The organism is Bradyrhizobium sp. (genome assembly GCF_035652035.1).
Lineage (GTDB): Bacteria > Pseudomonadota > Alphaproteobacteria > Rhizobiales > Xanthobacteraceae > Bradyrhizobium.
In genome coordinates, this window is record NZ_DASREO010000063.1 from 1 (window position 1) to 55,054 (window position 55,054).

General features: G+C 60.1%; 62 protein-coding genes and 1 tRNA gene (1 of these 63 cut by a window edge). 32 read left to right on the forward strand and 31 right to left on the reverse strand.

Annotated features, from left to right (window positions below; all coding sequences use genetic code 11):
• The 4 genes from VFB05_RS16560 to VFB05_RS16580 all read right to left on the reverse strand — a co-directional run.
• Positions 1-1,191, reverse strand: a 1,191-nt coding sequence (locus VFB05_RS16560; protein WP_325013827.1) for a pyrroloquinoline quinone-dependent dehydrogenase, incomplete at its 3' end; no start/stop codon positions are given.
• 439 nt (positions 1,192-1,630) lie between these two features.
• The gene (locus VFB05_RS16570; protein ID WP_325013831.1) at positions 1,631-3,001 is read right to left on the reverse strand and encodes a hypothetical protein; all 1,371 of its coding nucleotides are present in this window, start codon (positions 2,999-3,001) and stop codon (positions 1,631-1,633) included.
• Complete coding sequence (locus VFB05_RS16575) at positions 2,998-4,047, reverse strand: hypothetical protein (protein WP_325014009.1); 1,050 nt, start codon at positions 4,045-4,047, stop codon at positions 2,998-3,000. Before VFB05_RS16575 ends, VFB05_RS16570 begins: the two co-directional genes overlap by 4 nt.
• 283 nt (positions 4,048-4,330) lie before the next feature.
• Positions 4,331-5,860 (reverse strand): GumC family protein, encoded by a 1,530-nt coding sequence (locus VFB05_RS16580; protein WP_325013834.1) that lies wholly within the window; start codon positions 5,858-5,860, stop codon positions 4,331-4,333.
• Between the two features lie 141 nt (positions 5,861-6,001).
• On the opposite strand from VFB05_RS16580, the gene VFB05_RS16585 reads away from it, so the two are divergent.
• Positions 6,002-6,937 carry a glycoside hydrolase family 26 protein gene (locus VFB05_RS16585; protein WP_325013836.1) on the forward strand — a complete coding sequence of 312 codons (936 nt, stop codon included), beginning with the start codon at positions 6,002-6,004 and terminating at the stop codon, positions 6,935-6,937.
• On the opposite strand, the gene VFB05_RS16590 is transcribed toward VFB05_RS16585, so the two are convergent.
• A complete protein-coding gene (locus VFB05_RS16590; protein ID WP_325013838.1) occupies positions 6,934-8,163 on the reverse strand; it encodes a glycosyltransferase family 2 protein in 1,230 nt (409 codons plus the stop codon). The genes VFB05_RS16585 and VFB05_RS16590 overlap by 4 nt on opposite strands.
• Here VFB05_RS16590 and VFB05_RS16595 point away from each other — a divergent pair.
• The 13 genes from VFB05_RS16595 to VFB05_RS16655 all read left to right on the forward strand — a co-directional run bounded on the left by VFB05_RS16595 (position 8,062) and on the right by VFB05_RS16655 (position 18,709).
• A complete protein-coding gene (locus VFB05_RS16595; protein WP_325013840.1) occupies positions 8,062-8,928 on the forward strand; it encodes an aldo/keto reductase in 867 nt (288 codons plus the stop codon). The two genes, VFB05_RS16590 and VFB05_RS16595, sit on opposite strands and share 102 nt — an antisense overlap.
• Positions 8,919-10,592: a GMC family oxidoreductase gene (locus VFB05_RS16600; RefSeq protein WP_325013842.1), complete on the forward strand. Its 1,674-nt coding sequence runs from the start codon at positions 8,919-8,921 to the stop codon at positions 10,590-10,592. Before VFB05_RS16595 ends, VFB05_RS16600 begins: the two co-directional genes overlap by 10 nt.
• On the forward strand, positions 10,589-11,824 hold the full coding sequence (locus VFB05_RS16605) for a glycosyltransferase (protein ID WP_325013844.1): 1,236 nt from the start codon (positions 10,589-10,591) through the stop codon (positions 11,822-11,824). Before VFB05_RS16600 ends, VFB05_RS16605 begins: the two co-directional genes overlap by 4 nt.
• 247 nt (positions 11,825-12,071) lie before the next feature.
• The gene (locus tag VFB05_RS16610; protein ID WP_325013847.1) at positions 12,072-12,755 is read left to right on the forward strand and encodes a sugar transferase; all 684 of its coding nucleotides are present in this window, start codon (positions 12,072-12,074) and stop codon (positions 12,753-12,755) included.
• A gap of 513 nt (positions 12,756-13,268) precedes the next feature.
• A complete protein-coding gene (locus tag VFB05_RS16615) occupies positions 13,269-13,517 on the forward strand; it encodes a hypothetical protein (protein ID WP_325013849.1) in 249 nt (82 codons plus the stop codon).
• A gap of 96 nt (positions 13,518-13,613) precedes the next feature.
• Positions 13,614-13,829 (forward strand): hypothetical protein, encoded by a 216-nt coding sequence (locus tag VFB05_RS16620; protein WP_325013851.1) that lies wholly within the window; start codon positions 13,614-13,616, stop codon positions 13,827-13,829.
• Between the two features lie 269 nt (positions 13,830-14,098).
• Complete coding sequence (locus tag VFB05_RS16625) at positions 14,099-14,293, forward strand: hypothetical protein (protein WP_325013852.1); 195 nt, start codon at positions 14,099-14,101, stop codon at positions 14,291-14,293.
• Between the two features lie 398 nt (positions 14,294-14,691).
• Entirely contained in the window at positions 14,692-14,988 is a 297-nt protein-coding gene (locus VFB05_RS16630) for a DUF6894 family protein (RefSeq protein WP_325013854.1), read from the forward strand.
• Positions 14,989-15,041: 53 nt separating this feature from the next.
• Positions 15,042-15,779, forward strand: a complete 738-nt coding sequence (locus VFB05_RS16635; RefSeq protein ID WP_325013856.1) for a Crp/Fnr family transcriptional regulator — start codon at positions 15,042-15,044, stop codon at positions 15,777-15,779.
• Between the two features lie 497 nt (positions 15,780-16,276).
• On the forward strand, positions 16,277-16,498 hold the full coding sequence (locus tag VFB05_RS16640) for a hypothetical protein (RefSeq protein WP_325014011.1): 222 nt from the start codon (positions 16,277-16,279) through the stop codon (positions 16,496-16,498).
• Between the two features lie 6 nt (positions 16,499-16,504).
• Positions 16,505-16,903, forward strand: a complete 399-nt coding sequence (locus tag VFB05_RS16645) for a hypothetical protein (protein ID WP_325013858.1) — start codon at positions 16,505-16,507, stop codon at positions 16,901-16,903.
• 184 nt (positions 16,904-17,087) lie between these two features.
• On the forward strand, positions 17,088-17,378 hold the full coding sequence (locus VFB05_RS16650; RefSeq protein WP_325013860.1) for a septal ring lytic transglycosylase RlpA family protein: 291 nt from the start codon (positions 17,088-17,090) through the stop codon (positions 17,376-17,378).
• Positions 17,379-17,812: 434 nt separating this feature from the next.
• Positions 17,813-18,709 (forward strand): hypothetical protein, encoded by an 897-nt coding sequence (locus VFB05_RS16655; protein WP_325013862.1) that lies wholly within the window; start codon positions 17,813-17,815, stop codon positions 18,707-18,709.
• A 109-nt stretch (positions 18,710-18,818) separates the two neighbouring features.
• Here VFB05_RS16655 and VFB05_RS16660 read toward each other — a convergent pair whose 3' ends face one another.
• Positions 18,819-19,865, reverse strand: coding sequence for a hypothetical protein (locus VFB05_RS16660; protein WP_325013864.1), 1,047 nt, complete (start codon positions 19,863-19,865; stop codon positions 18,819-18,821).
• A 658-nt stretch (positions 19,866-20,523) separates the two neighbouring features.
• Between VFB05_RS16660 and VFB05_RS16665 the strand changes: the two genes are divergently transcribed.
• The 3 genes from VFB05_RS16665 to VFB05_RS16675 all read left to right on the forward strand — a co-directional run bounded on the left by VFB05_RS16665 (position 20,524) and on the right by VFB05_RS16675 (position 21,759).
• Positions 20,524-20,988 (forward strand): hypothetical protein, encoded by a 465-nt coding sequence (locus VFB05_RS16665; protein WP_325013866.1) that lies wholly within the window; start codon positions 20,524-20,526, stop codon positions 20,986-20,988.
• Positions 20,989-21,373: 385 nt separating this feature from the next.
• Entirely contained in the window at positions 21,374-21,553 is a 180-nt protein-coding gene (locus VFB05_RS16670; RefSeq protein WP_325013868.1) for a hypothetical protein, read from the forward strand.
• A complete protein-coding gene (locus tag VFB05_RS16675; protein WP_325013870.1) occupies positions 21,550-21,759 on the forward strand; it encodes a hypothetical protein in 210 nt (69 codons plus the stop codon). The genes VFB05_RS16670 and VFB05_RS16675 overlap by 4 nt, the downstream gene beginning before the upstream one ends.
• Here the strand turns inward: VFB05_RS16675 and VFB05_RS16680 are convergent.
• The 3 genes from VFB05_RS16680 to VFB05_RS16690 form a co-directional block, all read right to left on the reverse strand.
• Positions 21,746-23,173, reverse strand: coding sequence for a hypothetical protein (locus VFB05_RS16680; protein ID WP_325013872.1), 1,428 nt, complete (start codon positions 23,171-23,173; stop codon positions 21,746-21,748). The two genes, VFB05_RS16675 and VFB05_RS16680, sit on opposite strands and share 14 nt — an antisense overlap.
• On the reverse strand, positions 23,170-23,400 hold the full coding sequence (locus VFB05_RS16685) for a hypothetical protein (protein ID WP_325013874.1): 231 nt from the start codon (positions 23,398-23,400) through the stop codon (positions 23,170-23,172). Before VFB05_RS16685 ends, VFB05_RS16680 begins: the two co-directional genes overlap by 4 nt.
• A 123-nt stretch (positions 23,401-23,523) precedes the next feature.
• A complete protein-coding gene (locus VFB05_RS16690; RefSeq protein WP_325013876.1) occupies positions 23,524-23,712 on the reverse strand; it encodes a hypothetical protein in 189 nt (62 codons plus the stop codon).
• Between the two features lie 301 nt (positions 23,713-24,013).
• Here VFB05_RS16690 and VFB05_RS16695 point away from each other — a divergent pair, with 301 nt between their 5' ends.
• Positions 24,014-24,610 (forward strand): hypothetical protein, encoded by a 597-nt coding sequence (locus VFB05_RS16695; RefSeq protein WP_325013878.1) that lies wholly within the window; start codon positions 24,014-24,016, stop codon positions 24,608-24,610.
• Positions 24,611-24,623: 13 nt separating this feature from the next.
• Here the strand turns inward: VFB05_RS16695 and VFB05_RS16700 are convergent, their stop codons facing one another.
• From VFB05_RS16700 to VFB05_RS16780, 17 genes are all read right to left on the reverse strand, one after another.
• Positions 24,624-25,103 carry a hypothetical protein gene (locus VFB05_RS16700; RefSeq protein ID WP_325013880.1) on the reverse strand — a complete coding sequence of 160 codons (480 nt, stop codon included), beginning with the start codon at positions 25,101-25,103 and terminating at the stop codon, positions 24,624-24,626.
• 22 nt (positions 25,104-25,125) lie between these two features.
• On the reverse strand, positions 25,126-25,356 hold the full coding sequence (locus tag VFB05_RS16705) for a hypothetical protein (RefSeq protein ID WP_325013882.1): 231 nt from the start codon (positions 25,354-25,356) through the stop codon (positions 25,126-25,128).
• A 24-nt stretch (positions 25,357-25,380) separates the two neighbouring features.
• Positions 25,381-25,764 (reverse strand): hypothetical protein, encoded by a 384-nt coding sequence (locus VFB05_RS16710; RefSeq protein WP_325013884.1) that lies wholly within the window; start codon positions 25,762-25,764, stop codon positions 25,381-25,383.
• 12 nt (positions 25,765-25,776) lie between these two features.
• The gene (locus tag VFB05_RS16715; protein WP_325013885.1) at positions 25,777-25,998 is read right to left on the reverse strand and encodes a hypothetical protein; all 222 of its coding nucleotides are present in this window, start codon (positions 25,996-25,998) and stop codon (positions 25,777-25,779) included.
• A gap of 19 nt (positions 25,999-26,017) precedes the next feature.
• Positions 26,018-26,227 carry a hypothetical protein gene (locus VFB05_RS16720; RefSeq protein ID WP_325013887.1) on the reverse strand — a complete coding sequence of 70 codons (210 nt, stop codon included), beginning with the start codon at positions 26,225-26,227 and terminating at the stop codon, positions 26,018-26,020.
• Entirely contained in the window at positions 26,224-26,403 is a 180-nt protein-coding gene (locus VFB05_RS16725) for a hypothetical protein (protein ID WP_325013889.1), read from the reverse strand. Before VFB05_RS16725 ends, VFB05_RS16720 begins: the two co-directional genes overlap by 4 nt.
• Positions 26,400-26,918: a hypothetical protein gene (locus tag VFB05_RS16730; protein WP_325013891.1), complete on the reverse strand. Its 519-nt coding sequence runs from the start codon at positions 26,916-26,918 to the stop codon at positions 26,400-26,402. Before VFB05_RS16730 ends, VFB05_RS16725 begins: the two co-directional genes overlap by 4 nt.
• On the reverse strand, positions 26,915-27,565 hold the full coding sequence (locus VFB05_RS16735; protein ID WP_325013893.1) for a hypothetical protein: 651 nt from the start codon (positions 27,563-27,565) through the stop codon (positions 26,915-26,917). Before VFB05_RS16735 ends, VFB05_RS16730 begins: the two co-directional genes overlap by 4 nt.
• Positions 27,566-27,581: 16 nt before the next feature.
• Positions 27,582-27,794 (reverse strand): hypothetical protein, encoded by a 213-nt coding sequence (locus VFB05_RS16740; protein ID WP_325013895.1) that lies wholly within the window; start codon positions 27,792-27,794, stop codon positions 27,582-27,584.
• 69 nt (positions 27,795-27,863) lie between these two features.
• Entirely contained in the window at positions 27,864-28,205 is a 342-nt protein-coding gene (locus VFB05_RS16745; protein ID WP_325013897.1) for a hypothetical protein, read from the reverse strand.
• Positions 28,206-29,008: 803 nt separating this feature from the next.
• On the reverse strand, positions 29,009-30,202 hold the full coding sequence (locus VFB05_RS16750) for an AAA family ATPase (protein ID WP_325013899.1): 1,194 nt from the start codon (positions 30,200-30,202) through the stop codon (positions 29,009-29,011).
• Positions 30,199-31,086, reverse strand: a complete 888-nt coding sequence (locus VFB05_RS16755) for a DUF7146 domain-containing protein (RefSeq protein WP_325013901.1) — start codon at positions 31,084-31,086, stop codon at positions 30,199-30,201. The genes VFB05_RS16750 and VFB05_RS16755 overlap by 4 nt, the downstream gene beginning before the upstream one ends.
• Positions 31,079-31,414 carry a single-stranded DNA-binding protein gene (locus VFB05_RS16760; RefSeq protein ID WP_325013903.1) on the reverse strand — a complete coding sequence of 112 codons (336 nt, stop codon included), beginning with the start codon at positions 31,412-31,414 and terminating at the stop codon, positions 31,079-31,081. Before VFB05_RS16760 ends, VFB05_RS16755 begins: the two co-directional genes overlap by 8 nt.
• Positions 31,411-31,758 carry a hypothetical protein gene (locus tag VFB05_RS16765; RefSeq protein ID WP_325013905.1) on the reverse strand — a complete coding sequence of 116 codons (348 nt, stop codon included), beginning with the start codon at positions 31,756-31,758 and terminating at the stop codon, positions 31,411-31,413. Before VFB05_RS16765 ends, VFB05_RS16760 begins: the two co-directional genes overlap by 4 nt.
• A 92-nt stretch (positions 31,759-31,850) precedes the next feature.
• Positions 31,851-32,078 carry a helix-turn-helix domain-containing protein gene (locus VFB05_RS16770; RefSeq protein ID WP_325013907.1) on the reverse strand — a complete coding sequence of 76 codons (228 nt, stop codon included), beginning with the start codon at positions 32,076-32,078 and terminating at the stop codon, positions 31,851-31,853.
• A 423-nt stretch (positions 32,079-32,501) separates the two neighbouring features.
• Positions 32,502-33,731 (reverse strand): tyrosine-type recombinase/integrase, encoded by a 1,230-nt coding sequence (locus tag VFB05_RS16775; RefSeq protein WP_325013909.1) that lies wholly within the window; start codon positions 33,729-33,731, stop codon positions 32,502-32,504.
• 162 nt (positions 33,732-33,893) lie between these two features.
• Positions 33,894-33,983 (reverse strand) — tRNA-Ser (locus VFB05_RS16780).
• Positions 33,984-34,638: 655 nt separating this feature from the next.
• Between VFB05_RS16780 and VFB05_RS16785 the strand changes: the two genes are divergently transcribed.
• The 12 genes from VFB05_RS16785 (at position 34,639) to VFB05_RS16840 (ending at position 45,868) form a co-directional block, all read left to right on the forward strand.
• On the forward strand, positions 34,639-34,977 hold the full coding sequence (locus tag VFB05_RS16785; protein WP_325013911.1) for a putative quinol monooxygenase: 339 nt from the start codon (positions 34,639-34,641) through the stop codon (positions 34,975-34,977).
• A gap of 107 nt (positions 34,978-35,084) precedes the next feature.
• Positions 35,085-35,450, forward strand: coding sequence for a metalloregulator ArsR/SmtB family transcription factor (locus VFB05_RS16790; protein WP_325014014.1), 366 nt, complete (start codon positions 35,085-35,087; stop codon positions 35,448-35,450).
• The gene (locus tag VFB05_RS16795) at positions 35,447-35,923 is read left to right on the forward strand and encodes an SRPBCC family protein (RefSeq protein WP_325013913.1); all 477 of its coding nucleotides are present in this window, start codon (positions 35,447-35,449) and stop codon (positions 35,921-35,923) included. Before VFB05_RS16790 ends, VFB05_RS16795 begins: the two co-directional genes overlap by 4 nt.
• The gene (locus VFB05_RS16800) at positions 35,920-36,579 is read left to right on the forward strand and encodes a glutathione S-transferase family protein (protein WP_325013915.1); all 660 of its coding nucleotides are present in this window, start codon (positions 35,920-35,922) and stop codon (positions 36,577-36,579) included. The genes VFB05_RS16795 and VFB05_RS16800 overlap by 4 nt, the downstream gene beginning before the upstream one ends.
• 127 nt (positions 36,580-36,706) lie before the next feature.
• Complete coding sequence (locus VFB05_RS16805) at positions 36,707-37,921, forward strand: hypothetical protein (protein WP_325013917.1); 1,215 nt, start codon at positions 36,707-36,709, stop codon at positions 37,919-37,921.
• 337 nt (positions 37,922-38,258) lie between these two features.
• Positions 38,259-39,155: a septal ring lytic transglycosylase RlpA family protein gene (locus VFB05_RS16810; protein ID WP_325013919.1), complete on the forward strand. Its 897-nt coding sequence runs from the start codon at positions 38,259-38,261 to the stop codon at positions 39,153-39,155.
• 201 nt (positions 39,156-39,356) lie between these two features.
• Positions 39,357-40,616: a D-alanyl-D-alanine carboxypeptidase family protein gene (locus VFB05_RS16815; RefSeq protein ID WP_325013921.1), complete on the forward strand. Its 1,260-nt coding sequence runs from the start codon at positions 39,357-39,359 to the stop codon at positions 40,614-40,616.
• A gap of 2 nt (positions 40,617-40,618) precedes the next feature.
• Positions 40,619-41,311 carry a dTMP kinase gene (gene tmk / locus VFB05_RS16820; protein ID WP_325013923.1) on the forward strand — a complete coding sequence of 231 codons (693 nt, stop codon included), beginning with the start codon at positions 40,619-40,621 and terminating at the stop codon, positions 41,309-41,311.
• Positions 41,308-42,342, forward strand: coding sequence for a DNA polymerase III subunit delta' (locus VFB05_RS16825; protein ID WP_325013925.1), 1,035 nt, complete (start codon positions 41,308-41,310; stop codon positions 42,340-42,342). The genes tmk and VFB05_RS16825 overlap by 4 nt, the downstream gene beginning before the upstream one ends.
• Positions 42,343-42,375: 33 nt before the next feature.
• Complete coding sequence (metG, locus tag VFB05_RS16830; RefSeq protein ID WP_414643209.1) at positions 42,376-44,280, forward strand: methionine--tRNA ligase; 1,905 nt, start codon at positions 42,376-42,378, stop codon at positions 44,278-44,280.
• 14 nt (positions 44,281-44,294) lie between these two features.
• Positions 44,295-45,077 carry a TatD family hydrolase gene (locus VFB05_RS16835; RefSeq protein WP_325013929.1) on the forward strand — a complete coding sequence of 261 codons (783 nt, stop codon included), beginning with the start codon at positions 44,295-44,297 and terminating at the stop codon, positions 45,075-45,077.
• Positions 45,074-45,868: an MBL fold metallo-hydrolase gene (locus VFB05_RS16840; protein WP_325013931.1), complete on the forward strand. Its 795-nt coding sequence runs from the start codon at positions 45,074-45,076 to the stop codon at positions 45,866-45,868. The genes VFB05_RS16835 and VFB05_RS16840 overlap by 4 nt, the downstream gene beginning before the upstream one ends.
• Before the next feature lie 178 nt (positions 45,869-46,046).
• On the opposite strand, the gene VFB05_RS16845 is transcribed toward VFB05_RS16840, so the two are convergent.
• Positions 46,047-47,036, reverse strand: a complete 990-nt coding sequence (locus tag VFB05_RS16845; RefSeq protein WP_325013933.1) for an ABC transporter substrate-binding protein — start codon at positions 47,034-47,036, stop codon at positions 46,047-46,049.
• Between the two features lie 77 nt (positions 47,037-47,113).
• Here VFB05_RS16845 and VFB05_RS16850 point away from each other — a divergent pair, with 77 nt between their 5' ends.
• Entirely contained in the window at positions 47,114-47,863 is a 750-nt protein-coding gene (locus VFB05_RS16850) for a class II aldolase/adducin family protein (RefSeq protein ID WP_325013935.1), read from the forward strand.
• Between the two features lie 23 nt (positions 47,864-47,886).
• Here VFB05_RS16850 and VFB05_RS16855 read toward each other — a convergent pair whose 3' ends face one another.
• From VFB05_RS16855 to VFB05_RS16865, 3 genes are read right to left on the reverse strand one after another with little or no spacing between them, the layout of a single operon-like run.
• Positions 47,887-49,533, reverse strand: a complete 1,647-nt coding sequence (locus VFB05_RS16855) for an acyl-CoA synthetase (RefSeq protein ID WP_325013937.1) — start codon at positions 49,531-49,533, stop codon at positions 47,887-47,889.
• 20 nt (positions 49,534-49,553) lie between these two features.
• Positions 49,554-51,425 (reverse strand): TRAP transporter large permease subunit, encoded by a 1,872-nt coding sequence (locus VFB05_RS16860; RefSeq protein WP_414643210.1) that lies wholly within the window; start codon positions 51,423-51,425, stop codon positions 49,554-49,556.
• Between the two features lie 21 nt (positions 51,426-51,446).
• On the reverse strand, positions 51,447-52,466 hold the full coding sequence (locus VFB05_RS16865) for a TRAP transporter substrate-binding protein (RefSeq protein WP_325013941.1): 1,020 nt from the start codon (positions 52,464-52,466) through the stop codon (positions 51,447-51,449).
• 537 nt (positions 52,467-53,003) lie between these two features.
• Between VFB05_RS16865 and VFB05_RS16870 the strand changes: the two genes are divergently transcribed.
• Positions 53,004-54,236 (forward strand): ABC transporter substrate-binding protein, encoded by a 1,233-nt coding sequence (locus VFB05_RS16870; RefSeq protein ID WP_325013943.1) that lies wholly within the window; start codon positions 53,004-53,006, stop codon positions 54,234-54,236.
• A gap of 34 nt (positions 54,237-54,270) precedes the next feature.
• Here VFB05_RS16870 and VFB05_RS16875 read toward each other — a convergent pair whose 3' ends face one another.
• Positions 54,271-55,054: the 3' portion of an enoyl-CoA hydratase/isomerase family protein gene (locus VFB05_RS16875; RefSeq protein ID WP_325013946.1), read on the reverse strand. 23 nt of this gene lie beyond the right edge of the window; 784 of the gene's 807 nt are visible here — the last part of the coding sequence; its start codon lies beyond the right edge, outside the window — the gene reads right to left on this strand; the stop codon is at positions 54,271-54,273.

The following is a 55,054-nucleotide window of genomic DNA, read 5'->3' on the forward strand; positions in this document are numbered from 1 at the left end:
CCCCACGTCATCATAGCCGGGAATCTTTTCGGCGCATTGCGGCACGGTCGCATCGCCCTTCGGAATCGGCTGGGTTGCCGCCGTCTTTTGCCGCGAATCCTGCGGCACCGGTTTTTCCTCGATGCCAACAAGCGGTGTCCCGTTGGTCCGATCGAGAATGTAGACCCAGCCGGTGCGCCCGGCTTCGGCGATTCCCTTGCGCGGCTGACCGTCGATCACGGTGTCAAACAGCACAACCGGGCTCGCTGCATCGTAGTCCCAGATGTCGTGGTGGACCTGCTGGAAGTGCCAGGCGTATTCCCCAGTCTTGGCCTTCAGCGCCACCATGGACGTGCAGAACAGGTTGTCGCCTTCGCGCATCGAGCCGTCATAGTCCGGGCCGCAATTGCCGACAGCGAAATAGAGGAGGCCGAGTTCCGGATCGACGGCCGGCGTATTCCAGATCGCAGCACCGCCTCGCATCGCATGGTCGGTACCGGCCGGCCAGGTCTCGCTGCCTTTCTCGCCAGGTGCGGGCAGGGTGAACCAGCGCCACTTGATCTCGCCGGTTCTGGCATCGAGCGCGGTCAACCGGCCGCGGACCCCGAACTCGCCGCCCGTGATGCCGCTGTAGACCATCCCGTCATAATAGAGCGGGGCGCTGGTGATGCCGTAGCCGTTCTGCCACTTTTCGATCGGGGTCTTCCAGGCGACCTTGCCGGTCTTCATATCCAGCGCGACGACGTTGGCGTCGAGCTGTCCGAGGTAGATCAGTCCGTTTCCCATCGCGAGGCCACGGTTGACCCAGCCGCAGCAGACGGTGGATATGCTCTGCTCGATGCCGGACCAGTATTCCCAGATGATCTCGCCGGTTTTGGCATTGAGCGCGAAGACGTCATCATTGCCGGTAACGACATACATAATGCCGTCCTTCACCAGCGGAGACGCTTCTAAAGAGTATTTGCCGCCAACGCCCGAACCCTTCAGGCGTGTCATCCAGGCGCCCTTGAGCTTGCCGACATTTGTCGTGTCGATCTGCTTTAATGTCGAATAGCGATCGTTGGTCAGATTACCGCCATTGGTCACCCAGTCCTTGCCGACCGGGCTGCGAAGCAATCTGTCGATTTCGGAATCGGCGCCCCGTGCCGGCGCGCTGATCAATAGGCCAAAGACGACGAGAGTCGCGGCCGCCCGCCATGCCTGACGATACATTGTTGCCTCCCCATTTTTTTAAGCTGGCGTTCGGCCAGTCGGCGTTAGCCTACAGCCGGCTCCGTCGATTCAGCTATGCGCATCGAAGGAGTCTGAGCTGCGAAGATTCCGTTTCGGCGTCTCAACGGACGGCTGTCTCCCCGGAAGCACAGTTTTCGAGCAACTTTTGGGTCGCTCGGACGTTATCTTGCCATGAGCGAGGATTTTACAGTTCGCCCGCCACGGGTTCTCAATCGCGAGCAACGGCTGGCTCGTGACGCCAAACGCCGCGCGGATGCCGAAGAAGCTATGCGTGAAGTAGCAGCTACGCGGAAGGCATTCGACGAAAACCGCAAGCGCCTGAGGGCGGAACGACTGGCACGTGAGGCGCAAGCTTCCAGGAAGTAGCATCGCGCGCGCAGGCTTTGACCAACCTTCGCGCCGGAAACATCCCGCATCCTTACGTTTCGACTGTTCCGATTTGGGACTTCCCCCGGGACTTTTCCTGACTATTGCGCGGTAAAGCTCGGCTCAGCGCGTAAAGGCACTCCGCATAGAGGAGCGAGCCCGCCCCGTAGACGATGACATAGGCGACGATGAAAGCGTCGCTGCTCCAATGAAACAGCACCGTCAGCGTAGAGATCAGCGCCATACCGGCAAACGTGATGCCGGCGCGGCGGGCCAGTTCTTCGAATCGCCCAACGCCGATCAAGGCGATCTGGCAAGTTGTCTGGATCAGCGTGAAGGCAAGCATCGCGCAGATAGCAATGCGCATGACAGGAGAGACGATTCCAACTTGATTCAAGATGAGGCTGAAGATGCTGTCCCCGAACATGGCGATGGCGACGATGCCCGAAGTCATCGGCAATAGTCCGACCATGAACCCTTTCGCTGTTGCGCGGGCCAGTCCGGCCGCGTCATCGTTATGGACGGCACGGGTCTGATGCGGCAGGACGGTCTCCGCGCCGATCAGGTAGCTCAGCACGGCAAAGCGCGTCACCTTGTAGAACATGTCGAAGGCCACGACCGCGGTCGCATCCCTCGCTGCGGCGAGCAGATAATAGGGGAAAACAACGATGATGAAATCAGCCAGCGACAACAGAACAGTTGCTCGTATTCCACCGACCTCGCGGCGAAGCAGCAGCAAACCTCTGAGAAGCGCACCGCTCCTTGTCACAAAGCCGTATGATCTGGCCAGCCAGATCAATGCGCCGATGGACAAAATCCAAGCCAGCAGATTGAGCGCGCTGTAGGAAACAAATGGCAGACCGACCAGCATTGCGACCGCTGCGGTCAGAGCCGCAATGCGCCTGCCGAGGTCGACGATCTCCGTCCAGACAAAGCCATCCCTGGCATTGACCGCAACGCGAAGCGCCATCCGCGGCAGGGCGCAGACTGCGCCGGCGAAAATCAGCAGATACGCAAGGCCGTGAGGCGCAACCTGCACCAGACCGATGGCCAGCGCGATACCCAATACGACAACCGAAAGGACGCCGATCGCGATGTAGATCGTGACGATGGTGGCAACGAGATCCTGGTCGTCCTGGCTCGTCCCGTGTTGATTGGCTTCGGCGAGATAGTGCGAGCGAAGCTTGAAGAATGCGAGGCCAGTGATGCCGAGATCGCTCTGAAGAACGAGCGCGGCAACCGCCAGCAGGCTCGCTATCACGGCGTAAGAGCCAAGACCGATCGTTCGAACCAGCACATAAGCGAGAGCGAAATTCGTGATCGCATTAAGTGCGGAATTCACTCCTTTTACGATCAACAGGACGAGCGAACTCTGCGAGAACCGGCTCAGCCGGCCCGCAAGGCGGATTTTCTGGCCGGTCATCTCGCTCCCAATGCGGGCATACCGGATAGCATGGCGAAACGATCACGCGCCTCGATCCCACTTTCGTCCGGTTGATCTGCTGTGGCGTATGACTTGCCCAGCCAAACGACAAGCGCTGCGACCTGCATCAGGATGGAGGGATTGAGCAGGTATCCGCCGAGGAAAAGGTAGGTATATCCCACCGCAAACCGCAGACCCTTGGGCCCTCTGCAAACCGTCAGATAAAAGAACCTGAAATAAACCAGTGCGCCCAGCAGGCCATATTCGTAGATCACCTTTCCCCAGGTCGGATCGAAGGCGTTGAACGAAAACAGATGAAATTGCTCCTGCACCGTTCCGGGTCCGCGCCCTAGAACAAATGTCAGGTCGTTGGCAAACACGACCTCCTGAAGAATGCGGAACATCGACAGGAAACGCGCCCATCCGCTCGACTCGACATCGGAAAACTCGCTGATGCGCCGCGTGAATGCATCGATGGAAAGAGCGTCGCCAAAGAAAATCAGCACGAGGGAAACCAGCGCCGCTACAAAAAACAGTCGGGAGTGTCCGTGGTAGAGAAAATAGAACGGAAGAAACAACGCGAGCATCGTCAGTCCGGTGCCGGAATAGCTGCAGACAATGCCGGCCGCGAGGACGAGCAAGCGGAGCGTCCTTGGCCCGGCCAGCAATTCCGCGACCACAGCCACGGCCAGAAATTGACTGAAGAACGAGGGCTCCAGGAAGAAGACCCCGTTGCTCTTGTAGACCGGTGAGGACCAGTACAGCGGAATGAGGGAGTTGTAGCCGCTCACGGTCATGTTTTCCGGCAGATGTTTGTCGAGAAGAAACGCAGCATCGACACCGATGACGAACTGCGCCACGAATTGCAAAACCCCGATCAGCGCGCAGAGACAGCCGACCGCTGAAAGAAAATCGATCAGACGCGGGTATGAAATTTCAGAGGATACGCAGCGGAAGACCAGCGGCAATTGTGCAACCACGAGAAATCCGAGCGACAGCACCGAGACATGGGAGCTCGGGGAAAGCGCGGCGCTCAGCGTGCCCATCACGACAAAAAGCGCGTACCAGATGAACGCCGTCGTGTTGATCTCGAGGACGCCGACAATGAACGCGGCCGCAGTTGCAGCCGGAAAGATGAAAAGGCTCAGCGGAAACAAGCCGCCGGTACCGGGCAGGGCGATCTTCTGAAACAAGACCGCCGATAGCAACGTGAAGCCGCAGAGCGCAAAGCCGGACTGCGCCGCTGGCGCAGCCAGGCCTCTTGCCAAAGGAATCTCAGCCATCACGGTGCCTTCTTGACAGCGTCAACGTCTCTTGCGCGATCACGCCTCAATAGCGCCGCATGCGGTAGTCGGCGACCTGGTGCGCCGGCACCCAGCCATTTGACTCGGCTGCCGAACGCTCTCTGAAGCGTGCCTCCGCAGCAGTTTGCCACTCGCCTTCGTCGGGCGTTTCCGATCCGCGTTGACGCTTCTCGGATTGATCCTCATAGACTTCGCGGCGTCTTGAACCGACAGCTCCAAGCATCACGCACGCAGCCGCTCCGCCAACAACGCCAATGACAGCTCCCAATGAGATGAAAAGCGGCTTGGGAGGAAATGCCGGCTCGGTTGGGGCCGTGGCGGATTGCGCCACCTTGACGTTCGAGAGTTTTGCGCTGGCGTCCCAGTCCGCGTTCGTCTGAGCGTCCGCTGTATGACCAACTTGCGCCTCCAGTACTTTTGAGACCGTGTCGAGCTGGTCGTTCAGGCGACGAAATTCAGCAGAGATGGTAGATAGCTCGCCGAGCCTTCGTTCGGTATCCGACAAGGAGCTATTCTGCGACTTCTCGAGAGACTTCAGCCCGACGATCTGCGAATTGAGGTCGACAAGCTGCTGAGCGGTCTCCTGAAAGACCTTCACCAGCAACAACGGCGATTCATGCACGGGGAGCCTGTTGGACTCCGTCAATGCATCATTTCCCGTCCCGGACGTGTTCGTCTCGGAGCCTATTCCTGCAGGCACATTCTGTTTGGGGCCCGTTATCTCGCCCGGAAGGGAGATGCGGCGCCGGAGCTGGGCCACCGTATTCTGATAGGTCGCCGCTTGCGCCTCCTTCTCCACGATCGAGCCGCGTGTCTTGGCGAGAGCAGCGAGCGTGTCATCGCGCCGCGCGAGCGCGAGCTTGGTTTCCTGGCCGACCGAATAGATTGAATGTTGCCTTGAGAAGTCGGCCAGCTCTGCCGAGACATTCCTGTACTCGTCGCGATAGCGCGCCACCTCCTGGCGGAAAAATGCCGGTGCTGCGGCATTACCGCTCAGATCGGCCTGGCGCTTGAGAAAATCCTGGACGACCAGGCCCAGAAACTGTTCAGCGACTTTCGGATCCGGGTGCCGAAAGGTCAGTGACAGGATCTGGGAGTCCTTCTCGAGATTCACGGCAAGACGCTTCTTGACCTTCAGCAACGCCCGATCGACGTCAGAATGTCCTTCATCCAGGCTCTCCGATCGAAACAAGCTTGTAATTTTCAAAACGTTGTCCCAGAGGCCGGGCGACAGGAAATCCGGCGCCTGCCAGGAAACCGACTTGTTCTGGTCGGGATATAGCCGCTGAGGTCCAAACTCGCTGATAGCCTGGCGAAGCACATCTTCGCTGTTGATGATGTAGATTTGAGAGTTCAGCTGATATCGCAGCGTCTCGGGAAACTGGGCTTGCTGCCGCTGCGCCCGATCGAGGGTCGTCATCAGCAACGCCTCCGACTGGAATAGCGGCGTGACCAGCAGCGTGAATGCGACGGCACTCGCGGCGATCAACGTGAAGACAATCAGGAATGTGAGTTTTCTCGCCCAAACAATCTTACCGATTACGCTGAACGACATGCAGGGCTCGCTGTTGTTGTGAGATGTGCAGTGCGAAGTAACGACGTGGCAAGTGCGAAACGGCGCAATCGTTCCAAAAATCTTTTTAGCCGCTCGAGTCCTGCCGCAACGAGAACCCGCGAACAAGAACAGGGAAGCCTGATGATTCCACGCAGCGTGATCGCCGCTCTATTGTTGCTCTATCTCGGCCTGCCCTGTTCCGCAGGATCTCCGGCGCTTGGCGCATATGTGGGCAACAACCCGTCCGACTTGCGGCAATTTGAAACCTGGCTTGGCAGGCCGGTGGACAGGATCACGGCTCACACCGGCCGTGCGAACTGGAAAGACTGGGTCGGCAGCATCAAGTGGGCGGTGGAACTCTGGTCGCCGCTCAACAAGCCGATTTGCTGGACCATTCCCTTGTTCGCCGATCAAGGAAACCTGCAGGGCGCCGCGGCTGGTGAATATCAAAACTTCTACGAACAAGCGGCCAGAATTCTGGCGCAATCGCGCCGCTCCGACGACGTGATCTACGTTCGGACCGGCGAGGAGTTCAACGGAAACTGGATGCCGTGGTCGGCGACGGGACACGAGCAGGACTTCGTCAAGGCGTATCGACATTTCGTTGACGCATTTCGCTCGGTGTCCGATCGCTTCCGTTTCGAGTGGAACGCGAACGTCCGCGAAACGCGGATGAATCCGGCCGATGCATATCCTGGCGACAACTACGTCGACGTGATCGGGATGGACTTCTATTACAACACGAAATGGAATCCCAAGGATCCCGCCAAGGCTTGGGATGAAATGGTCAACAGTCAATATGGATTGCAATGGCTGGAGGATTTTGCCGCGGCTCACAACAAGCCGACCGCGTATCCGGAATGGGGCATCGAATTCGACGGTGCAGGTCCCTATATCCAAAGAGCTGCGCAATGGTTTTCAGGCCACAACGTGCTCTATCAAAGCGTCTGGAATTCAAACGACGCTTTTCCGGGGAAGCTCACCGACAATCAGTATCCCAAAGCCGCTCTCGCCTACATCGATTCGTTCGGCGGCAAGGTTTCAGATCGCAAGGCCTCCGATCAACCGCCGCATTAGCGGACGGCCTCGGCTGAAGCCGGAAGGCGAGACGCTTTGAAAGTCGAGAAGCGAAGCGTTCGATAAACAAAGCCCGCCGCCCAGCTCTGATGCATGACGATAGCGGCCGGCCCTGCCGCACATCCGGCCGGATCGCGCCCTGACAATGCCAACCACAACCCTCCTGTCAGGCATGCGCCGACATAGGCAAGACCGGGCAGGAGAAACGGCCAGCCCAGACCGAGGCCGGAAGCCAGACTGACCACATTCAAGCCGAGCGCGCCCAGCGGAAGGACTTGCCGGAGTTTCGGCAGCCGACGGTGCTTGAGCATCGTTCTAGCGCGCCCCGAACCAAAATTGAAATATTGCTTTGCCAAACCTGCGAACGAAGCACGCGGAAAATAAACGATGCCCAATTCGGAGCAGAGCCAGATTTTGGCGCCGGAGTTGCGGAGCCGGACGTCCAGTTCGGCATCCTCGTTGTGCGTGAAGTCTTCGTCGTACCCGCCGACGGCCAGAAATGCCTTGCGGTCGAAACAGGCATGATGACCATGTTCCACGAAGCGCGAACGGCTTGCGCTTCGGTGCGGCGATCCTCCGTTTCCCAAACGGCTGTTCTGGGCCATTGCGACGCCTCGCTGCAAGAAGCTGATGCCGCGGGTGAACAATGGAACGACGACCGAGGCCACGTCTCGTTCCCGTAGCTCCCGCGCCAGACCGTCAACGAAGCCGGGCGGATACTCCGCGTGGGCATCGGCACGAACGAGAACGGAAGAGTCCGGTTTGGCAATTCTTGCGCCGCTATTCACGGCCGCAGATTGATAGCGGGCGGGATTGGGCTGCAGCCGTATGCGCGAATTGAGCGCGGCCATCTCGCTCACAATGGCCGATGTGCGATCCATGCTGCCGCCGTCAAGCACGATCAGCTCGTAATCCAGATGCTCGCAGCCTGCGATCAAAGAGCGGATTGCGCGACCGATATATTTCTCCTCGTTCAGCGTAGGAACAATTATCGAAACGGACAGTTCAGATGGCATCGGATGATCCTTCGAGCGGAACTTCAGTCGCCAGCATGCAAATCCCTTGCAGTGTTTTCGTCTGCCGGCGCCACACACAATGCAGACCAGTAAAGTCAGGTTCCTAAGATGAACGGCGTTGTCAGGCCTGATGTCGTTCAGCACCGGCTTGGGCTCGGCTGCGCGCGCCTTGGTTCCGTTCTCGGTCGCGATCGCGCTGAGGCGCTTCATCTCGTTCAAGCGGCATTCGAGCGAGGCATACGCTTTTTCGACACAGCGAATATTTACGGGCAGGGCGAAAGCGAACGCATTCTGGGCGCGGCGCTGCAAAGCCGCCGCAAGCAAGTCACGATCGTGACGAAAGCAGGACAGTATTTTCCTGCCTGGATGGCTCTCGCAAAACCCTTCAAAGGCGCCGTCAAGCGCTTGGTCCGCGAAAGCGGCGCCGGGCGCCACCTCGTTTCAACAGTCCGCAAAGCAGCGTTACCGCAGGACTTCTCGGAGCGTTTTCTGCGCGCCTCCACCGAGGCCAGCCTTCGGCGGTTGAACACCGACTACGCAGACATCCTTCTCCTGCACAGTCCGCCCTCGCACGTCATTGCGAACGGCGCCGCGCTGAGCGCGTTGGAGAAGCTTCGGACGGCAGGAAAAGCCATCAGGATAGGCATTTCCTGTGAAGACGCCGAATCCGGCCTACTGGCGCTGGACGATCCGCGTGTCGAGGTGATCGAGCTGCCGTTGTGGCCGGTCACCCCGGCCACGCAACGCTTCCTCGATCAGGCCCGAGGCCGGGCCGTGTTTGTTATCGCGCGAGGCATGATGAGCGCCGACGCACGGGGCGGTCAAAACGACCGCTGGCTCGCCGCTCGTACGGCTCTCATGTCTACGTTATCGCGGCCCGAGATCAGTCGTCTGCTCATTGGCACGACGCGTATCGCGCATCTGAGCCAGGTGCTCGATGCCGTTCAGAGCAAAGAAGACACGCCTTGTTCATAGACGGACGACAGATTGCTTCGGGGTCGACGCTTGAGACCGAGGTCTGCATCATCGGCGGCGGGCCCGCGGGCATTGCGATCGCGCGTGAACTCCTGGAAACGTCGATTTCCGTCATTCTCGTCGAGACCGGAGGATGGCGGCCGAACAAGCTGACACAACGTCTCAACGAAGCCGAGCTCGTGTCGAAAGCCGGGCATCCGCCGCCCGAAATGTATCGGGAGCGGCGCTTTGGTGGTTCCTCGACCATTTGGGGAGGGCGTTGCGTTCCGCTGACGCGAAGCGATTTCGAACCACGATCCCACGTGGCAAACAGCGGTTGGCCGATTTCTTACGACGAGCTCCTTCCATACTATGCGAGAGCGATGGCCTATTGCGAGGCCGGCCAGTTCGCATTTGATCCTCAATGCCTGAAAGAAGCAGGGCCAATCATCGACGGGCTGGCAAGCAAAGAAATCGCAGTTGGGTTGGAGCGCTTCAGTCCACCCACCGATTTTGGCAGACGTTTCAAATCGGATCTGGTCCGATCGCCGAAGCACAAGATCCTGCTGGAATCGACGTGCGTTCGTTTGCTGAGCAGCGATAGCGGCCGCACCGTCGAAGCAGCCGAATGCTCAACCGTCAGCGGCAACAACTTTCGGATTCTTTCGAAATGCATCGTGGTTGCCGGCGGCGGCCTGGAATCGGTGCGTCTCTTGGCGGCGTCGAACGAAAGGTTTCCCGCGGGCCTTGCCAATTCGAGCGGCGCGCTCGGACGGTATTACATGTCGCACCTCGAAGGCACGCTGGGACGACTGCAAGTCGCCGCCGGGCGACAGGTCATATGGAATTTCGCGAAAACGCCAGACGGCATCTATTCCAAGCACCATGTTCGGTTGTCTGACGAGGTGCAGCAGCGGCACCGGCTTCGGAACATGATCTTCCGTCTGCATCACGCGAACCCGATGGATCCCGGTCATGGAGATCCCGTGTTATCGCTGATGTATATCGCGAAGCGATTCATCCTGCCTGAATATCGACGGAAGATCACCACAGTCGAACTGGAGGCGCTTGATCGGTTGCCGAAGGGCAGGTCACTCGTTGCGCATCACGCTTCGAACATCGCCAGGAATCCCTGGCCGCTGACCCGGTTCCTGAGTTCGTGGATCTATAAGCGTCATGCCCGCTACCGCCGAATTCCCTATGTTGCCCTCTATTCGAAGCATGGCGTTTATCCGCTCGACTATAACGCGGAACAGACGCCGTTGCATGACAGCCGAATCTCGCTGACGCAGGACAAGGATCGCTTTGGCGTCCCGAAGCTGCGCATCGATTGGCGGGTGTGCCCTGAAGACGTGGCGTCGATTGCGGCAAGTTACCGGCAGATGCGACGCATTCTGGCGGACACCAACGTGGCGTCGGTCGTCTACGACGACGATGGATTGAACGAAAGCGCCAAACAGGCCATCGCGGTCGGCGGCCATCACATCGGCACGGCGCGAATGAGCGACGATCCGAAACGCGGCGTCGTCAATCCACAGTGTCGAACACATGACCTCGACAATCTCTACATCGCCGGAAGCGCCGTCTTTCCGACCAGCGGCTCGGCCAATCCGACGCTGACGATCGTCGCTCTGGCGGTGCGCATTGCCGATCACCTGAGAACCCGCTTGCGGAGCGCTGCGTGACGATTTCCATTCTCTGGCTTGGACGAACGATACCGATCCCGCTTAATGCGGGCGATCGCATCTATACTGCGCATTTGGCGGGCGCAGTCGCGCGGCAGGGAGCGCGTGTCGTTTTCCTGGGGCTGGAAAATCCCGACGATCAAACAGGCAGTCTCGGACAACTCGAGTCCGCGGTTCGCTGGAAGGTCGTGCCCGGGGCGCCGAACCCGAGGCTGTTTGGTCCTTTGAGCAAGCTCCCCATGGTCGGCGCACGATTTGCCACCAAACAATATCGGGAAGCACTCGAGCAGGAACTTGAGTCGAATGACTACGACGTCGTCGTGCTCGATCAATACGGCATGAGCTGGGCCCTTAATCACGTCGAGCAGATTGCCCGCAATCATCCGGTCCTGGTGCACGTGTCTCATGACTTCGAGACCAGGGTTACCGACCAAATCGCGCGCAATTTCAATGGCGATCTGCTTCGCAAGACTCTGCTCAAAGAGAATGCAAGGAAAACGCGGCTCGCCGAAGAGCATCTGGCGCGCTCCTGCGACCTGCTCGTGACGTTGACGGAGGAGGATCGCGCTGCTTTCAATGACATCAATCCGTCGCTCGTGAACATCATTCTTCCGCCCGGCTATGCGGGCAGGAAGGAGCGCGGCCGCATTTTGGACGAGACCGTCCCGAGACGTGCGATCATCGTCGGCTCCTTCACCTGGATCGCCAAACAGATGAACCTGGAGCGGTTGCTCGAAGCCGCGAGCGGGCTCTTTAGGCAACATCACATCGAGCTCCATGTCGTTGGAGCAGTGCCCGAGCCGTTTCTTTCCCGCTTGAAGTCGAGGTTTCCCTGGGTCGTTTTCCGCGGCTTTGTCGATGACCTCGGCGAAGAGTTCAGAAGCGCACGGCTGGCCCTGGTCCCAGAGGAGATCGGCGGCGGCTTCAAGCTCAAGATTCTCGACTACATATTCGCCCGTGTGCCCATCGCAGCCGTCGAGGCGGCCCTGAATGGAATACCCGGTCAACTCAAGTCCCAATTCATCACCGAGAGCAGTGTCGGGGAACTGACAAAGACGATTACAACCGCCATTGACGACATCCACCGCCTCGACGTGATGCAAAGGCGCGCATTTGAGTTGGCCGAAGATTTGTTCAGTTGGGACGCCAATGGGCACCGCTTGCTGGAAACGCTGCAATCCATCGCCGATCGCGCGATCGAACAACCTCTGCTCAAATCAGCGCGGCGCTAGCGCTTATAGATTGATCAATCGCGAGGAGCCCCGTTCACCGGCCACGCCCGCGTGATGCAGCGTTCATCGCCAATCGCGCAGCGATCAAACAAACGCGTTGTCAATGTGGGCGAGTGCGTGGCGCTTTTTTGGAGGGGCTGCGAACGCCGGAACCGAAGCTAAAATTTGCGAGAAATTAGGAACGATGCACACGAGAACGTTTTTTTATTTGCGTTGCAGCAATCGTCTGATCTCGGAGTATTCGCGCATGAACGGAATGGTGAAGACAAATAGTGCAGATGGAGAAGCGCTGTTTGTTTTGGTGACGACTCCCCGTCCGATAGGCCTCGCTTCCAAACGAATAGCAGACATTTTTCTGGCCTTGTGCGGGATTGTGCTGCTCGCTCCGCTTTTCATTATTTGCTACGTGGCCACGATCACTTTCTCGCCGGGCCCCGTGCTATTCCGCCACACGCGCGTCGGGTTCAAGGGAAGGCGGTTCGAGTGCCTCAAATTCAGGACCATGGCGATCGATGCACCGGAACGCTTGCGCCGGCATCTCGAAACGAATCCTACGGCCGCCGCAGAGTGGATTGCGACGAGGAAGTTGCGCAACGATCCACGGGTCACCATGATCGGTGCGATTTTGCGGAAATCCAGCTTGGACGAGCTTCCGCAACTCTTCAATGTCCTTAAGGGAGACATGAGCATCGTCGGGCCGAGGCCAGTCACCGAAGAGGAACTCGGCCGATACTCCGACGCCGTCAATGCCTACTATGCATGTCGTCCCGGGATCACCGGTCTCTGGCAAGTTAGCGGCCGAAGCACCACGACCTTCCAGAGGCGCGTTGTCCTCGATAGCTACTATGCACATCATTGGTCGATGGTTCTCGATGCCAAGATCATGGCGGCCACCATTCCGGCGGTCTGTTTCTCCAACACGGCTTACTGAAGTGACGCTGACCGGCGTCGAAGGCAGCTGCCGAACGGACGCCAATCGCCCGTGGCGAGATGCCCCCTAAAGGGGGCCCCGACTTCGCCACTGCATAACTCGGCGTGAATGAGGATCATCCGGAATTGACCGGCCGTGGCGGCGACCGAGGCGTGCTGCCGCAAAGGAGGACGCCGGCCAACCCTCAGGGTCGTTCTTTCCTTTGGCGACTTGATCTTTGGATAGAGTTGCATTGCCTCTGCGGAAGTTGCGTCGCCGTCGGCGTTTGGGCTCCGCGGCACCTGCCACACGCCTACATTCGGGAAGAAATTTTCTTTAGACAGTATCGGATCGCCGTCGCTTGCGGCTAGAGTACATATCAATTTGATCCCGGAGCTTTCTCGACAATCAATCAAATAGAACTACGTGCCGAGTTATCGGCCCCATTTTGAGGGCACCAAAATGATATATTCTGCCGTTGGGCTGGCAGTGTTAGGAGCGGCGGCCGGATTGGCGTTCCGGTGGAAAGTGCTCTTGCCGATCATCTTGATCTTGCCTGTCGCCGTGATCATCTTCTCGTTCTCTCGCGGCCTTGGCTACGTTGATACGGCCATCGCCGTCATCGTCGCCGAAGCGATCGTCCAGGGCGGCTATTTCGCAGGCTTGCTGCTGCGTTTTATGGCGACCGCCGTCTCAAGCCTTTTCAAGAGCCGGCGTGATCCCGAGGCACACGACAAGGACCGGCACACGGCTCCGCGAGCGGAAGCCGGCAAAGGATCATAATTCCTGCAGGCTGCAGCCGCTCTTTGGCCGTTAACCTATGCGATAGCTGAGGTTGAACGGCCGGATGCATACTCCCGCCACACTCGGGGGTTGCACATGAAGAAGCGTCGTCGTTTCAAGCAAACCACATCCCTCAAGGACCGGCTCGCATCTTTCGCGAAAACAACGCGCGAAAAGGCTTCGCTGCTGCGGCCCGGTGCAGAGAAGGACGCGCTGCTCGAGAAGGCGCGTCAGGCCGATGCAGCCGCGCACCTCGATGATTGGGCCAGTTCGCCCGGATTGCGGTCTCCAAAGTCGGGATCCGAGCTCTGATGGGGACGAATATCTCGTCCAACCAAGACCGAGCCGTTGCGGACTTAGGAACGAGGACCAAGCTGCCTCGTTTTCGCGTCTGCACATTGCCACGACAATGTGACTGAACAGCCCTGGCGCGATCCTCCAGCCCTAAGCGCCAGGGCCGTTTGGCCATTGAACTTCAAGCTAAAATTGCCGGCGGGGTGGTGATCCGATTCACCTATGTAAGTGACCCGAGGTCGAGACGCGCTACTCTTGTTCGCATTGGGGTAGCGGGGAATGGCGTCATGACCGACTACAGGTTTTACTCGCTCGACGAGCGCGGCAAGGTCTTCACCGCACCAACCGTTCTGGATTGCCGAGACGATGACGAGGCACTGTCGCAAGGCGCGAGCCTTGTCGGCAATTATCAGATCGAGATTTGGGAAGGAGGCCGTCGGGTTGGCACGCTTGGGCCGGAGCAATTTGGGCTTGGGCATTAGGGATGCAGAAGCCGCGCCGGTTTAAGACCTTGAAGGACCGACTTGCCCTTTACGCCAAGGAAGTACGGGAGAAGGCCGCAAACCTGCCGCCGGGCGTCGAGCGAGACGTTTTGCTCAAGAAGGCACGTCAGGCCGACGACGCCTCCGCCGCAAACGATTGGGCCAACACGCAAGGGCAACGGCCATCCTCTTTCCCGAAACGGGACAATCAGTCTTCGGCGGGCGATCGGCCCGCCACTGGGCGATCGCCAACGCGGGATAACTCCGAGGCGAGTTAGGAACGAACGCGTCGGCGTGGCGTCGTTTACCATGAGCAGGCCTTGTCTCCCGGAGCGTCGGCCGCTTTCTGACGGCCTTGGCACGATAACGGGCCGAGGCCGTCGACGGGACTTGCGATCATGCGCCGATATCATTTCGATCTGGTCGATGCCGACACCGTGACGGAAGCCAGCGGTGCCCTCTTGGATAATGACGACCAGGCCGGCAAGGTCGCGCGAAAATTGGCGCAGGAAGTGCGTGAACAACGGCCCGAACTAGTCGGCCATGGCTATGCGGTACTGGTCCGAAGCGACAGCGGAGAGGAAATCTGGCGGGCGGCGATTGACCGTCCGGGGGGCGGAGAGGGGACGGGCGCGCATAGTGCCGAGAGCACAAAAGTGTCTTTGGCTGATGCGTTCAGGCCGAAAATAACATAGGTTATTGATGGTGCTGACAAGAAGCCAGCTTATCGCGGCGGAGAGAGTTTGCCGTGAATCCGCTGATCCGAAAACTTGAGCAGTTTGTCCGGTTGTCGCCCGACGACCGCACCATTCTCACGCGAGCCTCATCGGAGCGCGTGCGCAGGTTTGCGCCGCGGGTTGACATCTCCCGCGAGGGCGACCGGCCGAAGGATGTGCATCTGATCCTCTCAGGCTGGGCCTGCCGTTACAAACAACTCGAGGACGGCCGCCGGCAGATTGTGTCCTTCTTCCTGCCCGGCGATATGTGCGACCTCAACGTCTTCATTCTGAAGGAGATGGACCACTCGATCGGGACAATATCCGATGTCACGATCGCGGATCTGTCACGCGAGTTTTTCGACGAGATTGGGGCGGGCTATCCGCGTATCGCAACGGCGCTCTGGTGGGAAACGCTGGTGAACGCGGCGATCCAGCGCGAGTGGACCATGAACCTTGGGCAGCGCACGGCATCGGAACGGATGGCGCATTTGCTGTGCGAAATCTTTTTCCGGTTGCGCCTCGCCGGCCTCACCGACGTCAACAGCTGCGAATTCCCGTTGACCCAGGCGGATCTCGCGGAGGCGACGGGTCTCTCGAAGGTTCACGTCAACCGCACGCTGCAGGAGTTGCGTGGCGCAAAGCTCGTGGTTCTGAAAGGCAAGGCGCTGACGGTCCCGAATGTCGAGCGGCTGATGAGCGCAGGCTTGTTCAACGCCAACTATCTGCACATGGAGCACGAAGGCCGCCAGCTCGATGCGAACGAATAGGCACCGTCAGTCCTCAGCGCCTTTTCCGGGTTTTTCATCGGGCCCTTAACATACGTAACCTCGCTGGCGATCGTGCAAGACTATCCTGAGCGGGTTTTCGGGGAGGGTATTCCATGCACGATACCGAAACCGTTGCCGTACTTCGTGCCGTTCTCCATGAGATCTGCGCAAACCTCGCTCCATCCGACGTCAGCACAAAAACGCACGCCGCAGCAAAGCGACTGGAGACAGCTCAGCACGGGCCAGCATTGATCGATCACACCAAGGAGACCGGGACGGCAGCCGTGAGGCGGCCGCCGACAATGTGGCGCTGACAACGCGGGCTCTCGATCGAGCTCCGAGTACAATTGCGGTACAGCCGCGCGATGATCCCGCTGACCGAAGATGACTTCTCTTTACGCCGCGCTGCATCATGGGCGCCGGCTTAGGAACCTCGCATCGTGGACGAGAGTTTATCTGGCGTTGTCAAGCCTTTCGAAATGACAGGAGTCTTTGTAATGGCGACCCAGATTGTCATGGATCTCAACGGCGACAGCCGCTATCAATTCGATCCTCGGGATGCAGAAGGCGTGGCCAGGGCCGAAAAGCGCTTCAAGGAGCTGATCGGGTCAGGGTTCATCGCCGCTGAGCGAACGCCAGCCGGCGATTCCCGTCAGGTAAAATCGTTCGATCCCACGGCCAAAGAGACGTTGTTCTTTCCTCGCCTCGTCGGCGGATGAAAGTCGATGGTGTTCTGGTTGGGCAGGCAGGCCTTCGAGTGCGAATGGCGCGCCCATGCGGCTTATGGGCTTTTCAAAAGCGCCAGAAACTCGAACACGCCAGAGGTCCGCGGCCTGAGGCTGCTAAGGTCATGGCTGTCGCCTGCGCAGCTCGAACAGTTCGACTCGCTGGGCTACTTCGATGTCGTCGGCGGGACGAGCGGCAAGAAATACCGTATCAAATTCGGGCTTTGCGCAAATATCCTTGAGCTCGCCAAGGATGATACGCCGAAAGTCGGCTGGTGCTTCGTGCCGGACAGCTGCCTGGTTGCCGGCGATGTCATGCTCGCCCAGAAGATCGCGCTCGAAACCTGTGAGTGCGCCGCGCTCGCCAAGGCGAACAGGTTTGGGGTGCCGACAAGATAGCTCGGCGCTTTCGAGCGCTTGAGGAAATCGGCCACGACGGAGCGAAGAGTGACGTTTCGCCGGGGCCGGTCCGGTTCCGAAAGCGCCAAATGTCCCAGATTTGGTCAAGGCATGGTCAAGCCATGGCCAAGGTTCTCGGCTTACAGGGGGCCGGGCAGGGCTCACGCAAATGCGAGAACCCCCGATGCATCGAACCCTCTTGCTCGCCGCTGTTCTGTTGCTTTCCGTTACGTCCGCCGGGGCTGAGAGCGGCCTGGCTTCCTACTACGGGGGCCGCGGCCACGGATTGACATGCGCCCACCGAACCAGGCCGTTTGGAAGCATCGTGACCGTGAGCTCCGAAGGCCGCTCGATCCGATGTCGCGTCAACGATCGCGGCCCTTTTGTGCGGGGCAGGGTCATCGATCTGTCGGTGAGCGCGGCGCGCGCGCTCGGCATGATGAGAGCTGGCGTTATTCGCGTGTCGGTCCAGTAACCGGTCAATTCTCTCTGGACACCTTTCAACGCGTCAGGCGAGCACGGCGGGCTGACGATGAAAACTCGTATCGTCGGTCCCAGAGCGCCGTGGCGTCCCAGGGATTCGTGCTGCCATCGCTGGCGACATAGACCTCGCTGTTCGACCGAAAAGTCGATTGCCGACATAATCACTTCGAGCGCCTCGCGGCTTCCTGGTTGTCGCGAGCTGGTTTCTGCTTAAATCACAGATGCTTAGGTGCCCCGCATAGACACCCACAAAATAGCAGGTGGCGGAAAGGGTGTCTGTCAACCCACGTTGAAAAATATAGGGTTTTTGCCTTAGCCAACCGGCAAGCTACGGTTCAATCTACGGGGTATTTTGCGGACACCGTAGCTTCGACAAGCCACTAAATTCGTGATTCTTATCTGGCCTCTTTTGACAGAGGCCTTGCTGTGTCGCTTCGGTTCCTCAGCATATTCGCTGCCGCATTTCTGTTGCTGGACAGCCTCCCGGCGCAAGCGCAGCTTGCGAACGGCAGGCTCGGCCTGTCGCCAAATCTGCACTGGATCGGCGACATCACCGGCGCGTCGACGGTCTACTACACGAACGATCAAACGGCGCATTCCGATTCCGGTCCCTGGTCGCCTGGCGCGCAGTATGACTTCTTCGACAACGGGGCGGCGCTATGCCATCAGCCCTGGGCACCGCGGCCGACAGCGGGCGCCGTAGCGCCACCAGCCGCCACGTCCTGCGCTGGCACCTATGTTGGGTCTGGCTCGACCGACGCGAACGGGCAATTCAATCAGCACAAGACACCGGGGCCTGCGCGCCGCTGGGATATCTGGAATTATCAGAACCGCGAATTGATCGATCTGCAGGTGCTCGATGTACAGGGCAATGTTGCCGTCACCTCCGAGCAGGGCAACTGGCATCCGATCACCGCGAACAGCAACGCGACTTTCATCGTCGGTTTGCCGCAGCCGGCCAATTGCGAATACCTCCAGCAAATCTACGCGCTGTCTCCCGGTTCCGAGGGCGGAGCCTCGTGGGGAGCCGTGGCCTGCGGCTGGGGCGCCTCGTTCGCCAATCCCGTGCAATGGACGTGGCCGAACCTCGCTGGTCAACCGCAGGGCTATTGGGGGCAGCAGGGCGATGACACGTTCTGGTCATCCAACAACCAGATTGCCCCGGGAGGGACCGGCATCGCCGAATACACCTCGATCGATAATGTTGGGGTGCAGCAGGTTTGGGCCGTGTACATCGCCGCGTCACTGACCAGCGGCGGCTCGGTGACGTTCTACGGCAAGAATGCCGCCCATCGGATCATGCACGTTCGATTTAGTGGCTAGGCGCGGGGACCGATTAAAGCCCCGCGCCTTTGTCGTCACCGCCTCAGCCGCTTAGCATGCGCTGCCAAGCGCTGCCGGTTACGCTTCCTGTGCGATCGGCGCCGGCGCTTCATGATTTCAGAATTTCTTCGACCCGTTCGTGAATCACATCGTCTTCATCGAACTCGAAAAGATCGGGCATGACGTAGCCGGAATCCGCAACCATCTCTGCAAGCCCGACGAATTCGGCGACGCCACAGAACAAGTGCTGGAAAGCAACCTCGTCATCAAATGCGAATTCTTCTCGGCCAGCGATGATCGGGCGGATGTTGTACAGCGCGACCAAAGCTTTCGCCCGGAGTCCTTCGACCGACGAAGCGGGGATCGAGTTAATTGCGTGCCCGATTGGCTCCATCCCCAGTGAAATCTCGTCCATTCGGTCATTCGCTTCGGTAGCGCCCGTGTCGGCAAGCCGCTTCTCAAGCGCGGCCCTCATTTCTGGCGTGCTCTTGTAATCAAAATCCTTAGGCTCACCGAACTCGGCATCCTGCTCGATGCGCGCTTGTTCTGCACCCCGCGACCAGTCTTTGTGCGCAGAAAGGTATTTCTCGAGCATCGGCTCGTATTCCCGACAAAGCGAAATGAGCTTCGCATCAGTTGACGTTGGCCGAGTGGTCGGTGCGAACGTCACAACAGGGCCGGTTTTTACCGCGCTAACAACGCTGAGCGCCTCCGCTATATGGCGGAGGAGAGTTGCCATATAGGTCTCTCCGCGTTCTCCATCATCATTGTAGCCAGTTCCGTAGTCACCGGTCGCGTAGTCGGGGAATTGCCAGCTGTCGGACACGCTGCCTCTGGATTCCGCTGCAACGTAGTTTAACAGCGCGATGGCTCCAGCTATCGAAGTTGGCTGGACATCAAGAAGACCACGGGCCAAATCAAACATCGCATTACAGGCCTCGTCAGTCGCTTTCATGGATTCGTTGTAGCTTGGATCGTCGCTCCAGTCGGGGCCCTTAAGCGCCCTTTCGAGCGCGCAGTGATTATCGACGCACTTCGCGTAAACTTGAGCGGCCGTTCGGTGGACCTCTATGGCGACGAAGACTGGATCGCTGGCGATCGCGGGCGCGATCGTGGGAATAGAAGCAGCAACAGACGCTACAACAAGCTTATTCATCAGGGATCTCCGGGATACGCGGTACATGCCCCCAGGACCACCGGTGGTTGATTCGTGAGTCATTAGTGAGTCCTCGGTTTGGCGTTCTACGGCCTGTGCCGGATCGGCCGGCAGCCGGGAGGTAGAAACCAGCCGAGAAGACTGGCGGCGACGCTTTTAAGCCTTGCGGCTCTGGACATGGCGAGGCCCTCCCGGCCATATTGGCCAGGTTGGAGCGCACGCCAATGCGCTACCTACATTCAGCCGCCTTCACCCGACGCCAATCGGGGGCATGCTGACCAAGCATGAGCGGGCTATATTCTCGGTCCGGGTTTCTACGCCCAAGGACAGACTCTCACCGATTTTATGATTTGGCAATTCCCCAGGCTGGGGAAATCCCCGTTAACGAGGCATTGCCTCGGGTCTCTCTGTAGGGTTGAGTCCGGAAATCGCGGAGGCGTCTCAATGGCAGAACAGAAGCTCTGCCCTCGTCGTCTCAAGTTTCATTTGTAGATGTCGGATGGCGACTGAGGGAAAGAGGCCACATCCAAACGACACTAATGCTGACTGGCTCACACCTCGTCAGGCCGTAAAGATTCTAGATGATGCTTTCGATCAGAGATCAGCAATTTCACAGCAATCACTGTTGGAATGTCTCCGCGGTCGGCAGATTGATGCAATGTCCTTCAAGACTTTGGTATCGCGGGAGGGTGCCGACGACCATCTGATCGAATTCTATAAAATTCCACCGGAAGATTGGGATCATGTCCGTTGGAACGATAGCTTCTTCGGCCACGGCATTCTTACCTATCGCCGTTGGGATCGTGCGAGGAGAATCGAAGAAGTTCGGCACTTCAACGTCAAATTCAATCCCGAGCATGTGAAGCGTGTTGCTGCACCATATCAGGCTGCGCAAGCCACTCTTGCCGCGCCTCCAATGGAGGAAAACAAGGGACCAGCGATTTCGCCGGCTCATCTGAAGGCGTGGTTTGAGTTCTACAAAAAGATCGATGGCGAAATGCGGGAAGATCCAGCTTGGGATCACGCGCGCATGTGCTTCCCTAAGAACTCGATCACGCGGCAGAAGATTCGCGATTTACTGCCCGACCGCCCTATGGGACGGCCGCCTAAGCGAGAAACTTAGCGGCTAGATTGGCGACTTTGTTCCAATAGTCAGCGAGTTTTGGAAGAAATATATCAATAATATCAATGCGCGCCAAAATCGACCGCAACATACTGGCGACTTTTACGCGACATTCGACGGCGATTTTTCGGTGCTGCATTTTGCAGACAGAAACGGCGACCGCTGGGGCCGCCGTGGGTCTGTCGAAGTGTGGTAGCCGCTGGCGGGCGGCTCGAAAGGTCAACGGTGCACGATGTTAGTCTAAACACGGCGGGGGTTGGATCTGCCAAGGATCCGACCCCAATCCGTGCTGTGGACTGATTGTACCTGATTTGCCTTCGAACGACAATTCACCCTCAATCCCTAGCGGCTACACTCAGGCGCGACTCAGCGCCATGTATCGGGGATGGACAAGCCAACGATCCGCATCATCCGCCACGAGGAAAGCATCGAGGTCAGGGTTTCCCGGTTCTTCTATTTCGATGAGAACACCGGCCGGCGAACCATCACCAAGCGAATGAGCCGACAGGAAGCCGAAGAAGCCGCCAAGGCGGCTGCCCGCGCCGAACGGGACAGACAGCGATGATCCAGCGCAAGCCGCTCGAGCTGTCACCCGAAATCGCCCGCGGTTTTGTCCGAGCCATGAACGACTATTTCGCAGAGCCCGACAAATACAAGCGGGACGCCATCCTGGCGCATCAGCTCAGCGTCCTAAAGCAGTTCGATAACAAGCTGCGGCTGGACGACGTGAGAGTCCTCTTTGAGCAGATGAAGAAGTCTACCCGCCAGTGATCGTGTTGTCGGCAACCCAATGAAATGCGCAAAGGTTTTGCGCCGTCTGGTAGACCAACCAACCGTTGGCACCGGTATTGACCGAAGTCAGTGTGCCGGCGCTGTTAGTCCAGCCGCCATTGTAGAAGCTAAACTCGCTCGCGTTACCTGCCTGGTCGAAATAGGACATGCTCGACGAGGAGTTACGCTTTGTCACCGTGAACGGCACACTCAACGCACCGTGGCCGCTGCCAGAGTTTGGCGTTGCTATCGCAGAGAAGATGCCGTTAGCCCCGTTCGACCCGGGTGCGGTGCCATTGTCATAACTCGTTTCGTAGAAGCGCTTGCTCCAGACAATATCCTCGGCAGCCGTGCGGATTTCCGGTGTTGGCGGAGAGCTGACCGTTCCAGTCGCCGGGCCCGGCGTTGCGCGCCAGTCAAAGCCGCCAGCGATCGTGAAGCTGTCGCTGTTTGAGGCGCCGCACGCTCCGAAGCCGATATCGATGGAATCGCCAGCCGTGATGCCGCTGTTCGGCGCCCAGCTATAGGCTTCCGTCTGGCTCGTGCCGTTCGTCGTCGCCTGCAAATTGGCCGATGAGAGGTCTGTGCTAACAGACGTGTAGTTGTCCTGCGCGGTCGGATAATTCGCCTGGATCGTTGGGGTGACTGACGCGCCACAAGCATTTTTCCAGAGGAATTGGAAAGTGGTTTGTTGGCCGGCCAGCGGAGCGGCGTCATAGCTTTCGACCACGAACCGTACCTGGATAGCGGTCACGCTCGCGGCGCTGGTGATCTTGACGCAGTTATAGGTCAGCGATCCTGTTGGACAGCCTGAGGCGGTTTGCTGCTGACAGGTGACGCTCGCGCCAGTTGGCTTGACGTAAATGCCTTCGGCGCACCAGCCGCCCGAAGTTGTAATCGTGCAGGCCGAGCCGACGCAGCCATGAAACCACGCAACCAAGCTGGAATTGCGCAACTTGTTGAGGTAGCCACCACTCTGCGGCGTGTAGAGCGTGTTTCCGGAATTGAACGCTCCGAACAACGTTAGCGTGCCAGTCAAACCGTTTATGGAAGCGACCGAACCGACCGTGGAGACGTTCGCCAGCGTTGCCTTCTTCATCGTCGAGGTTGCTGAGTCCCATATCGGCACTTCATCAAGTGATGCCGGGTTAGATTTTATCGTCAGGGCGTCGATCGTCACATCGGTTGGAACAGCAGCGCTCGCGCTGTTGTTCATCTTGATCGTCCAGGGATTCGCCGGCACGGTTTGCAACAAGTTCTGATACAGGACCGAGAACGGGATTGCCTGCGCGGGCCCCGGGCCGTTCCCCAGACGTCCCAAGACAGAACTCGCAGGCAAGCTCTGCGGCATTTGCTGCGCAATCGCAGCAACCGACCAAACCAGCGCGCCGGCCGCGACGAAAAGGCGTTTCATTGGCCGCCTCCCGTCACGATAACGCCGACAACCTGATCAAGCTCTCCTTTGCAGCGAAGCACGGTGACAGTTTCGTCCTGCCCGCGGTCTGTCTTGCCGCGCTCTGTCACGATGCTGCAATCACTCGAGGCAAGGTCGGTTGGTAAGCCTTGCTCGTCGGCAAAAGCCGCAAGCGGGGCAAGAGCCGTGCTGATCGCAAAGGCGAGGGCCAGAAGTTTTCGCCGCATCGGAAACGTCCTTCATCGCGCTCAATGCGGTGAGCGGCCGAAAGACGTTTTTGCGCCGTTGTCCAAGGGCGGGGCTGGTTACGGAAAAGCCCAATCCGAAACGCTCTTGAAGGCGAGCGCTGCCTACTCGATCGGCAAGGATGCCGCGTTCAACAACCTGCTGTATTGCGCTTCAGTAAGTCCGGCGAGCGTCTTGAGAGTGTTCCCCAGCTCTCGCCAACGCGTGTTTCTGTCCTGCAATTCGCGAACCTCCGCGCGTTTCTGTTTCAATTCGCGCTTGAGCCCGACAATCGCTGTCTGCTGATCGCTCATGGCTCAAGCAAGGTAAGAGAGTGGAAACAATTTGGAGTTGCCATTTTAACACTTCTCGTCATCATGGCGGCTGTTCCAAAGGTCAAACAAGCTTTCGATTAGCCTTCCTATTGCAAGACAACTTACGACTATCCAACCAAACATCGCCGCGATGCTGACATATGTGAGCAGATTTCTCTCTGGAGACTTGGAGCCATTTTGGCCCCACGTAACATTGCTATCCGTAGCTGTGCTTTCAAGCATCGCCGTCGGAGTTGGAATAATTTTGGAGCGACCAAAGTATTCGCCGGCAGTCCACAGGGTGGCATTTTGGCTTGTAGTGGTCGGCATCGGCTTTGAAGCTGTCTGCACGATATTTTTGTTCGTGTTTGATGAAGGAATTAGCAACGCACAACAGCGAAAGATCGAAGCGGACCAGCGTAAAATCATCGCGTTAGAGAACAAATTGGCAGCTCGCGCGCTGAGTAGCGACCAAAGCGCGATGATCGTATCTCGGCTTTCAAAAGCGGCCCAAGATGCTGGCAAAATCTCATACGTCTTTTCGGCTACCGATGACGAGGAAATTTCGTTCGCTATAGACCTATCTGACAATGTGTTTTCCAAGCTCGGCTGGACCTGGGAAGACTGGCCAACAAATCCCAGCATATTAGAAATGACTACCCGTTTGCCGGGACGAAAAAAGGTCGGATGGGTACCGCTAAATGGTGTGCAAGTCCAAGCCTTCGACCCAAAGCTAGAGAAAGTCGTCGCAACGCTCGTGGCGGGGTTGAGAGATGCTGGGATTGAAAACGTTCGCACAGATCCAAAAGCAGATTCCGAATTGCAAAGTACTAATCCCCAAATGACCATCATAGTCATGGTTGGGATGAGGCCAACCCTTAGAATCCCGGCGGAGTAGGCCGCAGGCATGGTTATGCTGCCGCGTTCGCGATCAGATCAAGCCGACGTTGCAAGTCCGCCTTCAGTGCCGACGCGGCGGAAGCGTCTGCGCGCGCTTGTTCCTGTAGCTTCTTGGTCTCTGCCTCACGATCGGCGATGTCGGTCAACGCCGCATTGCGGTGCTGCTCGAATGCCTCTCGCTCAGCCGCAAGCTTCGCTTCCCGGTCAGCACATGCCTTGTCATGTTCGGCCTGTGCCTGCTTCAGACGATCAATCGCGGCGTCGGCTTCTGCCTTGGCCTTGTCGTGCGATGCAGTGGCCTCCTGGGCGCGTTTCACCGCCTGACCATTCGAAACGAGCTTGATTAGTTCGAACAAGCCTTCAAGCTGCGAAGCCGATGGCGGGGCAGGGGGATCGATGTTCGCGGGCTTCTCGCCGTTGGCAGCGGCGCGGGCGCGGGCCTCGGCTTCGGGCCCTTCGAGCCGGCGGATACCTGCGAAATGCCCTTCCATGTTCATCATCGTTCAAGCTCCATCAATTCGGCGGGCCGGAGGGTTGCTGCGTGATAGCGATGGCCGTTGTGCCGCCGGTCAGCAGCCAACGCTCAAACGCCTTCAGAATGTTCCTGATCTCCAGGTCGTTCATGTTCTTGCTCTGGCCGTCGAGGATGTTGAAGCGAAGCTCAACATCGCCAGCATTCGGCGCAAGAGAACCAACGGTGACGTCGTTCATCTTGAAACCGAATCCGCCGGTCTCGCGGGTCATTGAGAATGAAACGGCGGTCATGGCTCAGTCCTCGTCGTCATTGTCTGCGGCTGCGCGCTCGGCCGCGCGGCGGGCGTTGCATTCCGCGAGCTGCTTTTTCATGCGCGCCAGGGTTTCTTGGAAACCCTGTTCCGGGCCGTTCGGGTTGCGCTGGGTCTGCGACGCCACGTAGGCGTCAATGCAGTGCTGCGTCATGTTGTTGGCGCTGCCGACTCCGTCCTCGATCGGAAGGCCGTTCCTATCCGTCTTGAAGTTGACGCCGAAAACATCGCCGACGGCGAGCTTGTTGGCCTCCTTCTTGATCTGCCTGCGAACGTCCCGCGGGAGCATGTCGAGGCTGTTGACCTTGTAGGCCTTGAGCTGCTTGTCGATGAATTGCTCGGCAGAGACGGAATTGGCTTCAATCATGGTGGTGTCCTTTCAGTTTGTTTCTGCATAAAAGTTTGCGATGCGCTCGACCTCGACCATGTAAGTCTTGAGCATATCTGGCCAATCCGACCGATCGACTTTTGCCAGGGCATGGCCCGATACGTGGAGACAAGCCTCCATAATTTCCGTTGGCTTGGTTCTTTTGGTCTTGAACAACTCAGCAGCCTCGACGGCCCTGGACAGGGCTTCGGCATGGTTCGCTGGCATCTTCATCAGGCAGCACATATCGCCCTCAGTTCATGGTGGTTTCGCGCAGACGCTGAAACACGACGGCGCGTTCGACGGGATCAAGGCCCAACAAGACCTTCTTGCAGAAAAGCATCGCGTGGGCCGCGCGGTATTCCTGCGAGGCTGCGGCAAAGATCGTGACAACCTCGTCCGTCCTCGCGCAGGCGCGGTCAAAATCGTCATTGCTGATTCCCTGGGCGGGGCCTGTGTTCATAGCTGTGATCCAAATCCGCCGAGCCCCAGCGCCTGACCGGCCGGGCCAAGCGCTCTGCGCTGTGCAGCCTGCAGCAATCGCTTCTTGCGGTCCTCGTCTTCCTCGTCCTTGAGCTGGCCGGCGAGCGCATCGCCGCCGAGCCCGAGCGCCATTCCTGGAGCCGAATATCCCATCATCGCGAGGCCTCAAGTTTGATCGGGCTCGTCATGATGATGTTCAGGAGAAGCAGTTGCCGGCCGGCCTCATGATCGCCGGCGAGGTATTTGCCGCGCCACTCGGGATCACGAAACAGCGCGGACTTCTTCGCAGCCGCCTGCTTGTACTCGGTTTCGGAAACCGGCGCGCCGCCGCAAACGTGTGCGACAACATCATCGGGAAGGTCCGTCAGCGTGGCGATGTCGGCCGCGGTCTGCTCGTTCTGAGCTTCGACGGTCGGCTGACCGCTGATGACAGAGCCGGGCGCCGGCTGAAATGACTTCTCGTGCAGCGCATGCAATTCGTCGAAGGCGCTACGATCGTTCGAGTGATAGCGCTTGAGCCAAGCCGGGTCGCTCTTGAGCTCAATTATCTTTGCCTTGGCCTGCTCGGCCGGCGTGATCGGCGCCAGGAGATCGGCCGAGGCCTGCGTGCTGCGAGAAGCCGCGGTCGCAGAAGCGAGCTGCTCCGGCGTATAGGGAGCGATGTCGGTCATGCAGCCTCGCTTTCGGTGTCGTCGCGCACCGCCGGCAGGGGCATGGACTTGATGTCGGCGATCAGCGCCGCAGCGCTCTTGATGTCGGCTTCCGCCAGGCTGCCGAGCCGCTCGGGGAGAGCGGTCAGCAGGGTGTGTGCGTTACCCGGCGATTTCATGTGGAGCGCCGCGCCGATGTGGTTGTCGGCATAGCCGTACATGAAGCCCTCGAAGATCTTCAGCGAGGGAAACAAATCGGCCGGCCACTTATCGAAGGGCTTGCGCTTCGCAGCCCGGTATTCCTTCAGGGCGGCCGCCAGATCGTCAACGGCCTTATCGATCTTCGCCGCAATACCGGCGGTTTCGGACAGTGACTTCTCGAACGCGGCGAGAGCCTCGGTCTTACGCTGCTCACGGTCGGCAGTTCGTTCCTTGCGGCCCTGCTTGCCGAGCGCTGCGAGCTTCTGCTGGTTCAGGGCGATGCGCTTTTCGATCGCGGCGATTTTTTCCGTGATCTTGATAGCCTCGCTGTCGTCCTCGCTGAGCAGCGCGGCGGACAGGGCCGTGCGCAGCGCCGCTATTTCCTGCTCCCCCGCCTCAATCAGGCGCTTGGCGGTGGCGATCTTCTGCGGTGTCGCCGGTTTCACGACTTCGGCTATTTTTGCCATGAGGTTCCTTGTCCCTTCAAATGCTCGGGGTGCCGGAGCCGCCGGCGGTGCTGCCACCGGCGGCGCGCTGGCGCTGGTAGGCAAGATCGGCAAGTCCGGTGATGAGAATCCGCCGAGCAACCTCCGTAGGGCTTCTTTCGTCAGCATCAGCCAAATCCTTCAGAAGCGCGAAGGCCGGGTCGGCCAGGCGCATGGCGATCTGCTTTTCCATCTTCTTTTCGTGACGCATGGATCATCCTCTCGCGGAGACCATGCGCTACCTTCGGTATCCTCAGCAAAGACCCGAAAAGTTGCCGCGCTATTCGACGAATTTGAAGCTGCCCTGGTCTGCGGACGGTTCGGTCTGCCGCGGTGTGGTCGGCGCCCGCTGGCGCTGCACCCAGCGCGGCCGCATCCTCGTCGCCTTGGCCTCATCCTCGACCAGCACCACGACCGCGATCCTTAGGCCGAGTGCGTCAAGCACCTCCTGCATCGTCCGCGCCGTAAGATCCTTCGAAGGCCGAGCTGCCGCAATCTTGCTGAAGTAGCTCGTCGGCAAGCCCGTGATCGCTTCGACGGTCGCGCAGGAGATGTTCAACTCATCCTGCCGGGCCCGTAGCGCGGCTCGTAATTCGGCTTTGCTGCGGATGAGCCTTCTCATGCCCTACACCGGAATAGCGCACGGGTGAGTCAGGCTGGCCCGCCGTGAGCCATTCCAGCAAACAGGCCCCGGTCTATTCAGTGATGCACAGGGGCAACAATGTTTTGGGGAGCGGCGCGAAACGGAGCGGAGATATCGATCTACAATAGCGAGGCCGAGAGTCGGGGTACGGCATGGGGTGCCGGGTCTATTTGCCGACCAATCCAATAGGAGGGTTGCGCCGGATTCCCTGCGTTTCGCCAGGCCTCGCGCGCGCGTCTGCTTCCAAGAGTGTTCAAGGTCTTGAGAGATCGCGCGCGTGTAAATCCCCTCCGACCGTGGCTTTCGACCGTGGCTTTCGTCGATTGTCGCCGAAAACGTAACGCGATCAGGCAAGTTTGACGGATGCACGTTCCGCCGATGGCTGTCAGCGATCGATTGCCAGCGGGTAGCAGCGGTATCGTGGGTAGCAGCAATCGAGGCAGAACTAACCCGGTGATAACCGGTACAACTTCGCCTGGGCAGGTTTCCCGAACGCAGGAAATAGGTTGGCAGCGATCGGCCGGATTTGAAAGTTACTACGCATGCAGGCCGAATGAGGTCTTTCCCACCCCATTCCATCACATGCCGACATAGCCGACAAACACGACAAATGCCGACAATGTCCGGTGATGTCCGGCAAGTCCGTAGGGTGGGCCAACCGGACAGGACAGGACACAACCCTATAGGGTGTGTCCGGTATGTCCGGTGTCCGCCCGGACCAACTCTGTCCTGTTGTGCTGATCGCCTATCGTCACGATTCGGCGTGCTAGCTGTTCGGCTGGTCATTGATCGACCCTCCAAAGCCATTCGCGGCCGTCTTGGGTAGCGGTGGCGAGGTCCGGGGGCAGTTTGTCCAGCAGGCGCCTGAAAGCCTTCTGCCTGGCCTCGGCTGCCTTCTTGGAATCCTCCTCGTCGGTGACGTAGCGGCGGTAAAATTCGGCGCGGACATTGCGCACCTCAACGGCTCGGACAATCGGCCCGTCGGTGCGGACGCGGATGTCCTGTCCGGTCGTGTCCGCAGCCTCGGCTGCTGCCTCGCGCAGCAGGATCACGGATCGCGCGTCAGCTTTCCCTCGCTTGGTGCGGGTAACGGATTGCCCGGGTTCGCCTGGGACCACGACCAGCGATCCGAAGGGATCGCCGTCGTCGTCCATGCCGAGCTCGTGACCTCTCAGTTCGAACGGCGCGATCGGACCTTCCAAACCATCGCGGGCCTTGGCCAGCGCCAACTCGCGGCCGGATACCTTGCCGGTCCGGTCATCGCGGTCAGCGAGCACGCTCAAGACCACGTCGGCGCCACCACGCCAAAGCGAGCCACCACGCAAACCGGCCGCGTCCTGTTTCCCGTAATGGTGTACTGGACACACTAGCCCGTTGATGCGGGTTTCAAACTCGCGGAGTTTGCCAATCACCTTAGCAATCTCGGCGTTGCTGTTCTCGTCCTCCATCGAGAAGTTGGCCGCGATGGTGTCGAAAAAAGCGGCCCCCAGCGGGATTCCAAACTGATCTTTGAGGTAGCTGCCAAGCTCGAGGAGATGCTGGGCAGTGCGATCTACGTCGTCGGCTGTCTTGATCTCAGGCAGGTCACCGCGCCAGGCAATCGGCAACTGGCGAATGTCCAGGCCGCGGGCCTGAGCGTCGGCTGTAAGGCGGTTGCCGATGTTCTCGGTGCCTTCCTTCGAGACAATCGCAGATGCAATGCGGCGTTTGACAGTGCGGCCGAAGAACGGCGTGGCACTCGCCAGCGAATTCGCCATGTGGCAGGCCATAAACGTCTTGCCGGCACCAGATTGGCCGCCGATGAACAATATCCCACGATGAGGAGCAATTCCCTTGATAAGCATCCGTGGTGCGCTGACGCGGTGCTCGGTGAGGAAATGCCAGCCCGGAGGCTTGATCGGCATAGGGTGGTCGATTGCCTCCCTAAGCGCTGCAAGGCCATTCGTGAGCGCGTAGGCGTTAGCGTCGGGGCTCATGCGGCCTCCTGAGATTGTGGTAGCAGGATCGAACGCACTTCAACGCCACGCCGCGCGACACTGTCGGCGAGCGTGCCGGCAAACTTCCGGCCGTCCTTGTCGTCGTCGACGATGATGGTGACGGCCTCGATGTAGAACGGTAGGCAGTCGGCAAGAGCTGGCAGTCGCGGGGCCGCTCCTGCTGCCCATGCGCCAAGTCCAGTTGCCTCATGAACGGATAGGGCGTCCTCGATGCCCTCGGCGATCGCCATGCCGAATAAATCGTTGGCCGGCGCCAAGACGATCGGCGAGCCGAACGAACGGCCGATCATGATCTTGTCGCGTTCGCTTCCGGCCTTGCCGCGTCCGCCCGGAGCAAGCCGCGTGATGTGAACGCCTCGCAGCGCATCGGCCGGCATGTGAATGATTCCGGGTTCGCCTTCCACGGCTAGGCCAAACGCCGCAATCATCGCGGCCGGATGATCGCCGCGGCCCGGGAGAAAGCCCAGGCTGCCGGGAAGCTGGCCGGCATAGCCGCGGGCCCCGCGCAGATAGGTTTCAGCGTCGGTGCCTTCAATCGGCCGGCGCTGGGTCCACAGCCAGCGCGCCTTGTCGAGACGTTCGGCGGCGGCCACGCTCTCACGCTCGGCGGCTTCGGCGCGCGCGCGTTCCAGCGCAACGGGATCAGGTGCCGGCGCAAAGCGATCGCGGGCAAAGCCCTTTTCGCCACACCGTGCGCAATGATAACTCGCGAAGCCCGGATCCAGCCGCCATACGCGCATCACCTTGCGGCGCTGGTTTACCGCGGCGCGCTTGGTAGGTCCGCACAGCGGGCAGGGTGTGTCATGCCGGCCAATGCGGCCGTTCGTGATGGCGTCGATCAGATCAAGACCAAGCTCAGACATGCTCGGTCTCGCGTTTCGGCTTGTTGCGGCCGATCTGGCTCAACCGGCAATGCCAGCTTGCGGCTGAAAGACCGTGACGCTTTGCGCCGTCCTGGGCGGTCCATTCATCAAGCGAAAGCCTGCCTTCAATGTAGACGCGGGCGCCCTTTACCAGTTTGTCCGCGGCCTCGATCGCGGCAGGATCAAACACCGTGACGTTGACCCATTGCACGGCGTCGCCGTCGCCAATGCGGACATTCATTCGGAGATAGCGTTTGCCGGCCTGTGAAGTCTTGCTTTCGGCGTTGCGCGACAACGCGCCAAAGAATGCTGCTTCGATTCCGCTCATGGCATATCCCCGATATGTTCGAGGGCCACACCAAGCGGTGATGTCGGATTACCGCGAACGTCACGGCTCAGTGCGTGGCGCAACGTGTCGAGGTCGGCGCCATGTTGTAGGGCAATGCTGGCGAGGATCGCAGCGTCCGCGGCAAGTATCCCCAGCGCTGACCCGACCTTGTGGCAGTCGATGAAAATTTCACCGAGCTGGCCGTTGGCAAACCGCGAAATGGTCGCACTGAACGGCGTTCCCGAAAATTCGAAGTCGAAGCGCTCGCTAGCGCGGCGATCAGGAAGGCGCTGCCGGCTAGGTTTGCGGTCTTTGCTGTCGGTCGGAGGGTCGAGTAAGGACATCGCACGAATTCTCGGTTCTGGAAGGCTGCGGATTCGGATTTGCTCCTGGAACGGTCCGGCTTGTCGGAGGCCGGGCCGTTCGCGTTTCAGGGCTAGGCCGCGCGGCCGCGGCGCTCGGCTTCCCGCGCGAGCCTGCGATCGACGTAATTTGCGATGGATTTGACGGTGATCCGGCGCGCCGTGCCTTCGGTGTAGCTTTCCAGCTCGCCCGCATTGATCAGCTCGTAGAGCTTTTTGCGCGAGACCTGGATGACCTTCATGGCTTGGTTCGGGGACGCAACGAGCGGGGATTCCAGCGTGATGATCGTTGGCGGTGACATTCGGAAGCGCCTTTGTGGTTATGACTGGCGCTTAGTGTTTCCTGCCGTGCTTAGGCTAACAACGCACTCAAATTTGCCGCATGCTAAAGACGAGACAATTCATTGAAAAATATGGAGTTCTGACAGTTCTTAGCATCAGCAAAACTGCCTCTGGCATCAAAAAAGCCCCGCTTCCAGGAGCTTTCTTTCGTCGCTTGGCATCTGGCCGGATGACTGTGCTCACCGGTGAGGAACTACCTGCTTAGCCCTAAGCAGCCGCTCTTTTAGGAAGGTTGTGCTTCAGCCTGAAGCAAGATCGGAAATAGCCCGAGGCATGGTCAGGAGCCACCTGCTTACTAGCAAGCAGCGCTCGGAAATAGCCAGAAAAAAGCCCCTGCCAAACAGGGGCTTTACGATACGACGTTGACTGGGTTGACGCGGCAACTAGCCGGCGTTGGCCGCACGCATCGGGATGATGTTTGCGGATTGAATGAAGTCGGCCCAATCCTTCATGAGCGCGCGCCGCTTCTCGAGCTTCTGGCCCCGCTGATAAGCGGCCGTCGTTTCGGACTTGTATTTGTGCGCGAGCGCCGCCTCACGAACGCCGTCCGGGTAATCGGTGCATTCCTCGGCCCAAGTTGCAAACGTCGATCGGAAGCCGTGCACGGTGACGTGGCCGTAATCTAGGCGGTTCAGCACCGCCAACATTGCGTTTTCGGAAAACACGCCGCCTTCCGGATTCGGGAAAATCAACTCGCCTTGTTGGCCCTCAGCCATCTTGTCCAGGATCGCGAGTGCGGGCTCGGTCAGCGGCACGACGTGATCTTGATCCATCTTCATTCGCTCGCCCGGGATCTTCCATGTCGACGTGGGGCGATCGATTTCGGACCAGCGAGCCTCTACAACTTCATTTGTCCGACACGCGGTGAAGATCACAAAGCGCAGCATCACCGCGGCAGTACCCGCCGCGGCGGACAGCGCAGGCATGAACTGCGGCGCCTCGGCATAGGGGAGGGCAGGGTGATGCTGTACGACCCGCTTCGGCCGCTTCGGAAGTTTCTCGCGCAACTGTTTCGTCAGTTCGGCCGGATTGTGGAAGTCCTTGTCGTCGACGTCGACATTCTTCGCGATGATGGTTTCAATCCGACCGCGGACGCGGTTCGCTGTCTCGCGCTTTTCGATCCAGATGGGCTTGAGCAAATCGTGGATATGGCTGGGCTTGATTTCAACAATCGTGAGCTGGCCGATCGTTGGGTAAGCATATCGCTTTAGCGATGACGGCCACTGCGCGCGGTGCTTGCTGCTCCAACTGTTCCAATGCTCGTCGATGTAGGCTTGCGCGCACTCCTCGAAGGTCTTGGCCTTCTCCGCAATCTCGGTCGCTTTCTTCTCTTCGCGCGCGTCTCTCTTTTCCTGAACGAGGTCCACGCCAGCAGTATTGCGGTCACCTTTCACCAGCAACCGCGCTGCGTCGCGAGCCAGCCGCGCATCCTTCAGCGACACATCCTTGAATGAGCCCAGGCCGTGCCAGCGCTCCTTGCCTTTGAACCAATATCGATAGCTCCAGTTCTTTGACGTCTCGCTGGCGACGATCAGGTAGAGCCCGCCGCCGTCGGCGTACTTGCCGGGCTTCGTTTCACGCTCGACATCGAGAGGTTTCAGTTTGCCAGCCATGTGTTTTCCCCTTGAATCCGTCCTCCGAACCTACGGCCAAAAGCTACGGTTTGCGCGGTGACTAGGGGTAACACCCGGTAATATTGGGTGCTAGGCTTTCCGCACTACTCGTTGATTTTGCTGTGGATTCGATACAGTGAGATACATCGGGAAACAGTCTACTGGCGGAAAGGGTGGGATTCGAACCCACGGTACCCTTGCGGGCACGCCGGTTTTCAAGACCGGTGCCTTAAACCACTCGGCCACCTTTCCGAAGCCAGCGACTTCAACCATCTGATCGTTGAAAATTCAAGAACAGCCATGGGGTTGGACTAATATTTCAGCCCATCTTTCGTCGTCTCACCCGGGCTGCGTCCAATCCTTCGACAGTCCCATTCGCAATGTCGTGAACGAGCGCGATGCGGACCGCAAGCCGAAGAAGCACCAGCAGAAAATCGACGGCGGCGAAAACCGTACAATCTCACTTCGACACGTATCGAAATGAGATGGCGGAACGGATGTTATACAGGTCCCGTTGAACCGACGCGAACCAAGGGACCATTCCACATGACTGATCAAGCGACCACAACAGACTAGGTTCACACGCAGCCGCGTTTGCTGCTGCCGCGGAATGATCCCGGCGTAACGGGTACTGACGTCAACCCTCTGATCGCGAAGCTGCGGCGTGAGCCGCGCGAACGACAGGTGACCTGCGATGAAAAACTCATCGCGGGCAGGGCGGCCGCGTGCCGCTGACATCAAGATCAACAAGCGCTGGAGATAATCAATGGAGCCTCACACAACGAAACTTGCGGAAATGATCAGCCGAAGGTCGGCGATCGGAACGTTCGCCGCCGTCATCGCGGCCTGCAATTTCACACCAGGCGCGATTTCACCATCTCACTCACGGGAGCAAGGAGCCAAAAGCATGAGCAAATATGCCATCAACCAGAAAACGATCGGAGAAGCTGTCGCCAATGGTGGAGTGCTGGTCGTGGCCCAATGGGAAGCCAAGGACGGGCAGGCCGACAGGGTCGCCGACATTCTCGACCAGTTCCTGCCGGAAGCACAGCGCGATCCGGGTTCGCAACTGTTTCTCATCGGACGCAACAAGGAGAATCCGGCGCAGTTTCTGTTCTACGAACTGTTCCGGGACGAAGCAGCCCTGAAGGCGCACGCGGAAAGCGACTACTTCAAGACCTATATCGCCGGTCAGGCGCTGCCGCTGCTGGCAAAGCGCGAGCGCGCGCAATACGTCCTGCTGTGAGCCTCTATTCAGACCACGAAAGGCGGCGGATCACTCCGCCGCCTTTTTCACGGGACAACACTCAAGAAAGTACTTGAGTCTCGGTGGGCCGCCTGATACTTAAGCGTATGCTTAAGCATTCCGATGAACTGGACAAGGCGTTTCACGCGCTCGCCGATGCGACGCGGCGGGGGATCCTTGAACGCTTGTCACAGGGCCCCGCTTCGGTCAGCGAACTGGCGCGGCCGTACCGGTCGACGCTCGCCGCCATTCACCAGCACGTGCAGGTGCTGGAAGCGAGCGGCCTCATCGTCACTGAGAAGATGGGGCGAACGCGCACATGCAGGATCTCCGCGGACGCCGTCGCCCGCGCCGAGCAGTGGCTCAGCGAGCGCCGCCAGCTTTGGGAACATCGTTTTGACCTCCTCGGTAAGCTTGTCGAGGACAAGGGATCGCCATCCCGCCATTTGCGAAAAGGAAAGAAGAAAACATGACGGTTACGCCTTTCTGCCACGGCACCTTCACCCTCAAGCGCGTCTGGGCGGCGCCTCCAGCGCGCGTGTTTCGCGCGTGGTCCGATCCGGAGCTCAAGGCGCAGTGGTTCACGGGACCGAAAGACAAGTGGACGGTGACCGGGCGCTCGCTCGACTTTCGTCCAGGCGGCATTGAGGTGCTGGAAGGACACTTCAACGATGGCAGCTTCAGCAATTATACGGCTCGCTTCCACCTGATCGAACCCCACCAGCGCATCATCTATGTCTACGATCTCCACCACGGTGGACGCTTCCATTCGGTTACGCTGTCGAGCCTCGTCCTTCAGGCCGAGGCCGGCGGTACTCACGTCTCCTATACCGAACAGATCGTGTTCATCGACGGACGCGACGGCACGGCCGATCGGCAGCACGGCACCGAACTGATATTCGCCGACATCGCAAAGGTGCTGGGCGTGAAGGAGGTCGAACAATGACGTTAGCCCTCTACGGTCATCCGTTCTCGTCCTATACGCAAAAGGCGCTGATCGCGCTCTACGAAAACGCCATCGCATTTGAATTCAGGATCATCGGCCCGGCAGCGCCGGAGAACTACGATCGCCTGAAGCGGGCATGGTCGTTGGCCAAATTCCCGCTGCTCGAGGAGGACGGGACCAACGTCTTCGAGTCCACGTCGATCATCGAGTATCTTCACCTCAAGCATCCCGGTCCCGTTCGCCTGATTCCGAACGATGGCGACGCGGCGGTCGAAACGCGCACGCTTGACCGCGTCTTCGACAATTACGTCATGACGCCGATGAACGCGATTGTCCGCAATGCGATGCGCGCTGAGGAAGATCGGGATCCCTCGATCGTCACTGAAGCCCGCGCGCAGCTGGAGGCGATCTACGGCTGGCTCGATCAGCGCATGGCGACCCGCAAATGGGCGATCGGCGAGGTCTTCACGCTCGCGGATTGCGCGGCGGCACCCTCGCTGTTTTATGCCGACTGGGCCCATCCGATCGCGCCCGCGTTTGTTCACCTGCGCAATTATCGGCAGCGCCTGCTCGCGCGTCCGTCCTACGACCGTGCGAACAATGAGGCGAGGCCGTATCGCCACTACTTCCCGCTGGGAGCGCCGGATCGCGATTGATCCGCCGCGAGGTCATCAAGCGAGTTCCGCGCGTGTGACTTCGGCCACAGTCGAAGGGGTGGTCAAAACGAAACCACAATCGTGAATTGAAATGGCAGACACTCCTCCCAAAACAGAGTGTCAACCCATGTCTCGCAAATTCACCGCGGCTTGGACCGCGTCCGCTATCGCGTGCCTGTTTGTACCTCACGTGTGGGCGCAGGACGCCGCGGCTCCGAATCCGAATGTTGCCGCACCTTCTCCGTCGTCTGCCGCGCCACAGTCGAACGTTAATCCGCCGGACGCCTGCAAATTGTTGCCGCAATCCGATCTCGAAGCCGTGTTCCCGAAGATGCCGATCGTCAGCAAGGGGCCGACGCTGAGCCCGCTCTACAAGGGGCCGCAATACAACGAACGCTGCATGTACATCGTCAAGCTGCCGAGCCCGACCTCTTCGTCGGAGCTTTCCAAGTTTGTGACCATGAACGTCATTCAATGGGGCAACAACACCAGCGGTCCTCGCGGGGCAGCCGCGACATTCGAGTCGCTCCGCTCGACGCAAGAGAAGATAACCAGCGTCCAGCATCACATCGAAGACGTGAAGGACGTCGGCGAAGTGGCTTTCACGGACAGCACCAAGGACCAGGTCAAGGTTTACGTTCGTAAGGCCGACCTCGTCTATATCCTCAGCCTCGACACCTACTCGCCACAATCCATGCCGAACGCACTGGCGTTGGCTACGCAAGCGGCGAAGCGCTGGGAGGAAGTGACGGGAATGGCGGAGGCTTCGACTCCCATCCAGAAGAACGGGGACGTGGATATTCCGGCCGACACGCGGGCCCCCGACATCGCGCCGGTGGACCAATGGCCGGACGCCTGCGCATTGCTGACGCCGGAGGACGTCCGTGCCGTCTTCGGCGACATGAAAATCGAACCGCCCCACAAATCGTTTGGACAAGTCACATATCATAGCCGGGTCGAGCGCACCGAAGTGCTTCCGAAACCGATCCGCTGCTTCTATCAAACGAGCCGCCCGCAGATGGTCAATGGCGAGCGCACGTTCATCACTCACAGTGTGACCTTGAATGTCTCGAACGTGGCAGCGAATGTCGACCTCTCGAAGAGATACTACGCGGCCGCGCGGAAAGTCCTCGATGCGTCCGCCGAAGTCGAGGGCCTTGGTGACGAGGCGAGCTTCAGCGCGACCTCGAACGTGGTCTACATCCGCAAGGGGCCTCTCGTGATCCAGGTCCAGGTCGGCGGCGGTGACCGCGATCATGCGGTCCACGACGACGCCGGGCGACGCGTCAATGCGCTCGCCAAGCTCGTGGCGCGAAAACTTGCACACACGGACCACATCTGAAGGCTTGTGCCTGAGGCGCGACGCGCCTCTGGCAGGGCTTGCGGCCTTCGCAAGCCCGCTCAGTGTCAGAATCGAGGCGCTCTAGCCCGGTGCAACCAAAATCCTGTGCACGGTAATTTGTGTGAAGGCTCCGCCTCTTGCTGCGCAAGGAATGGTTTACCAACCTTTTCCACCCCGTCGCTCTCCCCATTTCCGCCGTGTTCCCCCTGCGGTATATTGCTTCGATGATGCCGGCGCAGGCCGGCATCGGGGACGAAGGCTGTCAGGCACGCGAAAACCGCGGCCGGCAGAATGGCACTTGGGGCGAATGCAAGAAATCAAAGGGTCAGCACCGGCTATGGGCGCGTGGCGGGGCTTCGCCGTCGCCTCGGCATGCCTTGTCCTTGCCAATTGCTCTTCGTCCGGCCTCTCAAGCCGGGTCGATCCCAAATACGGCGTCTCGTCCAGCCCCCGCGTCGTCGCCATGGGCGACCCCGTACCGAAAGGCGGGGGAACCTATCGGGTCGGCAAACCCTATACGGTCGCCGGCCAGCTCTACGTGCCCGAAGAGAACGTCAACTATCGCCAGGAAGGCCTCGCCTCCTGGTACGGCGATGATTTTCATGGACGGCTGACCGCCAACGGCGAAGTTTTTGACATGACTTCGCTCTCGGCGGCGCATCCGACACTGCCGATGCCCTGTTATGCCCGTGTCACCAATCTTGCGAACGGCAAATCGCTGATCGTGCGCGTCAACGACCGCGGCCCCTATCACGGCAATCGCGTGATGGACGTCTCGAGCCGGGCAGCGGAACTTCTCGAATTCAAGAGCAATGGCGTGGCGCGGGTGCGCGTCGAATATGTCGGCCGCGCGCCGCTGGAAGGCTCCGACGATCGCCTGTTGATGGCGACTTTACGCACCGGCACTCCGGCGCCTGCGCCGTCGCTGGTCCAGATTGCGTCGGCGCGGCCGTTCGTGCCCGAGATATCCGGCCGAGGGCGGCCGATCCGCGGCGAGGTGCCGCTCCCCGAGGGCAGGCCCTATAACCTCGGCAGCACGCAGCCGGAGCAAGGCTACGCGGACCAGGACCGCACCGCTTATTTGCGGGCGCGTTCCAACGATCAGTCTCAGGATGAACAGCGCACGGCCTCTTACGAATCGCGGGACCACTACCTGACAAGGCCGGTCACCGCCTACGCGCCAATGGATCCGCAGATTCCAAGCGAAATCCTCGCCGGGCGCGGTCTCTACTGATCTGAATTGATCCGAAATCTAAGCGCTCAAGCCCGAGGGGCGCGCTCGCAAGCGGCACCGCGCCACCCGCGCTTCTGTCCTTTCCACAACATCTTATCTGAGACGATGAAGGAAGGACCTCAACGGGCCGCGAGGGGCGGAAAGTCGTGTTGTTTGAGCGGTTTCCAGCTGTTAGAACGCTGACCTTCAAGGGCATTTTCGATGGCACGCTCGACATTGCTGCCGCATTGGCCAGCCGTCACGACCGGGCGCCTCACGCGCGCCCTGATCGCGGCCGCAATCGTGACGGCTTTGGGCTGGAGTGGCGTGCTTTTCGCCGCCAACCAAAGCGTGCAGGGCGCCAAGAAGGAGGAAGGCGGGTTCGACGGCGATGCGCCGACCGCGATCCTGACTGAAGCAAGCAGCGGCGCCGTCCTGTTCGAAAAGAACGCCGACGAACTGCGCGCACCCTCCAGCATGATGAAGTTGATGACGGCCGAGGTGGTTTTCCACGCCATCAAGGAGGGCGACATCAAACTGACCGACGAATATCGGGTCAGCGAAAACGCCTGGCGCAGGGGCGGCGCACCGGCCGGCGGATCGACCATGTTCGCCGCAATCCACAGCAAGATTGCGGTCGACGATCTCCTGCACGGCGCCATCATCCAGAGCGGCAACGACGCCTGCATCGTGCTGGCGGAGGCCATGGCGGGCAATGAGCGCACTTTCGCCGAAACGATGATGACCAAGCGCGCACGCGAGATCGGCCTCCCGCGATCGACTTTTGCGAATTCCAACGGGCTGCCGGATCCCGGCAACAAGATGTCGGTGCGGGAACTCGCGATTCTCGCGCGCCACATCATCCTGACCTATCCGGAATTCTACAAACTGTTCGGCGAGAAGGAATTTACCTGGAACAAGATCCGGCAGCCGAACCGCAATCCTCTGCTCAATTCGCTCGAAGGCGCCGATGGCCTGAAGACCGGCTACACCAAGGAGGGCGGTTACGGGATGGTTGGGTCGGCCGTCCAGAACGGCATACGCCTGATCGTTGCTATCAACGGGCTCGAGGATCCGGAAGACCGCGCCACCGAGGCCAAGAAGATGCTGGAGTGGGGTTTTCGTAACTTCGAGGTGCGCACGGTGTTCGCGGAGAACCAGACCATCGGCTACGCCAAGGTGTTCGGCGGCGACACCCGCTCGGTCGCGCTGGCGAGCCACGAGCCGGTCAAGGTGATGGTGCAGAAGAACGGCAACGACAAGCTGATTGCGCGCGTCGTCTATAGCGGGCCGGTCCGGGCGCCGTTCGAGGCCGGCCAGAAGGTCGGCGTCGTCAAGGTTTGGCGCGGCGCCCACGTCGCGGTGGAAACGCCGGTTTATGCAGCGGAATCAGTTGGCCGCGGCTCGACGGTGCGGCGCGCCTTCGACGGCGTCACAGAGCTGGCGATCGGATTGTTCCGCGCCGGCGCCGAGAAGCTGTGACGATGGCGCAGCCAGCAGCCAAGGCCACCGGCGGACGCGGGCGTTTCATCTCCTTTGAGGGCGGTGAGGGGTCGGGCAAGTCCACCCAGATCAAGATTCTGGCGGAGCGGCTCGCCGCCGTAAAACTGCACGCCATCGTCACCCGCGAGCCCGGCGGATCGCCCGGCGCGGAGATCATTCGCCATCTGGTGCTGTCCGGCATGGGCAAGCTGCTCGGCCCCGAGGCCGAGACGCTGCTGTTTGCCGCCGCGCGCGACGACCATGCCCGCACCGTCATCGAGCCTGCGCTCAAGCAGGGCACCTGGGTTCTCAGCGACCGCTTTTCCGACTCGACACGCGTCTATCAGGGCGCACTTGGGCACGTCGCACCCGGAATTCTCAACGCCATGCAGCGGGTCACGATCGGCGACCTGAAGCCGGATTTGACTGTGATCCTCGACGTTCCCGTCGAAGTCGGCCTCAAGCGCGCGGCCGCACGGCGTGGCACAGCGGCAGCCGACCGCTTCGAATCGGAAGACATCGGCTTCCACCAGCAATTGCGCGATGCCTATCGCCAGATTGCGAAAAACGAGCCCGAACGTTGCGTGTTGATCGACGCAACGGAAGATCCGGCAAAGGTGGCGGCGAGCATATGGTCGGCTTTGCGCGATCGCTTTTTCACAGCGAGCGCCGGTAGCGCGGCGGCCTCCGCATGAGCAAGGCCGAGGTACAATTTCCGGTTCCCCATCCGCGGGAAACCACCGACCTGTTCGGTCACCGCGAGGCCGAGACGGCGTTGCTGAGCGCCTATCGCAGCGGGCGCATTCCGCACGCATGGCTGATCGGCGGTGCGCAGGGCATCGGCAAGGCCACGCTGGCCTACAGGATGGCCCGCTTCGTCCTTGCGCACCGCGATCCGCTTTCAGCAGCCGTGCAACGCGCCGACGATCTGAGCGTCGATCCCGCCGATCCCGTTGCCCGCCGCGTCGCGGCCGAGGCGCATGGCGGGCTGCTCGTGCTTCAACGAACAGCCAACGACAAGGGCGTGATGCGTACCGTCATCACGGTCGACGAGACCCGCGAGACGATCACGTTTTTTGGATCGACCGCGGCCGCCGAAGGCTGGCGGGTTTGCATCGTCGATACCGTCGATGAGCTCAATCCCAATGCCGCCAACGCGCTGCTCAAGACCCTCGAAGAGCCGCCGCGCCAATCGCTCTTCTTGTTGATCAGTCACGCGCCGGGAAGGGTGCTGCCGACAATTCTTTCGCGCGGCCGCCGCTTGCCGTTGCGCCCGCTCGCGACAGTCGACGTGATCAAGGCCACAAGTCAGGCCACCGGCGTCGCGAACAATGATCCCGCGCTGCGCGACGCCGCAGAGGCTGCGGAAGGGAGCGTCGCCCGCGCCTTGACGCTCCTCGGCGGCGACGCGGTCAAGCTGCATCAGAAGACCGCCGCGCTGCTGTCCGCCCTGCCGCGGGTCGATCCGCGCGAACTGCATGCGCTTGGCGACGCGCTCGGCGGCAGCGACAAGGTTGCGCTCGCGACCTTCGTCGACAGCATCGAGCGCTGGGTCGGCGCGCGCATGCGCACGGAAGACCCCAATGCGGACCTGCCGCGCCTTGCACGGCTGGCGGAGGTGTGGGAAAAGATCGGCCGCGCCGCGCGCGATACCGCTGAATACAATTTAGAGCGAAAACCGCTTGTATTCTCGGTATTTGGGATGCTTGCGGAAGCCACGCGGTAATCGCTGTCACGCTCACAATCCCGATAGTTTTGTTTGAACCAAAATAAGGAATTCGCCGTGGCGAAGGCTGCGAAAAAAACCGTCAAGAAACGCAAGGCGAAAAAGGCCCGCAAAGCGCGCCGCGCCGGTGCGAAGCGTGCGGCCACCAAGAAGGCTAAAAAGGCAGCGAAGAAGGCCGCCAAGAAAAGCAGTAAGAAAAGCGTCAAGAAAGCGACCAAAAAGTCCGCCGCCAAAGCACCGGCCAGGAAAACAAAGGCTAAAGCCGCGAGCCCGGACAAGGCGAAAGCCGTTGCCAAGGCTCCCGTTGCCAAAGCTGCTGCCCCTAAGGCTCCCAAGGCTGCGCCAGCGGCCCCGGCTGCCAAGGCTGCGCCCGCCAAGGCTCATGCACAACCCGCCAAAAACTCGTTCTACATCACGACCGCCATCGCCTATCCCAACGGCGCGCCGCATATCGGCCACGCCTATGAAGCGATTGCAACCGATGCGCTGGCGCGCTTTCAGCGGCTCGACGGCAAGGACGTATTCTTCCTGACCGGCACCGACGAACACGGTCTGAAGATGATCCAGACCGCGGAAGCTGAAAAGCTGACGCCACTCGACGTCGCGACACGCAATGCGCAGCGTTTCAAGGAAATGGACCAGCGGCTGAACATCTCCTTCGATCGTTTCATCCGCACCACCGAAGAACAGCATCATCGCTCCAGCCAGGAAATCTGGAAGCGGATGGAGGCGAACGGCGACATCTATCTCGACAGCTATTCCGGCTGGTATTCGGTGCGCGACGAGGCTTATTACGCCGAGGAGGAGACCACCCTTGGCGAGGACAATGTGCGCCGTGGTCCGCAGGGCACGCCGGTCGAATGGGTCGAAGAGAAGAGTTACTTCTTCCGTCTCTCTGCCTATCAGGACAGGCTGCTCGCGCTGTACGAGCAACATCCGGATTTCATTGGCCCCGACTCGCGCAAGAACGAGGTGGTGAGCTTCGTCAGAAGTGGGCTACGGGACCTGTCGATTTCACGCACCACGTTCGACTGGGGCGTCAAGGTGCCGCAAGATCCAGAACACGTGATGTATGTCTGGGTCGACGCGCTCACCAACTACATCACCGGCGTCGGCTTTCCCGACGAGGAGGATGCGAACTGGCATTATTGGCCGGCGGACGTGCACATCATCGGCAAGGACATCATCCGCTTCCACGCGGTGTACTGGCCGGCCTTCCTGATGTCAGCCGGAATCCCCGTGCAGAAGCGCGTCTATGCCCACGGCTTCCTGTTCAATCGCGGTGAGAAGATGTCGAAGTCGGTCGGCAACGTCGTCGACCCGTTCAATCTTGCCGATCAATATGGCGTCGACCAGACGCGCTATTTCTTCCTGCGCGAGGTCCCGTTCGGTCAGGACGGCAGCTACAATCACGAAGCCATTGTCGCGCGCATCAATGCTGACCTCGCCAACGATCTCGGCAATCTGGCGCAGCGCTCGCTGTCGATGCTCGCCAAGCAGTACCAGGGCGTGCTGCCGGAGCCCGGCGAATTCTCTGACAACGACAAGGCCATTCTGGCGCAAGCCGACGGCATGATTGCCCTTGCGCGAAACGCCATGGCGACCCAGCAGATCCATCAAGCGCTCAACGCGATCTGGGCGGTCGTTGCCGAAGCCAACCGGTATTTCGCCGGCGAAGCACCCTGGGCATTGGCGAAGACCGATCCCAAGCGTCAGGGTACGGTTCTGTACGTGACCGCCGAAGTGGTGCGCCAGATCGCCATTCTGGCACAGCCGGCGATGCCGCAGGCGTCAGGAATGCTGCTCGACATTCTCGGCATCCCCGACGAGGTCAATTCGCGCAACTTCGCCGCGCTGGCGACGCGGATCAAGCCCGGTTCGGTGCTTCCGCCGCCGGCGCCGGTCTTTCCGCGCTATATCGAACCGACGACGGCCTGAACGGTTTGACTCGCATGCTCGTCGACAGCCACTGCCATCTCGATTTTCCGGACTTTGCCGATGATCTCGACGGTATTGTCGCGCGGGCCGAGGCGGCCGGGATCGGGCGCATCGTCACGATCTCGACGCGGGTGAGGCGGCTCGACGCGCTGCTCGCGATCACGGACAAATATCGGCCGGTCTATTGCTCGGTCGGCACCCATCCGCATCAGGCCGACGAGGAGGACGGCATTGCCGCTGACGAACTGATCGCACTGACCAAACATCCAAAGGTGGTCGCGCTCGGCGAGGCCGGTCTCGACTATTTCTATCAACACGGCTCGCGCGAAGCGCAGGAACGCGGGTTTAGAGCTCACATCGCCGCTGCGCGCGCCACCGGTCTTCCGCTGGTCATTCATACCCGCGAGGCTGATGAAGATTGCGAGCGCATTCTAATCGACGAGACGACAAAAGGGCAGTTCCGCGCGGTGCTGCATTGCTACACCGGCGGTCGCAAGCTTGCGATGAAAGCGATCGAGCTAGGCCTTTCGATTTCGTTCACCGGCATCCTCACATTCAAGAAGTCGGAAGAGCTGCGGGCGCTTGCGGCGGAGCTGCCCGCCGACCGCATCATGGTCGAAACTGACGCGCCGTATCTGGCGCCCGGCAAGTTTCGCGGCAAGCGCAATGAGCCGGCTTACGTGGTCGAGGTCGCCAAGGTCCTTGCGGAGGCCCGCGGCGTTTCGCTTGAGGAGATTTCCCGTCAAACGACCGAAAATTTCTTCCGCCTGTTCTCGAAAGTGCCGCAAGCCACATGACGCTGACGCTCACCATCCTCGGCTGCGGATCCTCGGCGGGTGTGCCGCGGCCCGCGCTCGGCTGGGGCGCGTGCGATCCGAACAATCCAAAGAACCGCCGTCGTCGCTGTTCGCTTCTGGTCGAGCAGACCGGCCATGCCGGCACGACGCGTATCGTGATCGACACGTCGCCCGATCTGCGAGAGCAGCTCATCGACACCAAGGTCGACCACCTCGATGCGGTGTTCCTGACCCATGAGCACGCCGACCAGACCCACGGGATCGACGATCTGCGCTCGGTGGTGCTGCATCAACGGCGACGCGTCCCAACCTATTTCAACATGTCGACCGCCAAGGACATCATGGCGCGGTTCTCCTACTGCTTCGTGACGCCGGAAGGCAGTCGGTATCCGCCGATCCTCGATCGCCACGGGATTGAAGGCGGCGACAGCCGTACTATCGAAGGGAAGGGCGGCGCTGTGACCCTTTCGGCCTTCAATGTCGTGCACGGCGATATTCCGGCGCTCGGTTACAGGATTGGCGCGGCTGCCTATACACCCGATGTCAGCGATATCAGCGAATCAAGCTGGCCTTACCTGAAAGACCTCGATCTCTGGATCATCGACGGCCTTCGCTATGCGCCCCATCCCAGCCATTTCAGCGTCAGCGATGCGCTAGGTTGGATCGAGCGCTTCAAGCCGAAGCGCGCGGTCATCACCAACATGCATTCGGACCTCGACTACGAGGCCCTGCGCCACAAGCTGCCCGACGGCGTCGCGCCGGCCTATGACGGCATGCGGCTGGAGATCTGACGACGTCATTCCGGGGCGCGAGTGAAACGAGCGAGCTATGGTGCGCAATTGCGCACCTGAGAATCCATCTCGCCGCAAGAATACAAGGAGAAATGGATTCCGGGCCTGCGCCTAACGGCGCATCCCGGAATGACAAGAGTGGGATCGCTTCGCCTGCGCTCGCGATGACGACTGCTCATCAAATCTTGTGCAGTTCAAGTGCTGACGGATGAAACAGCTCTTCGGGGCTCAGCAGGCGGGATGACAATCCCTCGGCGTGATGGCGCTCCAGGAAACGCCGCAGCACCTCGCGGTTTGGCTCCAGCCCATACGACCAGAAATCTGCGCCCATGAGGCGGCGCGCCGCGCCCAATTGCTCCTCGACGAAAGGCAGCGTCACCTTGGTCGCGGACGTATCCGAGAGTTTTGCCAGCGCGACCGCCTTGGAACGCTCGAACGCCTTAGTGATGGCAACCGGCAGCCACGGGTGTTTTTCAGCGAGCGTGCGGCGGATGCCGAGCGTGTGCATGATCGGAAACAGCCGAGTGCGCTTGTACCAGTCGGTCGCCGTCGCCTGCGGGTCGGGGAAGAGATAGCCGACATTGGGATGTCCGCGATCGAAACAGGACGGCGCGCGCGGACCGATCACCGCGTCGACTTCGCCGCTCGCCAGCAGATCCGAGATGGTTGCATCAGCCCGCGCATTCTCGATGCGGACGTCGGAGGGCAGGTTGAGGCTGATCTTCTCGATCCTGCCGGGATGCTCATAGCCGCCACGCACCCAAGTGACGTCTGAGGGGCGAATGCCGTAGTCCTCTTCAAGGAACAGCCGCACCCAGATGTTGGCGGTGAGCTGATATTCCGGCACGCCGACGCGGCGTCCCTTGAGGTCAGCCGGCGATTTGATCCGGTCGGTGCGGACATAGACCGAGGTGTGCCGAAACGCACGGGACGGGAACACCGGCACGGCAATGTAGGGGCTGGTGCCCGCAGCGGTCTTGACGGAATAGCTCGAGAGCGACAATTCGCAGACGTCGAAATCGGCGTGCCGGAAGGCACGAAAGAAGATCTCCTCGGGATCGAGCAGCATGAACTGCGCATCGATGCTGTCGATCTGGACTGATCCATCGACCAGCGGGCGGATCCGGTCGTAGTCGCCGATCGCGACGGACAGCTGCAATTTGCTCATCAGAGAACGCTCCCTTAAGATAGTTAGGAACCTTACTATTTCATCCAGGCCCCAGAGCTCAACAGGGAATTCCCGCTATGTCCCATGCCGTAACCAAAGCCCTGACAACGACCATCCGCGAACTGGTCGATGCCAACCATATTCTGTTCGATCAGGGCGTCGTGGACGGTTTTGGTCATGTCAGCGTGCGGCATCCGGAACGGCCCGATCGCTTTCTGTTGTCACGTAGCATGGCGCCGGCGCTGGTCACTGAGAAGGACGTGCTGGAATTCGACCTCGACGGCAACCCGGTCGTGCCGGGCGGTCCGGCTCCGTACCTCGAGCGCTTCATCCACGGCGAGATCTACCGCAAGCGGGCGGACGTCAATTCCGTCGTGCACAGCCATTCGCCCTCTGTCGTCCCGTTCAGCGTGGTCACGGGCGTCAAGCTGCGGCCGGTCTGCCACATGTGCGGCTTCCTGAGTGAAAACGGCGCGCCGATTTTCGAAATCCGCGACTTTGCCGGTCCTGGCAGCGATCTTCTGATCACCAGCGGCAAGCTTGGCGCCGCGCTCGCGGATACCTTAAGCGATGGGCCGGCCGTGTTGATGCGCGGGCATGGCTCGACCGTGGTCGGCGGCACACTGCGTCAGACCGTGTTCCGCGCGGTCTACACGGAAGTTGGCGCGCGGTTGCAAATGGAAGCGATGCGACTCGGGCCCGTCACCTATCTCACGGAGGAAGAAACGGTCGGGACGACCAGGACGATCAGCACGCAGTATGACCGCTCCTGGTTCCTCTGGCTCAAGGCCGCGCGCAACAGTCCAATGTCGCGCCAGGGGGCCTGACCGACACACGCTAGGGCGGCTTCTTATGACAAAATCGCCTTGGCCGAGTGAACCTGGTCACGCAGCAGGAATTTCTGGATCTTGCCGGTTGAGGTCTTCGGGATCGGCCCAAACACCACGGCTTTCGGCGTCTTGAAGCCGGGCATCTGGGACCGGCAGAAGGCGATGATATCGGCTTCGTTCGCTGTCGCGTTTTCCTTCAGTTCAATGAAGGCGCAGGGCACCTCGCCCCATTTCGTGTCCGGCTTGGCGACGACGGCGGCAAACAGCACGGCCGGATGTTTGTACAGGACATCCTCGACCTCGACTGAGGATACGTTTTCGCCGCCGGAAATGATGATGTCCTTGGAACGGTCCTTGATGATGACGTAGCCGTCCTTGTCGAGCACGCCGAGGTCGCCGGTATGAAACCAGCCGCCGGCAAAGGATTCTTGCGTGGCCTTCTCGTTTTTGAGATAGCCCTTCATGACGATGTTGCCGCGGAACATCACTTCGCCAATGGTCTCGCCGTCCCGCGGCACTTCGCGCATGGTCTCGGGATCGATGACCGTGACGGATTCCTGGAGCGGGTAGGAGACGCCCTGACGGCGCTTGAGCTGCGCGCGTTGGTCGGGGCTAAGATCGTCCCAGCCGGGTTGTTCGGCACAGAAGGAAGCCGGACCGTAGGTTTCGGTCAGGCCGTAGACGTGGGTCAGGCTGATCCCGATCCGCTCGGCACCTTCAAGCACGGCGACCGGCGGCGCAGCGCCCGCGATCAACCCGACGACGGGCGAGGCGTCCGATTTTGTCGGCGCTCCCGGCGCATTGATCAGCGTGTTGTAGACAATCGGCGCACCGCACATGTGGGTGACGCCATGCTGCTTGATCAGCTCGAAAATCTTCGCCGGATCGACCTTGCGCAGGCAGACATTGATCCCGGCCGCGGCGGCAATGGTCCACGGGAAGCACCAGCCGTTGCAATGAAACATCGGCAGGGTCCAGAGATAGACCGGATGCGCACCCAGATTGGCGGCGAGGATATTGCTGACCGCGTTGATGTAGGCGCCGCGATGGTGGGTGACGACGCCCTTGGGATTACCCGTGGTGCCGGACGTATAGCTCAGCGCGATCGCGTTCCATTCGTCCGACGGCAGGCGCGGCACAAAATTCTCGTCGCCTTGCGCGAGCGCCGCCTCGTATTCGATGTCGCCAATGCGCTTGTTGCCGAAGGCCTCGTCGTCGACGTCGATCACGAACGGCTTTGCACCTTTCATTTGCTTCAGCGCGTCCGAAATCACGCTAGCGAATTCCGGGTCGACCAGAATGACCTTGGCGCCGCCGTGGTCGAGCTGAAACGCGATCGCCGACGCATCGAGCCGGATGTTGAGCGTGTTCAGCACAGCGCCGGTCATGGGCACGGCGAAATGCACTTCGTTCATCGCCGGGATATTCGGCAGCATCGCCGCTACCGTGTCGCCGAGGCCGATGCCGCGGCCGGCGAGATATGAGGCAAAGCGTCGGCAGCGCGCATAAGTCTCTGACCAGGTGAAGCTGCGGCCCTCATAGACCGTGCTGGTATGATTGGGATAGATCGCGGCCGTACGCGCCAGGAAACTTAGCGGCGTCAGCGCGACAAAATTCGCCGGCGTCTTTTCAAGGCCGAGGTCGTATTGGCTCTGGGCTCCTGCCATCGGTCACCCTCATGTCCTGCTTAAAGGAAGCCGATCGATATCCATGGAAAGATAGCAACGATTATCAAGCCTGCCATCACCGCCAGCATATAGCCCCAAATTGGTCGAATGCCCTCGGCCGGGTCGACGCGGCCAATGGCGCATGCGGCATAATAGCCGACGCCAAAAGGCGGCGCGAACAGCCCGATACCCATCGCCAGAATAATGATCATGGCATAGTGGACCTCGTGCACGCCAACGGCGCGGGCGATCGGGAACAACAGCGGGCCGAACAGCACGATCGCAGGAATCCCCTCGAGCACGCTGCCCAGCACGACGAAAGCCGCGATCGACACGGCAATGAAGCTTGCGGAGCCGCCGGGCAGGCCGGTCATCGCGGTCGCCAGCGCACGCGAAAAGCCCGATTGCGTCAGCCCCCAGGCCATGCCGGTCGCAGTCCCGATGATGAGCAAGATCGCGCCGGACAGGCAGGCGGTCTCGATCAGCATCGGCATCAGCCGCCGCCAGTCAAACTGACGGTAGATCGTGAGGCCAACCACAAAGCTGTAGACGATGCCGATGGTGGATACTTCCGTGGCGGTCGCAACACCCTCGACCACCGCGTATCGGATAACGAAGGGTAGGGCCAGCGCGGGCAGGGCGATGATGAAGGTACGAAGGATTTCCGAGCCCTTCGCCCGTTGGACGTGGCTGAGATCCTCGCCACGATAGCGCCACCACACCAGCGCCGCGAGCGTGAATGCACAGACAAGGCTGGGCAGCAGGCCTCCGGTGAACAGCGCCGATATCGAGACGCCGGTCACCGAGCCGATCGTGATCAGCACGAGGCTCGGCGGAATGGTTTCGGTCTGCGCGCCGGTCGAAGCGAGCAGGGCGACGAGATCGCCCGCCTTTGCGCCCCGCAGCTTCATCTCGGGGAATAGCACGGGCGCCACCGCCGCCATATCGGCTGCCTTGGAGCCGGAAATGCCCGAGACGAGGTACATCGCGCCGACCAGCACATAGTTCAACCCGCCGCGGACATGACCGAGCAGGCTTGCCAGAAACGCCACCATGGCCCGTGCCATGCCCGCCATCTCGATCAAGAGCCCCAAGAAGATGAACAGCGGCACCGCCAGCAGGATCAGATGGCTCATGCCTTCGTCCATTCGCCCGACCAGCACCATCAGCGGCGTGCGCGTGGTCAGCGCGAGATAGCCGAAGATCGCAAGTCCAAACGCGAACGCAATGGGTACGCCGGCAAAGACGCAGAAGCCGACGACGCCGACAAAGAAAATGACGAGGTTCAGGTTGCCGAGCGGCTTGAGCCAGGGCGCGGCCAGCCAGAATAACGCCACCAAAAGCCCGACCGACAAGACGGCCTGCAGCACTAATTTGACGTCTCCGACCCGCAAGAGGCGGAGCACCGCAAACAGCATCATCAGACAGGTGCCGGCCGGCAGCGCCGCGGCGCGCCAGCTGTTGGAAATTTGCAGCGCCGGCGTGGTGATAAAGCTTTCCTCGTAGGCGTACTGGTAGCTCGGGCCGACGATCAAAAGCAGGAACGCCAGCGCCGCGCAGGTCGCAACGACATCGAGGTAGGCGCGCAAGTTCGGTCCAGCGTTGGCGACCCCGGCCGTCATCCGCATGTGCTCGGAGCGGCGAAACGCAACGACAGCGCCAAGCATGGCGAGCCACAGGAACAGGATGGAAGCGAGTTCGTCGGACCAGATCAGCGGCTGCTGGAGGACATAACGCGACACCACGCCAGCAAACAGCGTGATGATTTCGGCGACCACCAGCAGCGCAGCCGGGATTTCGACGAGCATCCCCGCGGCATGTTCAAGCCGGGCGGCCATTGAACGCCGGCGAGGAGGGGACACCGCCTCTCCGGCCACGGCTTGCGTCACCATTTTTCGCCAGCCTTCAGTTTCTTACGACAATTGGCCGACTGATTTTTCCAGAATGGCCCACGCTTCGTCGCCGTATTTTTTCTTCCATTCCGCGTAGAAGCCCGCCGCACGCAGCTTGTCGCGGAATGGCGCGAGATCTGGCTGATTGAAGGCCAATCCCTTGGCCGTGAGATCCTCGCGGACTGTGGCGTTAAGCTTTTCGGTGTCGGTGCGAGCCTTCAGCGCAGCGGCGTTGACGTTCTTCTCGACAATCGTCCGGATATCCGGCGGCAAGGCTTCCAATGCGCGGCGATTGGCCAGGAACCAGTAGCCATCCCACATGTGGTTGGTCAGCGAGCAATATTTCTGAACTTCGTACAGCTTAGCGGTCGAGATCAGCGCCAAAGGATTTTCCTGGCCTTCGACGATTTTGGTCTGCAGCGCCGAATAGACTTCGTTAAAATTGATCGAGGCGGGCGCCGCATCGAACGCCTTGAACATCGACGTCCACAGCGGCGAGACCGGCACGCGGATCTTGAAGCCCTTATAGTCGCCCGGCCCCGTGATCGGCCTGGTCGAGGACGTCGTCTGGCGGAAGCCGTTGTCCCAGATCTTCTCGAACGCCACGATATTGGCCTTGGCGATTTCCTTGCGCACATAGGTGCCGAGATCGCCATCCATGGCCTTCCACACGGTCGGATAATCCGGAAACGCGAAACCCATTCCGTTGATCGACGCCGCCGGCACCAGGATCGCCAGGATCAGGCCTGACATTGTGAAGAACTCGACACCGCCGGACCGCAGCTGACTCAAAACGTCCGTGTCGGCGCCAAGCTGGTTGTTCGGGAAGATTTGCAGATCGAACTTGCCGTTGGTCTCGGTCTTGATCGCCGCCGCCATCTCCCGGGCGCGGACGTTCAGCGGATGGGTGTCAGGCAGGTTGTTGGCGAACTTGTAGCTGAACTCGGCTTGCTGAGCCCGTGCCACCAGCGGCGCGCCCAGGCCGCTCAATACGGCCGAGGCAGCCGTGGTCTTCAATAGCGTACGTCGCGAAAAACCCATCTCGTCGTCTCCCAGATCGCTCTTTTTGTTCGGCTTCCTTTGGGAAGGATCCTGATCGCTTTTTGCCTGCTTTCAGAAGAAATACCAAGCGTCGTTCGATGCGCATTTCGCCACGCGCACCGCAGCCGCCGGGAGGCGGTTCCAACCCCGATCTGCCGCGCCTGAAGCGATCTCCGAATTCGCTGAAAGCTGAGGATTTCGATACAAATGTCTGGAATCTCTACGGAATAAAATATTCCATAATATACCTTATGCGAATCATGGATATGCGGGCCCCGGATTGGAACGGCTCAGTTCGACACGGCTTGGCGTCCACCCGAACCCGGCTTGCTCCGTTCCAGAAGCGCCACGCCCTCTTTGCGATCGTCGGTGATGGACGCGAGCGCGAACGAGCGGACGTCGATCGGGCGCCGGAGCCGTCGCCCTCAGTCGACTTATTGCGCATGTCGGTCCTTGAAACGAAAGCGGTCTGACCGGATTGCTCAATGCGGGGGCTCGTACCTTCCCTTTTCGAAGGCAAACTCAGGGAGAAGGACAATGCGCCCAGCATTCTGGCGAGCCGCAACGATGTCGGCTGTCGCCGTTATAGCCTCTGCAGGAATAGCCCTTGCGGCCAATCAAAATGACCCGGGCGTAACTGACAAGACCATCAAGATCGGCAACATCATGCCTTATAGCGGCCCCGTATCCGCCTATGGCGTGATCGGCCGGATCGAAGCTGCCTATTTCAAGAAGATCAACGATGAAGGCGGGATCAACGGCCACAAGATCGACTTCGTGTCCTACGACGATGCCTACAGTCCGCCGAAGACCGTCGAGCAGGCCCGCAAGCTGGTCGAGGATGACCAGGTGCTCTTGATCTTCAATTCACTGGGAACGCCGACCAACACGGCGATACGGCCCTACCTGAACGAAAAGAAGGTGCCTCAGCTGTTTGTCGCGACCGGCGCCACCAAATGGAACGATCCAAAGAAATTCCCGTGGACCATGGGTTGGCAGCCCAACTATCAGATCGAGGCCGGCATCTATGCCAAGTACATCCTCGAGCATAAGCCGAACGCCAAAATTGCCGTGCTCTATCAGAACGACGATTACGGCAAGGATTACCTGAAAGGCCTGACCGACGGCCTCGGCGCAAAGGCCAAGAGCATGATCGTCGCCGAGAAAGGCTACGACACCTCGGAGCCGACGGTTGACTCGCAGATGGTCACTTTGGCGGCCTCCGAAGCCGACGTTTTTGTCGACATCACGACGCCAAAGTTTGCGGCCCAGTCGATCAAGAAGGCCAACGAGCTCAATTGGCATCCGATGTTCTTTCTGAACAATGTCAGCGCTTCGGTCGGAAGCGTGTTGAAGCCGGCCGGCTTCGACGCCTCGCAAGGCATCATCTCAGCCAATTATCTGAAGGATGCGACCTCCCCTCAATGGAAGAACGACGCGGACGTGAAGGAGTGGAACACTTTCATGGACAAGTATGCAGCCGACTATAACAAGTCGGATGCGTTTACCGTCTACGGCTATGCGGTGGCGCGCACGATGGTTCAGGTGCTCAAGCAATGCGGCAATGACTTCACCCGCGCCAACGTCATGAAGCAGGCTGCGAACTTGAAGGACTTCGATCCTGGCCTGCTGTTGCCGGGCATCAAGGTCAACACCAGCGCAACGAACTTCGCGCCGATCCGGCAACTGCAACTGATGCAGTTCAAAGGTGAATCCTGGCAACTGTTCGGACCGGTGATGAGCGGCGAAGCCGGCGGCGAACAGGGTTGAAACGACTGGACGACGCGTTGGTGCCGCCCTTTCGCTATCGGCCCTTAAAGCGCGGCTTGCGGCGCTCCAGGAACGCCGCCACGCCCTCCTTGTGATCGTCGGTCATGGTCGCGAGCGCGAATTGGTCGACGTCCATGTGGCTGGTGAGATCATCGAGCGCGTGCGTCAAACGGTTGATGGTGAGCTTGGTCATCGCGGCCGAGATCGGCGGCTGGCGCGCGAACTTCTCCGCGAGCGCCATTGCGGCGTCGAGCGCGGCGCCGGGATCGGCGAGTTCCTCCACCAGACGCCAGGCATAGGCTTCTTCGGCGGAGATGCGCTCGTCGGCCAGGATCACAGCCTGTTTGGTGCGCGCCGGACCCATCAGATGCAACAGGCGCGGAACGCTTTGCCAGCTCATATTCATGCCGAGCCCGATCTCGGGAATACGGATGTGTGCGGCGCGGCTCATGACGCGGAAATCGAGGGCGACGGCAAGCGCGATGCCGCCGCCGATGCAAAAGCCCTCGATCGCTGCGATCGTGATCTGGTCCATCTCATGCCAGGCGCGGGCCAGGCGAGGTCCCAGCTTCAGGTGGCGGCGTAGCGCGCCGACATCCATCGACTTGCGCGAGCGGCCTTCGGGGTCCTTGAGATCGAAGCCGGCGCTAAAGGCTTTTGGACTGCCGGTCAGCACGACGACCGACGTGTCGCCGTCGTCCTCAAAGCCGCGCGCGGCCTGCGTCAACTGTCGCATGGCTTCCGGCGACAGGGCGTTGATGCCGTCGCCGCGGTCAAACCTAACCACGGCGATGCGACCTTCCGGACCGAGGCCTTTT

Bases quoted from the DNA above. Each gene is read 5' to 3' on its own strand.
- VFB05_RS16870 (WP_325013943.1), top strand. From the start codon at position 53,004: ATGCGCCCAGCATTCTGGCGAGCCGCAACGATGTCGGCTGTCGCCGTT.
- VFB05_RS16680 (WP_325013872.1), bottom strand. From the start codon at position 23,173: ATGAAACGCCTTTTCGTCGCGGCCGGCGCGCTGGTTTGGTCGGTTGCT.
- VFB05_RS16815 (WP_325013921.1), top strand. From the start codon at position 39,357: ATGGCACGCTCGACATTGCTGCCGCATTGGCCAGCCGTCACGACCGGG.
- VFB05_RS16855 (WP_325013937.1), bottom strand. From the start codon at position 49,533: ATGGCAGGAGCCCAGAGCCAATACGACCTCGGCCTTGAAAAGACGCCG.
- VFB05_RS16775 (WP_325013909.1), bottom strand. From the start codon at position 33,731: ATGGCTGGCAAACTGAAACCTCTCGATGTCGAGCGTGAAACGAAGCCC.
- VFB05_RS16710 (WP_325013884.1), bottom strand. From the start codon at position 25,764: ATGATTGAAGCCAATTCCGTCTCTGCCGAGCAATTCATCGACAAGCAG.
- VFB05_RS16595 (WP_325013840.1), top strand. From the start codon at position 8,062: ATGAACGGCGTTGTCAGGCCTGATGTCGTTCAGCACCGGCTTGGGCTC.
- VFB05_RS16700 (WP_325013880.1), bottom strand. From the start codon at position 25,103: ATGGAAGGGCATTTCGCAGGTATCCGCCGGCTCGAAGGGCCCGAAGCC.
- VFB05_RS16725 (WP_325013889.1), bottom strand. From the start codon at position 26,403: ATGATGGGATATTCGGCTCCAGGAATGGCGCTCGGGCTCGGCGGCGAT.
- VFB05_RS16810 (WP_325013919.1), top strand. From the start codon at position 38,259: ATGGGCGCGTGGCGGGGCTTCGCCGTCGCCTCGGCATGCCTTGTCCTT.
- VFB05_RS16755 (WP_325013901.1), bottom strand. From the start codon at position 31,086: ATGTCTGAGCTTGGTCTTGATCTGATCGACGCCATCACGAACGGCCGC.
- VFB05_RS16720 (WP_325013887.1), bottom strand. From the start codon at position 26,227: ATGAACACAGGCCCCGCCCAGGGAATCAGCAATGACGATTTTGACCGC.
- VFB05_RS16765 (WP_325013905.1), bottom strand. From the start codon at position 31,758: ATGTCCTTACTCGACCCTCCGACCGACAGCAAAGACCGCAAACCTAGC.
- VFB05_RS16845 (WP_325013933.1), bottom strand. From the start codon at position 47,036: ATGAGCAAATTGCAGCTGTCCGTCGCGATCGGCGACTACGACCGGATC.
- VFB05_RS16660 (WP_325013864.1), bottom strand. From the start codon at position 19,865: ATGAATAAGCTTGTTGTAGCGTCTGTTGCTGCTTCTATTCCCACGATC.
- VFB05_RS16715 (WP_325013885.1), bottom strand. From the start codon at position 25,998: ATGAAGATGCCAGCGAACCATGCCGAAGCCCTGTCCAGGGCCGTCGAG.
- tmk (WP_325013923.1), top strand. From the start codon at position 40,619: ATGGCGCAGCCAGCAGCCAAGGCCACCGGCGGACGCGGGCGTTTCATC.
- VFB05_RS16610 (WP_325013847.1), top strand. From the start codon at position 12,072: ATGAACGGAATGGTGAAGACAAATAGTGCAGATGGAGAAGCGCTGTTT.
- VFB05_RS16575 (WP_325014009.1), bottom strand. From the start codon at position 4,047: ATGGGCACGCTGAGCGCCGCGCTTTCCCCGAGCTCCCATGTCTCGGTG.
- VFB05_RS16705 (WP_325013882.1), bottom strand. From the start codon at position 25,356: ATGACCCGCGAGACCGGCGGATTCGGTTTCAAGATGAACGACGTCACC.
- VFB05_RS16685 (WP_325013874.1), bottom strand. From the start codon at position 23,400: ATGCGGCGAAAACTTCTGGCCCTCGCCTTTGCGATCAGCACGGCTCTT.
- VFB05_RS16585 (WP_325013836.1), top strand. From the start codon at position 6,002: ATGATTCCACGCAGCGTGATCGCCGCTCTATTGTTGCTCTATCTCGGC.
- VFB05_RS16630 (WP_325013854.1), top strand. From the start codon at position 14,692: ATGCGCCGATATCATTTCGATCTGGTCGATGCCGACACCGTGACGGAA.
- VFB05_RS16840 (WP_325013931.1), top strand. From the start codon at position 45,074: ATGACGCTGACGCTCACCATCCTCGGCTGCGGATCCTCGGCGGGTGTG.
- VFB05_RS16645 (WP_325013858.1), top strand. From the start codon at position 16,505: ATGGTGTTCTGGTTGGGCAGGCAGGCCTTCGAGTGCGAATGGCGCGCC.
- VFB05_RS16690 (WP_325013876.1), bottom strand. From the start codon at position 23,712: ATGAGCGATCAGCAGACAGCGATTGTCGGGCTCAAGCGCGAATTGAAA.
- VFB05_RS16745 (WP_325013897.1), bottom strand. From the start codon at position 28,205: ATGAGAAGGCTCATCCGCAGCAAAGCCGAATTACGAGCCGCGCTACGG.
- VFB05_RS16675 (WP_325013870.1), top strand. From the start codon at position 21,550: ATGATCCAGCGCAAGCCGCTCGAGCTGTCACCCGAAATCGCCCGCGGT.
- VFB05_RS16590 (WP_325013838.1), bottom strand. From the start codon at position 8,163: ATGAAGCGCCTCAGCGCGATCGCGACCGAGAACGGAACCAAGGCGCGC.
- VFB05_RS16790 (WP_325014014.1), top strand. From the start codon at position 35,085: ATGCTTAAGCATTCCGATGAACTGGACAAGGCGTTTCACGCGCTCGCC.
- VFB05_RS16865 (WP_325013941.1), bottom strand. From the start codon at position 52,466: ATGGGTTTTTCGCGACGTACGCTATTGAAGACCACGGCTGCCTCGGCC.
- VFB05_RS16665 (WP_325013866.1), top strand. From the start codon at position 20,524: ATGTCCTTCAAGACTTTGGTATCGCGGGAGGGTGCCGACGACCATCTG.
- VFB05_RS16800 (WP_325013915.1), top strand. From the start codon at position 35,920: ATGACGTTAGCCCTCTACGGTCATCCGTTCTCGTCCTATACGCAAAAG.
- VFB05_RS16795 (WP_325013913.1), top strand. From the start codon at position 35,447: ATGACGGTTACGCCTTTCTGCCACGGCACCTTCACCCTCAAGCGCGTC.
- VFB05_RS16625 (WP_325013852.1), top strand. From the start codon at position 14,099: ATGACCGACTACAGGTTTTACTCGCTCGACGAGCGCGGCAAGGTCTTC.
- VFB05_RS16570 (WP_325013831.1), bottom strand. From the start codon at position 3,001: ATGACCGGCCAGAAAATCCGCCTTGCGGGCCGGCTGAGCCGGTTCTCG.
- VFB05_RS16750 (WP_325013899.1), bottom strand. From the start codon at position 30,202: ATGAGCCCCGACGCTAACGCCTACGCGCTCACGAATGGCCTTGCAGCG.
- VFB05_RS16785 (WP_325013911.1), top strand. From the start codon at position 34,639: ATGAGCAAATATGCCATCAACCAGAAAACGATCGGAGAAGCTGTCGCC.
- VFB05_RS16860 (WP_414643210.1), bottom strand. From the start codon at position 51,425: ATGGTGACGCAAGCCGTGGCCGGAGAGGCGGTGTCCCCTCCTCGCCGG.
- VFB05_RS16850 (WP_325013935.1), top strand. From the start codon at position 47,114: ATGTCCCATGCCGTAACCAAAGCCCTGACAACGACCATCCGCGAACTG.
- VFB05_RS16730 (WP_325013891.1), bottom strand. From the start codon at position 26,918: ATGACCGACATCGCTCCCTATACGCCGGAGCAGCTCGCTTCTGCGACC.
- VFB05_RS16620 (WP_325013851.1), top strand. From the start codon at position 13,614: ATGAAGAAGCGTCGTCGTTTCAAGCAAACCACATCCCTCAAGGACCGG.
- VFB05_RS16805 (WP_325013917.1), top strand. From the start codon at position 36,707: ATGTCTCGCAAATTCACCGCGGCTTGGACCGCGTCCGCTATCGCGTGC.
- VFB05_RS16825 (WP_325013925.1), top strand. From the start codon at position 41,308: ATGAGCAAGGCCGAGGTACAATTTCCGGTTCCCCATCCGCGGGAAACC.
- VFB05_RS16835 (WP_325013929.1), top strand. From the start codon at position 44,295: ATGCTCGTCGACAGCCACTGCCATCTCGATTTTCCGGACTTTGCCGAT.
- VFB05_RS16650 (WP_325013860.1), top strand. From the start codon at position 17,088: ATGCATCGAACCCTCTTGCTCGCCGCTGTTCTGTTGCTTTCCGTTACG.
- VFB05_RS16640 (WP_325014011.1), top strand. From the start codon at position 16,277: ATGGCGACCCAGATTGTCATGGATCTCAACGGCGACAGCCGCTATCAA.
- VFB05_RS16580 (WP_325013834.1), bottom strand. From the start codon at position 5,860: ATGTCGTTCAGCGTAATCGGTAAGATTGTTTGGGCGAGAAAACTCACA.
- VFB05_RS16735 (WP_325013893.1), bottom strand. From the start codon at position 27,565: ATGGCAAAAATAGCCGAAGTCGTGAAACCGGCGACACCGCAGAAGATC.
- VFB05_RS16770 (WP_325013907.1), bottom strand. From the start codon at position 32,078: ATGTCACCGCCAACGATCATCACGCTGGAATCCCCGCTCGTTGCGTCC.
- VFB05_RS16760 (WP_325013903.1), bottom strand. From the start codon at position 31,414: ATGAGCGGAATCGAAGCAGCATTCTTTGGCGCGTTGTCGCGCAACGCC.
- VFB05_RS16670 (WP_325013868.1), top strand. From the start codon at position 21,374: ATGGACAAGCCAACGATCCGCATCATCCGCCACGAGGAAAGCATCGAG.
- VFB05_RS16740 (WP_325013895.1), bottom strand. From the start codon at position 27,794: ATGCGTCACGAAAAGAAGATGGAAAAGCAGATCGCCATGCGCCTGGCC.